At 71.8% G+C, this 57,671-nt stretch carries 48 protein-coding genes and 1 tRNA gene (2 of these 49 running past the window's edge); 38 read left to right on the top strand and 11 right to left on the bottom strand.

The window, feature by feature from the left end:
- The 7 genes from ACIQCJ_RS34545 to hisF form a co-directional block, all read left to right on the top strand.
- Positions 1–332, top strand: partial view of a histidinol-phosphate transaminase gene (locus ACIQCJ_RS34545; RefSeq protein WP_355334055.1) — the 3' portion only. Its footprint begins 826 nt before the window's first position; 332 of the gene's 1,158 nt are visible here — the last part of the coding sequence; its start codon lies beyond the left edge, outside the window; it ends in the stop codon at positions 330–332.
- Complete coding sequence (hisB, locus tag ACIQCJ_RS34540; RefSeq protein ID WP_355334053.1) at positions 329–922, top strand: imidazoleglycerol-phosphate dehydratase HisB; 594 nt, start codon at positions 329–331, stop codon at positions 920–922. The genes ACIQCJ_RS34545 and hisB overlap by 4 nt, the downstream gene beginning before the upstream one ends.
- The gene (locus tag ACIQCJ_RS34535) at positions 919–1,071 is read left to right on the top strand and encodes a hypothetical protein (protein WP_188280531.1); all 153 of its coding nucleotides are present in this window, start codon (positions 919–921) and stop codon (positions 1,069–1,071) included. The genes hisB and ACIQCJ_RS34535 overlap by 4 nt, the downstream gene beginning before the upstream one ends.
- Before the next feature lie 14 nt (positions 1,072–1,085).
- Positions 1,086–1,733 (top strand): imidazole glycerol phosphate synthase subunit HisH, encoded by a 648-nt coding sequence (gene hisH / locus ACIQCJ_RS34530; RefSeq protein ID WP_391044002.1) that lies wholly within the window; start codon positions 1,086–1,088, stop codon positions 1,731–1,733.
- Between the two features lie 110 nt (positions 1,734–1,843).
- Positions 1,844–2,569, top strand: coding sequence for a bifunctional 1-(5-phosphoribosyl)-5-((5-phosphoribosylamino)methylideneamino)imidazole-4-carboxamide isomerase/phosphoribosylanthranilate isomerase PriA (priA, locus tag ACIQCJ_RS34525; RefSeq protein WP_391044004.1), 726 nt, complete (start codon positions 1,844–1,846; stop codon positions 2,567–2,569).
- Positions 2,566–2,970, top strand: coding sequence for a Rid family hydrolase (locus tag ACIQCJ_RS34520; protein ID WP_355334043.1), 405 nt, complete (start codon positions 2,566–2,568; stop codon positions 2,968–2,970). The genes priA and ACIQCJ_RS34520 overlap by 4 nt, the downstream gene beginning before the upstream one ends.
- Positions 2,967–3,722, top strand: a complete 756-nt coding sequence (gene hisF, locus ACIQCJ_RS34515; RefSeq protein ID WP_355334040.1) for an imidazole glycerol phosphate synthase subunit HisF — start codon at positions 2,967–2,969, stop codon at positions 3,720–3,722. Before ACIQCJ_RS34520 ends, hisF begins: the two co-directional genes overlap by 4 nt.
- 58 nt (positions 3,723–3,780) lie before the next feature.
- On the opposite strand, the gene ACIQCJ_RS34510 is transcribed toward hisF, so the two are convergent.
- A complete protein-coding gene (locus ACIQCJ_RS34510; RefSeq protein ID WP_402713774.1) occupies positions 3,781–4,383 on the bottom strand; it encodes an O-methyltransferase in 603 nt (200 codons plus the stop codon).
- 109 nt (positions 4,384–4,492) lie between these two features.
- Here ACIQCJ_RS34510 and ACIQCJ_RS34505 point away from each other — a divergent pair, with 109 nt between their 5' ends.
- From ACIQCJ_RS34505 to ACIQCJ_RS34495, 3 genes are all read left to right on the top strand, one after another.
- The gene (locus ACIQCJ_RS34505; RefSeq protein ID WP_355334034.1) at positions 4,493–5,101 is read left to right on the top strand and encodes a helix-turn-helix domain-containing protein; all 609 of its coding nucleotides are present in this window, start codon (positions 4,493–4,495) and stop codon (positions 5,099–5,101) included.
- A 61-nt stretch (positions 5,102–5,162) separates the two neighbouring features.
- Positions 5,163–6,488: an MFS transporter gene (locus tag ACIQCJ_RS34500; protein WP_402713771.1), complete on the top strand. Its 1,326-nt coding sequence runs from the start codon at positions 5,163–5,165 to the stop codon at positions 6,486–6,488.
- A gap of 52 nt (positions 6,489–6,540) precedes the next feature.
- On the top strand, positions 6,541–7,035 hold the full coding sequence (locus ACIQCJ_RS34495) for an FBP domain-containing protein (protein ID WP_402713769.1): 495 nt from the start codon (positions 6,541–6,543) through the stop codon (positions 7,033–7,035).
- Between the two features lie 33 nt (positions 7,036–7,068).
- Here ACIQCJ_RS34495 and ACIQCJ_RS34490 read toward each other — a convergent pair whose 3' ends face one another.
- The 3 genes from ACIQCJ_RS34490 to ACIQCJ_RS34480 all read right to left on the bottom strand — a co-directional run bounded on the left by ACIQCJ_RS34490 (position 7,069) and on the right by ACIQCJ_RS34480 (position 9,192).
- Positions 7,069–7,497: a hypothetical protein gene (locus ACIQCJ_RS34490; protein WP_402713767.1), complete on the bottom strand. Its 429-nt coding sequence runs from the start codon at positions 7,495–7,497 to the stop codon at positions 7,069–7,071.
- Positions 7,498–7,552: 55 nt separating this feature from the next.
- Positions 7,553–8,185: a TIGR03085 family metal-binding protein gene (locus tag ACIQCJ_RS34485; protein ID WP_402713765.1), complete on the bottom strand. Its 633-nt coding sequence runs from the start codon at positions 8,183–8,185 to the stop codon at positions 7,553–7,555.
- A 65-nt stretch (positions 8,186–8,250) separates the two neighbouring features.
- The gene (locus ACIQCJ_RS34480; RefSeq protein WP_402713763.1) at positions 8,251–9,192 is read right to left on the bottom strand and encodes a hypothetical protein; all 942 of its coding nucleotides are present in this window, start codon (positions 9,190–9,192) and stop codon (positions 8,251–8,253) included.
- A 117-nt stretch (positions 9,193–9,309) separates the two neighbouring features.
- Between ACIQCJ_RS34480 and hisI the strand changes: the two genes are divergently transcribed.
- Together hisI and ACIQCJ_RS34470 are read left to right on the top strand one after the other, a co-directional pair.
- Positions 9,310–9,723, top strand: a complete 414-nt coding sequence (gene hisI, locus ACIQCJ_RS34475) for a phosphoribosyl-AMP cyclohydrolase (RefSeq protein WP_391044019.1) — start codon at positions 9,310–9,312, stop codon at positions 9,721–9,723.
- A gap of 9 nt (positions 9,724–9,732) precedes the next feature.
- Positions 9,733–11,256 carry an anthranilate synthase component I gene (locus ACIQCJ_RS34470; protein ID WP_355334017.1) on the top strand — a complete coding sequence of 508 codons (1,524 nt, stop codon included), beginning with the start codon at positions 9,733–9,735 and terminating at the stop codon, positions 11,254–11,256.
- Between the two features lie 112 nt (positions 11,257–11,368).
- On the opposite strand, the gene ACIQCJ_RS34465 is transcribed toward ACIQCJ_RS34470, so the two are convergent.
- The gene (locus ACIQCJ_RS34465; protein ID WP_402713782.1) at positions 11,369–12,595 is read right to left on the bottom strand and encodes a peptidase S8; all 1,227 of its coding nucleotides are present in this window, start codon (positions 12,593–12,595) and stop codon (positions 11,369–11,371) included.
- Between the two features lie 386 nt (positions 12,596–12,981).
- Between ACIQCJ_RS34465 and ACIQCJ_RS34460 the strand changes: the two genes are divergently transcribed.
- From ACIQCJ_RS34460 to ACIQCJ_RS34405, 12 genes are all read left to right on the top strand, one after another.
- On the top strand, positions 12,982–13,737 hold the full coding sequence (locus ACIQCJ_RS34460; protein WP_391159732.1) for a TIGR02234 family membrane protein: 756 nt from the start codon (positions 12,982–12,984) through the stop codon (positions 13,735–13,737).
- Between the two features lie 128 nt (positions 13,738–13,865).
- Positions 13,866–14,165, top strand: a complete 300-nt coding sequence (locus ACIQCJ_RS34455) for an HGxxPAAW family protein (RefSeq protein WP_402713760.1) — start codon at positions 13,866–13,868, stop codon at positions 14,163–14,165.
- Between the two features lie 87 nt (positions 14,166–14,252).
- Positions 14,253–14,726: a DUF2752 domain-containing protein gene (locus tag ACIQCJ_RS34450; protein WP_402713758.1), complete on the top strand. Its 474-nt coding sequence runs from the start codon at positions 14,253–14,255 to the stop codon at positions 14,724–14,726.
- A 160-nt stretch (positions 14,727–14,886) separates the two neighbouring features.
- Positions 14,887–15,693 (top strand): indole-3-glycerol phosphate synthase TrpC, encoded by an 807-nt coding sequence (gene trpC / locus ACIQCJ_RS34445; RefSeq protein WP_355334006.1) that lies wholly within the window; start codon positions 14,887–14,889, stop codon positions 15,691–15,693.
- A 732-nt stretch (positions 15,694–16,425) separates the two neighbouring features.
- Positions 16,426–16,569, top strand: coding sequence for a tryptophan biosynthesis modulator TrpM (gene trpM, locus ACIQCJ_RS34440; protein WP_391044025.1), 144 nt, complete (start codon positions 16,426–16,428; stop codon positions 16,567–16,569).
- Between the two features lie 91 nt (positions 16,570–16,660).
- On the top strand, positions 16,661–17,932 hold the full coding sequence (trpB, locus tag ACIQCJ_RS34435) for a tryptophan synthase subunit beta (RefSeq protein ID WP_355334003.1): 1,272 nt from the start codon (positions 16,661–16,663) through the stop codon (positions 17,930–17,932).
- Entirely contained in the window at positions 17,929–18,750 is an 822-nt protein-coding gene (gene trpA / locus ACIQCJ_RS34430) for a tryptophan synthase subunit alpha (RefSeq protein WP_355334000.1), read from the top strand. Before trpB ends, trpA begins: the two co-directional genes overlap by 4 nt.
- A gap of 128 nt (positions 18,751–18,878) precedes the next feature.
- The gene (locus tag ACIQCJ_RS34425; protein WP_355333997.1) at positions 18,879–19,688 is read left to right on the top strand and encodes a thioredoxin domain-containing protein; all 810 of its coding nucleotides are present in this window, start codon (positions 18,879–18,881) and stop codon (positions 19,686–19,688) included.
- Positions 19,689–19,843: 155 nt separating this feature from the next.
- Entirely contained in the window at positions 19,844–20,809 is a 966-nt protein-coding gene (gene lgt / locus ACIQCJ_RS34420; RefSeq protein WP_402713754.1) for a prolipoprotein diacylglyceryl transferase, read from the top strand.
- 176 nt (positions 20,810–20,985) lie between these two features.
- Positions 20,986–21,717, top strand: a complete 732-nt coding sequence (locus ACIQCJ_RS34415) for a VIT1/CCC1 transporter family protein (RefSeq protein WP_355333991.1) — start codon at positions 20,986–20,988, stop codon at positions 21,715–21,717.
- Between the two features lie 420 nt (positions 21,718–22,137).
- Positions 22,138–26,703: a glutamate synthase large subunit gene (gene gltB, locus ACIQCJ_RS34410; protein ID WP_355333988.1), complete on the top strand. Its 4,566-nt coding sequence runs from the start codon at positions 22,138–22,140 to the stop codon at positions 26,701–26,703.
- Entirely contained in the window at positions 26,696–28,159 is a 1,464-nt protein-coding gene (locus ACIQCJ_RS34405) for a glutamate synthase subunit beta (protein ID WP_355333986.1), read from the top strand. The genes gltB and ACIQCJ_RS34405 overlap by 8 nt, the downstream gene beginning before the upstream one ends.
- A 187-nt stretch (positions 28,160–28,346) precedes the next feature.
- On the opposite strand, the gene ACIQCJ_RS34400 is transcribed toward ACIQCJ_RS34405, so the two are convergent.
- The gene (locus ACIQCJ_RS34400) at positions 28,347–29,276 is read right to left on the bottom strand and encodes a hypothetical protein (RefSeq protein WP_355333984.1); all 930 of its coding nucleotides are present in this window, start codon (positions 29,274–29,276) and stop codon (positions 28,347–28,349) included.
- A 139-nt stretch (positions 29,277–29,415) separates the two neighbouring features.
- Here ACIQCJ_RS34400 and pepN point away from each other — a divergent pair, with 139 nt between their 5' ends.
- The 3 genes from pepN to ACIQCJ_RS34385 all read left to right on the top strand — a co-directional run bounded on the left by pepN (position 29,416) and on the right by ACIQCJ_RS34385 (position 35,596).
- Complete coding sequence (gene pepN / locus ACIQCJ_RS34395; protein ID WP_402713751.1) at positions 29,416–31,932, top strand: aminopeptidase N; 2,517 nt, start codon at positions 29,416–29,418, stop codon at positions 31,930–31,932.
- Positions 31,933–32,549: 617 nt separating this feature from the next.
- Positions 32,550–34,055 (top strand): pyridoxal phosphate-dependent decarboxylase family protein, encoded by a 1,506-nt coding sequence (locus tag ACIQCJ_RS34390; protein ID WP_402713749.1) that lies wholly within the window; start codon positions 32,550–32,552, stop codon positions 34,053–34,055.
- Entirely contained in the window at positions 34,052–35,596 is a 1,545-nt protein-coding gene (locus ACIQCJ_RS34385; RefSeq protein ID WP_402713747.1) for a lysine N(6)-hydroxylase/L-ornithine N(5)-oxygenase family protein, read from the top strand. The genes ACIQCJ_RS34390 and ACIQCJ_RS34385 overlap by 4 nt, the downstream gene beginning before the upstream one ends.
- Here the strand turns inward: ACIQCJ_RS34385 and ACIQCJ_RS34380 are convergent.
- Positions 35,565–37,394 (bottom strand): bifunctional metallophosphatase/5'-nucleotidase, encoded by a 1,830-nt coding sequence (locus tag ACIQCJ_RS34380; protein WP_402713745.1) that lies wholly within the window; start codon positions 37,392–37,394, stop codon positions 35,565–35,567. The genes ACIQCJ_RS34385 and ACIQCJ_RS34380 overlap by 32 nt on opposite strands.
- A gap of 307 nt (positions 37,395–37,701) precedes the next feature.
- Between ACIQCJ_RS34380 and pyk the strand changes: the two genes are divergently transcribed.
- The 6 genes from pyk to ACIQCJ_RS34350 all read left to right on the top strand — a co-directional run bounded on the left by pyk (position 37,702) and on the right by ACIQCJ_RS34350 (position 45,459).
- A complete protein-coding gene (gene pyk / locus ACIQCJ_RS34375; RefSeq protein ID WP_355333972.1) occupies positions 37,702–39,138 on the top strand; it encodes a pyruvate kinase in 1,437 nt (478 codons plus the stop codon).
- A 522-nt stretch (positions 39,139–39,660) separates the two neighbouring features.
- The gene (locus ACIQCJ_RS34370) at positions 39,661–40,908 is read left to right on the top strand and encodes a branched-chain amino acid ABC transporter substrate-binding protein (protein ID WP_355333970.1); all 1,248 of its coding nucleotides are present in this window, start codon (positions 39,661–39,663) and stop codon (positions 40,906–40,908) included.
- A 112-nt stretch (positions 40,909–41,020) separates the two neighbouring features.
- Positions 41,021–41,950 (top strand): branched-chain amino acid ABC transporter permease, encoded by a 930-nt coding sequence (locus ACIQCJ_RS34365; protein WP_355333968.1) that lies wholly within the window; start codon positions 41,021–41,023, stop codon positions 41,948–41,950.
- A 5-nt stretch (positions 41,951–41,955) separates the two neighbouring features.
- A complete protein-coding gene (locus tag ACIQCJ_RS34360; RefSeq protein WP_355333965.1) occupies positions 41,956–43,845 on the top strand; it encodes a branched-chain amino acid ABC transporter permease in 1,890 nt (629 codons plus the stop codon).
- 7 nt (positions 43,846–43,852) lie between these two features.
- Positions 43,853–44,746 (top strand): ABC transporter ATP-binding protein, encoded by an 894-nt coding sequence (locus ACIQCJ_RS34355; protein ID WP_355333963.1) that lies wholly within the window; start codon positions 43,853–43,855, stop codon positions 44,744–44,746.
- Positions 44,743–45,459: an ABC transporter ATP-binding protein gene (locus ACIQCJ_RS34350; RefSeq protein WP_188282943.1), complete on the top strand. Its 717-nt coding sequence runs from the start codon at positions 44,743–44,745 to the stop codon at positions 45,457–45,459. Before ACIQCJ_RS34355 ends, ACIQCJ_RS34350 begins: the two co-directional genes overlap by 4 nt.
- Positions 45,460–45,546: 87 nt before the next feature.
- On the opposite strand, the gene ACIQCJ_RS34345 is transcribed toward ACIQCJ_RS34350, so the two are convergent.
- The gene (locus ACIQCJ_RS34345; protein ID WP_355333958.1) at positions 45,547–46,188 is read right to left on the bottom strand and encodes a response regulator; all 642 of its coding nucleotides are present in this window, start codon (positions 46,186–46,188) and stop codon (positions 45,547–45,549) included.
- Positions 46,189–46,279: 91 nt separating this feature from the next.
- On the opposite strand from ACIQCJ_RS34345, the gene ACIQCJ_RS34340 reads away from it, so the two are divergent.
- Positions 46,280–46,362 (top strand) — tRNA-Leu (locus tag ACIQCJ_RS34340).
- Between the two features lie 24 nt (positions 46,363–46,386).
- On the opposite strand, the gene ACIQCJ_RS34335 is transcribed toward ACIQCJ_RS34340, so the two are convergent.
- Together ACIQCJ_RS34335 and ACIQCJ_RS34330 are read right to left on the bottom strand one after the other, a co-directional pair.
- Positions 46,387–46,872 (bottom strand): PaaI family thioesterase, encoded by a 486-nt coding sequence (locus ACIQCJ_RS34335; protein ID WP_402713741.1) that lies wholly within the window; start codon positions 46,870–46,872, stop codon positions 46,387–46,389.
- Positions 46,873–46,941: 69 nt separating this feature from the next.
- Entirely contained in the window at positions 46,942–49,263 is a 2,322-nt protein-coding gene (locus ACIQCJ_RS34330) for an FdhF/YdeP family oxidoreductase (protein ID WP_402713739.1), read from the bottom strand.
- Positions 49,264–49,429: 166 nt separating this feature from the next.
- Here ACIQCJ_RS34330 and polA point away from each other — a divergent pair, with 166 nt between their 5' ends.
- The 4 genes from polA (at position 49,430) to ACIQCJ_RS34310 (ending at position 55,034) form a co-directional block, all read left to right on the top strand.
- Complete coding sequence (gene polA, locus ACIQCJ_RS34325) at positions 49,430–52,147, top strand: DNA polymerase I (RefSeq protein ID WP_355333953.1); 2,718 nt, start codon at positions 49,430–49,432, stop codon at positions 52,145–52,147.
- Positions 52,148–52,437: 290 nt separating this feature from the next.
- Positions 52,438–53,631 (top strand): lytic murein transglycosylase, encoded by a 1,194-nt coding sequence (locus ACIQCJ_RS34320; protein ID WP_402713736.1) that lies wholly within the window; start codon positions 52,438–52,440, stop codon positions 53,629–53,631.
- A 196-nt stretch (positions 53,632–53,827) separates the two neighbouring features.
- Complete coding sequence (locus tag ACIQCJ_RS34315; protein WP_188282936.1) at positions 53,828–53,962, top strand: SPW_0924 family protein; 135 nt, start codon at positions 53,828–53,830, stop codon at positions 53,960–53,962.
- Between the two features lie 46 nt (positions 53,963–54,008).
- The gene (locus tag ACIQCJ_RS34310) at positions 54,009–55,034 is read left to right on the top strand and encodes a DUF3068 domain-containing protein (protein WP_402713734.1); all 1,026 of its coding nucleotides are present in this window, start codon (positions 54,009–54,011) and stop codon (positions 55,032–55,034) included.
- A gap of 174 nt (positions 55,035–55,208) precedes the next feature.
- Here ACIQCJ_RS34310 and hrpB read toward each other — a convergent pair whose 3' ends face one another.
- Positions 55,209–57,671, bottom strand: the 3' portion of a protein-coding gene (gene hrpB, locus ACIQCJ_RS34305; RefSeq protein ID WP_402713780.1) for an ATP-dependent helicase HrpB. 114 nt of this gene lie beyond the right edge of the window; only the last 2,463 of its 2,577 coding nucleotides appear in the window; the start codon falls outside the window, past its right edge — the gene reads right to left on this strand; its stop codon occupies positions 55,209–55,211.

The following is a 57,671-nucleotide window of genomic DNA, read 5'->3' as shown; positions in this document are numbered from 1 at the left end:
TGGAGCACACCGACACACTGCTCGGCTACGTCCAGCAGCTCAAGGACGAACGGGACCGGCTCGTCGCCGAGTTGACGGCGATCGGCTGCGCGGTCACCGAGTCCGACGCCAACTTCGTGCAGTTCGGCCGCTTCGCCGACAGCCACGCCGCCTGGCAGGCGATCCTCGACCACGGGGTCCTCGTCCGGGACAACGGCGTCCCCGGCTGGCTGCGGGTCTCCGCGGGCACCCCGGCGGAGAACGACGCGTTCCTCGACGCCGTCAGGACCGTGGTCAAGGAACACAGCGACCAGCAGCACATCAGGCACCACCGTACGGAGGAGTCCGCATGACCCGCGTGGGCCGCGTGGAGCGCAGCACCAAGGAGACGTCCGTCGTCGTCGAGATCGACCTGGACGGTACGGGACAGGTGGCCGTCTCCACCGGTGTGGGCTTCTACGACCACATGCTCGACCAGCTCGGCAGGCACGGCCTGTTCGACCTGTCGGTGAAGACCGAGGGCGACCTGCACATCGACACGCACCACACGATCGAGGACACCGCGCTCGCGCTCGGTGCCGCGTTCAAGCAGGCGCTCGGCGACAAGGTCGGCATCTACCGCTTCGGCAACTGCACGGTCCCGCTGGACGAATCCCTCGCCCAGGTGACCGTCGACCTGTCGGGCCGCCCCTACCTGGTGCACACCGAGCCGGAGAACATGGCGCCGATGATCGGCTCCTACGACACCACGATGACCCGGCACATCCTGGAGTCCTTCGTCGCCCAGGCGCAGATCGCGCTGCACGTCCACGTGCCGTACGGGCGCAACGCGCACCACATCGTGGAGTGCCAGTTCAAGGCGCTCGCCCGGGCGCTGCGCTACGCCAGCGAGCGCGACCCGCGCGCCGCCGGAATCCTGCCGTCGACCAAGGGCGCGCTATGAACACGTACTCGACCCTCTTCATCCTGCTCGGGCTCTTCCTCGCCGGAGGCGTCTACTCCTTCTGGCAGCAGAAGCAGTCCAAGAGCATGATCGCGGTCCTGGCCATCGGCTCCGTGATGGCGCTGGCGGCCGGGCTGCTCCAGCTCTAGCGGGAGGAGCCGACATGACTGGACTGAGGCACAAGAGCGTGGTCGTCCTCGACTACGGCTTCGGCAACGTCCGTTCGGCCGAGCGGGCGCTCGCGCGCGCCGGGGCCGAGGTGGAGATCACCGCCGACTTCGACCGGGCGATGAACGCCGACGGGCTGCTGGTGCCCGGCGTCGGCGCCTTCGCCGCCTGCATGGCGGGCCTGAAGGGCGTACGCGGCGACTGGATCGTCGGCCGCAGGCTGGCCGGCGGACGGCCGGTCATGGGCATCTGCGTCGGCATGCAGATCCTCTTCGCCCGCGGCATCGAGCACGGCGTGGAGACCGAAGGGCTCGACGAGTGGCCCGGCACGGTCGAGCCGCTGAAGGCGCCCGTCGTCCCGCACATGGGCTGGAACACCGTACGGCCGCCCGCCGACTCACGGCAGTTCGCGGGCCTGGACACCGACGCCCGCTTCTACTTCGTGCACTCCTACGCGGTGCGCGAGTGGGAATTCGACACGCACAACGCGGCGATCCGCGCGCCGAAGGTCACCTGGGCCACGCACGGCGAGCCGTTCGTGGCCGCGGTGGAGAACGGCGCGCTGTGGGCCACCCAGTTCCACCCGGAGAAATCCGGCGACGCGGGCGCCCAGTTGCTCACCAACTGGCTGGACACCCTCTAACGCGGTCTCACGCGTCAACCGCTCGACCCGTTAGACCCTCTCACTCGCCGCCCGGCTCCCTTCCACCGTCCGCTTTCACCTCCTCCCTTCTACGACGTAGGACGCACCCGATGAACAGGCTCGAACTCCTCCCCGCCGTCGACGTCCGGGACGGCCAGGCCGTACGCCTCGTGCACGGCGAGTCCGGATCCGAGACGTCCTACGGCGACCCGCACGCCGCCGCGCTGGCCTGGCAGGCGGCGGGCGCGGAGTGGCTGCACCTGGTGGACCTCGACGCGGCCTTCGGCACCGGCGACAACCGGGCGCAGATCGCCGAGGTGGCCCGTTCGATGGACATCAAGGTCGAGCTGTCCGGCGGCATCCGCGACGACGACACGCTCGCCGCCGCGCTCGCCACCGGCTGCACCCGCGTCAACCTCGGCACGGCCGCGCTGGAGACCCCGGAGTGGGTCGCCAAGGTCATCGCCGAGCACGGCGACCGGATCGCGGTCGGCCTCGACGTGCGCGGCACCACGCTGCGCGGCCGGGGCTGGACCCGCGACGGCGGCGACCTCTACGAGACGCTGGCCCGGCTGGACTCCGAGGGCTGCGCGCGGTACGTCGTCACCGACATCGCCAAGGACGGTACGCTCCAGGGCCCCAACCTGGAACTGCTCGCCGGGGTCTGCGCCGCCACCGACCGGCCGGTCGTCGCGTCCGGCGGCGTCTCGTCCCTCGACGACCTGCGCGCCATCGCGACTCTCGTGCCGCGGGGTGTCGAAGGCGCGATTGTCGGAAAGGCGCTCTACGCCAAGGCGTTCACCTTGGAAGAAGCCCTGGAGGCGGTATCACGATGACGGAGACCCCCGCAGTACGGCGCGACCAGTCCGAAAGCCCGCTGGAGGAGACCATCGGTTTCGCCCGCGCCGTCGCGGCGGGGGACCTGGTCCTGGTGTCCGGCACGATGCCCCTCGTCGACGGCGAGGTGCGCGGCGAGGGCAGCCCGTACGAACAGGCCCTGCTCGCCTTCGGGAACGCGCTGGCGGCGATCGAGCCCTTCGGCCTCGGGCCCGACAGTGTGATCCGCACCCGCATGTACATGAGCCACGCCAGGGACGCCGACGACGTCGGGCGCGCCCACCGGGAGCTGTTCGGGGCCGTGCGGCCCGCCGCCACCATGGTCGTGGTGGCCGGTTTCATGGACTCCCGCGTCCTGGTCGAGGTGGAGATCGAAGCCTACCGAGGAGCCGGCAGATGACCCTCGCGGTCCGTGTCATCCCCTGCCTCGACGTGGACAACGGCCGCGTCGTGAAGGGCGTCAACTTCCGGAATCTGCGGGACGCGGGCGACCCGGTGGAGATGGCCAAGCTCTACGACGCCGAGGGCGCCGACGAGTTGACCTTCCTGGACATCACCGCCTCCTCCGGCGACCGGGAGACCACGTACGACGTCGTCCGCCGTACGGCCGAGCAGGTCTTCATCCCGCTCACCGTGGGCGGCGGTGTGCGGACGGTCACGGACGTGGACCTGCTGCTGCGCGCGGGCGCCGACAAGGTGGGCGTCAACACGGCGGCCATCGCCAGGCCCGAGCTGATTCGGGAGATCGCCGAGCGGTTCGGCCGGCAGGTGCTGGTGCTGTCGGTGGACGCGCGGCGCACCCCCTCGGGTTCCTTCGAGGTCACCACGCACGGCGGGCGGCGCGGCACCGGCATCGACGCGGTGGAGTGGGCGCAGCGCGCGGCCGAGCTGGGCGCGGGCGAGATCCTGCTCAACTCGATGGACGCGGACGGCACCAAGGACGGCTACGACACGGAGATGATCGCGGCCGTCCGCAAGCTGGTGACGGTCCCGGTGATCGCCTCCGGCGGCGCGGGCCGCCTCGCCGACTTCGCGCCCGCGGTGGCGGCGGGCGCCGACGCCGTACTGGCCGCGTCCGTCTTCCACTTCGGCGACCTGCGGATCGGCGAGGTCAAGACGGCGCTGCGGGAGGCCGGGCACCCGGTGCGCTGAGCACGGGGTTTCCGTCGGCCGCCGCTCTCCATGTGCGGCGGCTCCGCTTTTCGGCGGCTCAGTCCTGGCGGCGGGTGCAGACCAGCGCCGCGAGGTCCGGCGCGAGCGGTATCTCCACCGAGCGCAGCGCCGGGTGCTCCAGCCAGTGCAGCCTGGCCAGATCGGGGCTGCCCTCGTGCAGCGGCGGCCATCGGTCGGCGGGCGTGAAGTCGTCCACGACGAGGACGCCGCCGGGCCGCAGCAGCTCCACGGGATCGGCCGCCTCGTCCCCCTTCCCCTGGCCGCCGCCGTCCAGGACCAGCAGGTCGAAGGGGCCGTGCGCGGCGATGTCCTTCCAGTCGCCGCATTCGACGGTGACCTGCGGCGCGAGGTCCGAGAACAGCCAGGCGGCCGTTTCCGCGCGCCCCGGATCGCGCTCGACGCTCACCGCGGTGGCGTCGTCCCGCATGCCCGTGACCAGCCAGCCGAGCCCCACTCCGAGTCCGGTACCGGTCTCGCCGATACGGGTGGCGCCCGCGGCGAGCGCGCGCAGCAGGCGGCCCTGCTCGGGGCGGCAGGAGTAGGGGAAGCCGAGCTGCTGTGCGGTGCGGGCGGCGCGTTCGACCAGCGGGGGCAGGTCGCCGGGGCCGCGGAGGTGCGCGCGGGTGCCGTCGAGTGACATGCCCGACATCCTGCCGGGGGCGCCCGGTCCACGGCCGGTGAACAGATGAGAAAGAGAAGTTGCGCAAATTAGATTGCGCAACTTTTCTTTTCTATCTAGGCTGGTGGTCGTGCCAGAAAAAGACGACGCCCCCCGGCCCCGGGCCCAGCGCATCACCGACCTCGACGCGCTGAAGGTCTTCACCCACCCGCTGCGCATCCAGCTCTACCGCCACCTGGTCACCTCTGGTGCCGCCACCGCCTCCCACCTGGCCGACCAGGTGGACGAGGCGGTGTCCCTGGTCAGCTACCACCTGCGCAAGCTCGCCGCCCACGGCTTCATCGTCGAGGCCCCCGAGAAGAGCACCGACGGTCGCGAGCGCTGGTGGAAGGTCTCCGCCGAGCGCGGATTCTCCTTCCGCAGCGGGGACTTCACGGACCGGCCCGAGGGCGCCGCCGTCGTCAACGAGGTCACCAGGCAGCTCCTGGCCAGCCGCTACGAGCGGTACGAGCGCTACCTGGCCCAGCAGGCCGCCTGGGCGGGGGAGTGGACCGACGCCTCCTTCAGCTCCGAGTACATGCCGCGGCTCAGCGCCGCCGAACTCCACGAGATGGACGAGGAGATCACCGCGCTCATGCGCCGCTGGATCGACCGCGGCAAGGCGGCGGTCGAGGCGGGCGACACCGAGGGCCGGGAGCTGGTGGCCGTGCAGATGTACGGATTCCCGTTCCGGGAGTGACCGCGGAAGGCCCCTCAGACCGCGCCCGACCCGACGTCGAGACCAGAGGAGGGCCGCCACCATGACGGCGACCGCGATACCCGCAACACCGCACGGCAGGCCCGCGCACAAGGACGGGAACGTGCTGCGCTGGCTGATCGCGTACACCGCGTCCATGCTCGGCGACTGCGTCTACTTCCTCGCCCTCGGCTTCGCCGCCGCCGAGGTGGCGCCGCCGACGCAGGTGGGCCTGGTGATGGCGGTCGGCGCGGTGCCGCGCGCGGTGCTGATGCTCGGCGGGGGAGTGATCGCCGACCGGTTCGGGCCGCGCAAGGTGGTGATCGGGAGCGACGCGGTGCGCTGCGCGCTGATCCTCGGCGCCGCGGCGACGCTGGCGCTCTCCTCGCCCGGGCTGTGGCTGCTGGTCGTCGTCTCGCTGCTCTTCGGCGTCGTGGACGCGCTGTTCATGCCGGCCGTCGGCGCGCTGCCGCCGCGGATCGTCGCCGCCGACCAGCTCACCCGCTTGCAGGGCATGCGGTCACTCACCATCCGCTTCGGCACCATCGTCGGACCGCCGGTCGGCGGCCTCGCGATGGGGCTCGGCGGCGCCACGGCCGCCTTCGCCCTGGCGGGCGCGCTCTTCGCGGTCTCCGTACCGCTGCTGATCGCCACCCGCATGAGCCCGCTGCCCGAGGCGCCCGCCGGGAGCGACCGGTCCGAGGAGGGCGCGAGCGCCTGGCGGGATCTGCTCGACGGACTGCGGTACGTGCGCCGCCACCGGCTCGTCGGCCCGCTGGTGCTGTCCGCCGCCATCTGCGAACTGGGCCTGGTCGGCCCGTTGAACGTCGGCATGATCCTGCTCGCCCAGCACCGCGGCTGGGGCTCGTCCGGCTACGGCTGGATCATCGCGGGCTTCGGCGCGGGCGCCGGGTGCGCCGCGCTGCTGCTGACCGTACGGGGCCGCCTGCCGCGGGCCGGGGCCGTCCAGATCGGCGCCCTGTTCGCGGGCGCCGCGGGCGTCGGCCTGATCGGCGTGGCGCCGTCGCCGGCCCTCGCGGTCGCCGTCGCCGCGCTGAGCGGCCTGTTCTGCGGCATCTGCGGCAGCCTCGCGTACGCCCTCATCCAGTCGGCGGCCGACCCCGGCTACCTCGGCCGCGTCACCTCGGTGATGAGCCTCAGCAGCTTCGGCCTCGCCCCTTTGGCCTACCCCCTCTTCGGCGCCGCCGTCGCCGCCTGGGGCCCGGCCCCCGTCTTCCTCACCAGCGCCGTCCTCACCATGACCGGAGGCGTCGTCGGCCTCGCCACCCCCGCGATCCGCACCGCGGAACTTCCCCGCGGGAAGCGGTCGCCGCGCCCGGCGGCGGACGTGACGGCTGCCGCCGAGCCGGTGGCCGCGGGCCGGGACTGACGCCGAGAAAATGCTGTGACGTGCGCGGGGGCCTCCTGTTAGCTTCGCGCTCATGGACCCGCTCGGTGATGCAGAGATTCGCGGCTCGTTCGTCAATTGCTCCAAGGGGGAGGCGAAGCGGATCAGCCTGCCCAGGGATCTGGGCGACCTGCCGTGGAGCGACCTGGACTTCCTGGGCTGGCGCGACCCCGGCGCCCGCGACCGCGCCTATCTGGTGCGGCCCGGCGACGAGCCCGTGGGCATCGTCCTGCGGATCGCCCCCGGCGCCCGGCGCAATCTGATGCGCAGCAGCCTCTGCTCCCTCTGCCTCACCGGTCACTCCGGCGGCGGTGTCGACCTCCTGGCGGCCCCGCTCGCGGGCGCCGCCGGCCGCCAGGGCAACACCGTCGCCCTCTACATGTGCGCCGACCTCGCCTGTCCCCTCTACGTCCGCGGCAAGAAGAGCTCCGCCCTGGTCAAGCGGCTCGAGGAGACCCTCACCCTCGACGAACAGATCGCCCGCACCCTCCGCAACCTCGACGGCTTCCTCGCCAAGGTCGTCGCCTAGCCGGACGAACGGCGGTGCGCCGGAGAAGCCGGGTCACGCGGTCGGCGTGAGGACGAGCCGGCGGCCCGGCTCGACGGGAGCCGTCCAGGCGCGCTCGACCTCGCAGAGGGATACGGCGTCGGCCGCGACGGAGAAGACCCCGGCCGTGAGCCGAGCGACCAGCGAAGGAAGTTCGGCGACGATGCCCGCGGCGGTGACGGAGCCCTGGCCACTGCCCATGACGCGGAGGTTGGCGGCGCGCAGGACGAAGGACGGCAGGGTGATGTCGGGTCCGGCCGTGGAGCCGATCTGGATCCAGTCGAGGGCGGCGGCACGGTCGGTGCGGCGGGTGAGCAGCGCGGGGAGGGCCCGCTCGGTCGGCGCGCCCCAGGTGTAGTCGATCACGACGTCCACGTCCGCCGCGGCCTCGCCGAGCCGGTCGGAGCGCTGTGGTGTCCGGCAACAGCGCGCTGTGAGAAGCACGGGGCCGAGGGGCTGTCGCCCGCCGGGGCGACGGACGCGCCTGCCGCCTACCGCGTCACAGTCCGAGCTTCGCCGCGTACAGCCGTGCCACCGCGTCCTTGTCGCCGTCCACCTCGACCTGGGCGGCGTCCTGGCGGCCGAAGACGAAGATCGTCAGCTCGGACGGCTCACCGGTCACGGTCACCACGGGAGAGCCCTTGCGGGCGACGGCGGTCTGGCCGTTCGGGCGGCGCAGCACCAGGCCGACCGGGGAGCGGCGGCCCGCGAGCCGGGCGGCACGCTCCAGCCGCGCCCACAGCGTGTCGGCGAAGACGGGGTCGATGGCACGCGGCGTCCAGTCGGGCGCGGCACGCCTGACGTCCTCGGCGTGGACGTAGAACTCGACGGTGTTGGAAGCCTCGTCCACCTGCTTGATGGTGAAGGGCGACATCCGCGGCGGCCCGGTCCTGATGAGCTGGATCAGCTCTTCGTACGGCTTTCGCGCGTACTCCTTGCGGACCCGTTCCGCACGGTCCTTGAGCTGCGGGATGACAAGCCCCGCCGCCGCGTCACCGCGCCGTTCGCGTACCACGACGTGCGCGGCCAGGTCGCGGGTGGACCAGCCCTCGCACAGCGTCGGGCCGTCGGGTCCTGACTGCTCCAGCAGATCGGCGAGGAGCAGACGTTCGCGCTGGGCATGTGTCGACATGACCCCAGATTAACGGCCCCTTGGCCGATACGTCCGCTCCCCGCCCCTGCCGCCCCCGTGAGGCGTCAGCCCAGCGGAGCGTAGAGCTTCTTGCTGTTGGTGCCGTTGTTGAGCGTGAGCGAGCAGGTCACCGTCTTGCGGCCCTGGAGCTCGTAGGTGGTCAGCTTCGGGAAGAGCGCGTACGGGTAGTACAGCCGCCCGTCCGCGGGAAGGTGCTTCTTGGCGTCGGCCGTGCACAGCTCCAGCGCCTTCGACTGGATCTCCGAGTCGGTGCTGAAGGTGCCGGACAGCGTCTCGTTGGCGACGACCTGGCCGTCGTGCGCGGAGCTGCACGACTTGGTGGTCACCGTGTCGACGGTCGGCGTGAGGGTCGGCGCGTCGAAGCACTTGCCCGGCGAGAGCACCACGTACGGCACGACCTTCTCGGTCGGGGTGATGCTCGGGAAGTCGGTGAACGGGTCGTCGGTCGGGGTGTCGAAGGTCGGGGTGTCCGACGGCAGCGTGAAGCTGGGCGTCGGCTCCGTGAAGGACGGCATGGACGGCAGTCCTGACGGCAGACCGCTGATCGACGGCGTCGGCTTCGCGTCGTTCTTGCTGTCGCTGCCACCGGAGACGGCGACCGCGGTGCCGATACCGCCGATCACCACGACCGCGGCTATCGCGATCAGCACATTGCGCTTGGTGTTGTTCGGCGGCGGGGGCGGCGGGTAGCCGCCGGGGCCCTGCGGGTAGCCGTAGCCACCGGGCGGGGCGGGCGGTCCGGGCGGGCCCGGCTGGCCGTAGCCGCCCTGCTGACCGTAGCCCTGCTGGCCGTAAGGACCCGGCGCGGCCTGCGTCGGCTCCTGCGGATAACCGTAGTTCTGACCGCCGCCTTGTTGCGGATAGCCATAGCCGCCGTCAGCGGGCGGCGGGGGAGGAGGGGGGCCGAAGCCCTGCGGTGGCCCGAAACCGCCTCCTTGATCCGGAGGCGGCGGCGGTCCTTCTTGCGGCGGTGGTGGAAAACCCATGCAGGCAGGATGCCCCATACGGGTGACATGAGCGAGCGACAACCGGATGGTGGTCAACTCACTTGCCCTCTTTGCCGGTTATTGACCCTTTTCGAGTTCTTGATATTCGGCGGCAGAATGGTCACCATGCCCGCCACCGCACTTGACCCAGCAGTCGCCGCCCGCCTCAAGCGCACGGCCGACGGACTCGTACCCGCCATCGCCCAGCAATACGACACCGGTGAAGTGCTGATGCTGGGGTGGATGGACGACGAGGCCCTGCACCGCACCCTCACCACCGGCCGCTGCACCTACTGGAGCCGCAGCCGCCAGGAGTACTGGGTCAAGGGCGACACCTCGGGCCACGTCCAGCACGTCAAGTCCGTCGCGCTGGACTGCGACGGCGACACCCTGCTGGTGAAGGTCGACCAGGTCGGCGCGGCCTGCCACACCGGCGACCGCACGTGCTTCGACGCCGACGTGCTGCCGCTCGGCCAGCCGGTCCGCCCTTCGCCGTACCGGCCGCTCCCGGCGCCCGGCCGTGACCACTAATCTCGGCTCATGGACCTTGAGACCTTCCGCAAGCTGGCGGTCGACCGCCGGGTGATTCCCGTGACGCGCAGGCTGCTCGCCGACGGCGACACTCCGGTCGGGCTGTACCGCAAGCTCGCGGGGGAGCGGACGGGAACGTTCCTGCTGGAGTCGGCGGACGGAGGCACCTCCCAGGCCGAAGGCTCCGGGGGAGACCGGACGTGGTCGCGCTACTCCTTCGTCGGCGTCCGGTCGGCCGCCACGCTCACCGCGCGCGACGGCCAGGCGCACTGGCTCGGCACGCCGCCGGTGGGCGTCCCGGTCGACGGCGACCCGCTGGAGGCGCTGCGCGTCACCGTCGACGCCCTGCACACCCCGCGCGACCTGGCGGCGGGGATGCCGCCCTTCACCGGCGGCATGGTCGGCTACCTCGGCTACGACATCGTGCGCCGCCTGGAGCGGATCGGCGAGCGGACCCGCGACGACCTGCGGCTGCCGGAACTGACCATGCTGCTCACCTCCGACCTCGCCGTCCTCGACCACTGGGACGGCACGGTCCTGCTGATCGCCAACGCGATCAACCACAACGACCGCGACACCGGGGTGGACGAGGCCCACGCTGACGCCGTCGCCCGCCTCGACGCCATGCAGGCCGACCTGGCCAAGCCGGTCGAATACGTCCCCGTCGAGCTGCCGCCGTCGGAACTGCCCGAATACACCGCCCTGTGGGGCGGCGCCGCCTATCAGCGCGCGGTCGACGACATCAAGGAACGTATCCGCGCGGGTGAGGCCTTCCAGGTCGTCCCCTCGCAGCGCTTCGAGACCCCGTGCACGGCCAGCGCGCTCGACGTCTACCGGGTCCTGCGGGCCACCAACCCCAGCCCGTACATGTACCTCTTCCGCTTCCCCGGCGGCGAGGGCGGCGACTTCGACGTCGTCGGCTCCAGCCCCGAGGCCCTGGTCAAGGTCGAGGACGGCCGCGCCATGGTCCACCCGATCGCGGGCACCCGCCCGCGCGGCGCCACCCCGCGACAGGACACCGCGCTCGCCGAGGAACTGCTGGCCGACCCCAAGGAACGCGCCGAGCACCTGATGCTGGTCGACCTCGGCCGCAACGACCTGGGCCGCGTCTGCGAACCCGGCAGCGTCGAGGTCGTCGACTTCATGTCCGTCGAGCGCTACTCCCACGTCATGCACATCGTCTCGACCGTCACCGGCCAGGTCGCCGAGGGCCGTACCGCCTTCGACGTGCTCACCGCCTGCTTCCCCGCGGGCACCCTCTCCGGCGCCCCCAAGCCGCGCGCCATGCAGATCATCGAGGAGCTGGAGCCGTCCCGGCGCGGTCTGTACGGCGGCTGCGTCGGCTACCTCGACTTCGCCGGTGACTCCGACACCGCCATCGCCATCCGTACGGCGCTGCTCCGCGACGGCACCGCCTACGTCCAGGCCGGGGCCGGTGTCGTCGCCGACAGCGATCCGGTGGCCGAGGACACCGAGTGCCGCAACAAGGCCGCCGCCGTCCTGCGCGCGGTGGCCACGGCCAACCGCCTGTGACGGTCGCCTTCCGGAGGCGGGCAGCCGGTCTTCGACAGGCGTGAGCGACGAGCCACGACGCGCGTGCGCGTCGTGGCTCGTCGCGCGGTTCCTCGCGCCCTTGTGGGTGCCGTCAGCCCGCGAAGGCCGCCGTGCCGTTCGGCGTGCCGAGGCCCGTCGGGCCGTCGAAGCCGCTCACGCCGGTGCACAGGTACGAGCCGCCGCACGAGCCGTTCGAGCCGCCGGCCACGTCGTTGAGCGCGTCGGAGTGCGCGTAGGGGAACGAGGCGGGGTAGGACCCGGCCGAGGGCGCCCCCGCGAGGGCGTAGACGGCCGCGATCAGCGGCGACGAGGCGCTGGTGCCGCCGAAGACCTCCCAGCCGGTGTCCGAGCCGTACGTGTCGTGGACGGCGACGCCCGTCGCGGGGTCGGCGACCGCCGAGACGTCGGCGATGGTGCGCTTGCCGCAATCGGCGTCCGTCTGCCAGGACGGCTTGGCGTCGTAGGAGGAGCAGCCGGAGCCGGTGCCCGTCCAGACGGACTCGGTCCAGCCGCGGCTGGAGGAGTCGCTGGTGAGCGAGGTGCCGCCGACGGCGGTGACGTACTGGGAGGCGGCCGGGTACTCGGCGCCGTAGCCGCTGTCACCGGCGCTGACGGTGATGGCGACACCGGGGTGGTCGAAGTACGAGCTGTCGTACGACGGGTCCGAGGAGGACTCGCCGCCGCCGTAGCTGTTGGAGACGTACTTCGCGCCCAGCGACACCGCGGTGTTGACGGACTCGCCCAGGTTGGTCATCGAGGAGTCGTCGGCCTCGACCAGGAGGATGTGGCAGTCGGGGCAGGCGGCGCTGACCATGTCGAGGTCGAGCGATATCTCCTCGGCCCAGCCCGCGTCGGCGCTCGGCAGCGAGGAGGCGCTGCCGGACTGGCCGACCTTCGAGAAGCAGCCGTTGTCGGTGGTGCAGGCGGGCAGGCCGTACGTGGAGCGGTAAGTGGCCAGATCCGCTTCGGCGTTGGGGTCGTCGTACGCGTCGACGATCGCCACGGTCGCGCCGGACCCGCCGGAGGAGGGCAGGGCGTACGCGCTCTGGAGATCGGCCGGGCCGAGGCCGGAGGGGGCCGCGGCCGGGTTCACCGAACCGGTGGACTTCTTGAGCGTGTTGACGCCCTGGGTGACCTTGAGCGCCTTGCACGCCATCACGTCCGGATGGGTGCTGACGGCGCAGGAGCGCGCGGTGCTGACGCCGTGCGCGGCGGGGGAGGCACCGGCGTACGGCGCCAGGGCCAGCCCTGACAGGGCCAGTCCGGCGGCGGCGGTGACCGCGAGCGCGGTGCGGCGGGCGGTGGGTGTGATGGTGATCGAACGCAACTATTGCCTCCTGTGGGGGGTGAACCGGGGGCTTGTGGGATGCGTGACAGGTGGTGCCATTGGTGCGAGTTGACATCAGTGGGACGGCCGAGAACGTATGGTGACGAGCGCACGCCAACAAGGAGGGGGCTGGAAGCTATACCTCCGCTTTACTTGTGGCATAAGGGAGTTGGGCAAGGCATTGCCTGGTACTGACCTCCCGGCAGGTGTGAAATCGAGTCGTCCCGGTGTGGTGTGCGACGGCCGTTTCGTACCGCTTCGGTACCATTCGGGACCGATCGCCACGGCGTGTTTTCAGCCGCGCGCCGCGACCCCCGGTCCGGCCGCCCGGTGGCCCCGCCGGACGGGCCGCCGCACCGACAGGCGATAGTGGTGGGGTGAGTGCCGTCCCTCAGCCCCGCGCTGACCAAGCCGTCGAGACCGAAGCCGCGACCGACCGCGAGACCGGGGTCGAACCCGGCCGGGCGACCGAAGCCGGGCCCGAACGCGGGACCGGCCCCGGTGCCGCGCCCTCGGCCGCGCGGCGCACCGCCACGCGTGTCCTCGCCGTCGCGCTCGCGTGCGGCGTGATCGGCGCCAGCGTCGTGCTGCTCGCGGCGGGCAAGACCTGGGCGCGCGGCACCGTCGCCTTCGGCCAGGGCACCCTCCCGGTGCACGCCACCGGCAGCCAGGCCACCGCGCTGCCCGGCGCGCTGGCCCTGGTCGGCCTGGCCGCGCTCGTCGCCGTCTTCGCCGTACGCCGGATCGGCCGCTACGTCGTCTCCGGGCTGCTCACGCTCTCCGGCCTCGGCGTGGTCGTCGTCGTGCTCGCCCGCCGCGCGGCCACCGGCGCCCTCAACGAACGGGCCGCCGCCGCGTCCGGCCTCACCCGCGCCACCGCGGGCCACACGAGCACCACCGGCTGGCCGCTGGTCGCCGTCGCCGGCGGCGTCCTGCTGCTCCTCGCGGGCCTGCTCGCACTGCGCTACGGCCACGCCTGGCCCGCGATGTCCAGCCGCTACGACCGGCCGGGCAGCCGCCCCTCGCTGCGCGGCAGGGCCGCCGCCGCGCCCGCGCCGATCGACCCCGACCGGGCCGAGGACCTGTGGAAGGCGCTGGACCGGGGCGAGGACCCCACACAGGCCCCCGGCTGACCGGTCCCGCGCGTGCCGCGACCGCCCGTTCCACCCCCGTGCACGGCAACCCCGGAACACGCGCAACAATGGAAGACGAAGTCGGCGGCGAAAGGACGCCGCCGACCGAGAGGATTCAGGGAGCACTCATGGCGGTCCATCACGACCACGGCCACACCCCCGCCGCGTGGACCGGCTCGATCATCTCGTTCATCGGCTTCTGTGCCGGAGGCGTGTTCATGGTCGCCGCCCAGCCGGTCCCCTTCTGGGCGAGCATGGGCGTCATACTGCTCGGCCCCGTCGTCGGCGGTGCGATGAAGCTCATGGGCCTGGGCAGCAAGGAGTCACCCGAGGTACGGGTCGCCCGCGCCCACGCCGCGCAGGAGGTCCGCACCCCGGAGGGGACGACGCACGCGGAGTCGCCCGCTGAGGCGCCCGCCAGCGCCTGACCCCACCGGTCCCGCCCGCCGGGCGCAGCCGCCGACCTCCGGGTCCGCGCGCTGCGCCTTCGTGCGTCCGGGGGCAGAATCGGCGATGTGATTCACGACACAGCAGGTCGGGCCGCAGGCCGGGCCCCCGCGGCGGCGCGCGGGACGGCTCCCGGAGCGGCCCTCGGCGCCCTCTCGCGCGCCGCCGTACCGCTCGCCCTCCTCGGCGCGGTGGCGGGCGCCTTCGCGTACGTCGGCGCCGTCGACCCCAACACGCCCGGCCACTACCCGGCCTGCCCGCTGCTGCACTACACCGGGATCTACTGCCCCGGCTGCGGCGGCCTGCGCAGCGCCCACGCCGTCGCCCACGGCCACCTCGGCACGGCGCTGGGCTGCAACGCGCTCGCGGTGGCCGGATACGTCGTCTTCGCCGTCGTGTGGGTCGTCTGGTTCACCCGCAGGCTGCGCGGCAGACCGTTCGAACCCGTGCTGCGCCCGGTGTACGGGAAGGCGCTCCTCGCCCTGGCGCTGGTCTTCACCGTTGTCCGGAACCTGCCGTTCGGCGCGGCGCTGATCCCGTGACCCGCCCGCCTTCCGGGGCATGCTTGTCCAGGTGGTGGGACCGCGAATCCCCGGATGCGGGCGCTGCGCCCGGCGCCCGATACCATCGGAGTGTCGGTGGTTCCCACCATTGGCTTGATCATTTCGCTGTACGAACCCGGTCCGGAAGGGGAGCTCTCGCGTGAGTGTGCTCGACGAGATCATCGACGGAGTCCGCGCTGACCTCGCCGAGCGGCAGGCCCGCGTCACCCTCGACGAACTCAAGGAGCGGGCCACCAAGGCGCGCGACGCCAAGGACGGGGTGGCCGCCCTGCGCGGCGACAGCGTCAAGGTGATCTGCGAGGTCAAGCGGTCCAGCCCCTCCAAGGGCGCGCTGGCCGCCATCGCCGACCCCGCGGGGCTCGCCGCCGACTACGAGGCGGGCGGCGCCGCCGTCATCAGCGTCCTCACCGAGGAGCGGAAGTTCGGCGGCTCCCTCGCCGACCTCGAAGCGGTCCGGGCCAAGGTCGACATCCCGGTCCTGCGCAAGGACTTCATCGTCACCGCGTACCAGCTCTGGGAGGCCCGCGCCTACGGTGCCGACCTCGCCCTGCTGATCGTCTCCGCGCTCGACCAGGACGCCCTCGTCTCGCTCGTCGAGCGCGCCCAGTCGATCGGTCTCACCCCGATCGTCGAGGTGCACGACGAGGAGGAGGTCGAGCGGGCGGTGGACGCCGGGGCGAAGATCATCGGGGTCAACGCGCGTAATCTCAAGACCCTTGAGGTCGACCGCGGGAACTTCGCCCGCGTCGCGCCCGAGATTCCCGACCACATCGTGAAGATCGCCGAGTCCGGGGTGCGTGGTCCCCACGACCTGATCGCCTACGCCAATGACGGCGCCGACGCCGTGCTTGTCGGCGAGTCGCTCGTCACCGGCAAGGATCCGCGTGCCGCGGTCGCCGATCTTGTGGCTGCCGGCGCCCATCCCGCCCTCCGCTTCGGCCGCTAACCCCCCTCCGGGGGAGGGCCCCACACCCCTTACGGTGCCCCGTCAGGGCGCCCGACCGCGCTTTGCACGGCGGTTCTTCGCGAGAGACGGTGCCCCGTCAGGGGCGCGTGAGCCGCACGTCGCGGGGCGGTTCCTCGTCAAGGACGTGCCCCGTCAGGGGCGCGGGGAACTGCGCGGCCAGCCGCGATGCTCTCGCAGGTCACCGCCCGCCCCGGTGGGGCAGTTCGGTGGTGGCCGGTCCACCGGCCGGTGGTGGGTTGCTCGCGCAGTTCCTCGCGCCCCTGGCGGGGCGACCGTCTTTCGTTCGGGCGGTGAGCCGGTCTTTTGAGGGGTGCGGCCCGCCGCGACGCTCTCGCAGGTCACCACCGGCCCCGGTGGGGCAGTTCGGTGGTGTCCGGGCCACCGGCCGGTGGTGGGTTGCTCGCGCAGTTCCTCGCGCCCCTGATGGGGCGCACCGTCTTTCGTTCGGGCGGTGGGCCGGTCTTTTGAGGGGCGCGGGGAACTGCGCGGCCAGCCGCGACGCTCCCGCTGGTCACCACCGGCCCCGGTGGGGCAGTCCGGTTGTCGCCGGACCACCGGCCGGTGGGGGCTGAGCGCGCAGTTCCTCGCGCCCCTCAAAGCGAGGCCCTGCGCGGTACCGGGGTCCACAAGGCGAGGCGCTGCGTTGGCTGAACGCGCGCGGGGGCCGGGCATGGAGTGGGGGGACCTGCCCGGAGGGCTAGACTCGGGCGCATGTCCCTCGCCGCGCGTCTCGCCCCCGGCTGCCGCCCCCGCGGCTGCCGCGCGCCGGCGCGCAAGGTGCTGGGGCGCCGGGTGCGGTATGTGATCGGGTGCGAGCCCGGCCAGGTGAACGGCAGGCGATGGCGCCGCGGCTGAGCCGCGAGCAGAGCCACGTACGCACGACACGGACACGCGTACGCGTCCCCCCTTTCACCCGCGCCTGACGGCGCACAGCCAGGGATACCCCATGTCAGAAACGCACGACTTCTTCCATCCGGATCCGGACGGATCCGTCCCCACCCCCGCGGGCTACTTCGGCGCGTTCGGCGGCAAGTTCATCCCGGAGGCGCTGGTCGCCGCCGTGGACGAGGTGGCCGTCGAGTACGAGAAGGCGAAGACCGACCCCGCCTTCGCGGCCGAGCTGAACGACCTGATGGCCAACTACGCGGGCCGCCCGAGCGCCCTCACGGAGGTCCCCCGGTTCGCCGAGCAGGCGGGCGGGGCACGGGTCTTCCTCAAGCGGGAGGACCTGAACCACACCGGCTCGCACAAGATCAACAACGTGCTGGGCCAGACGCTGCTGACCAAGCGGATGGGCAAGACCCGCGTGATCGCGGAGACCGGCGCGGGCCAGCACGGCGTCGCCACCGCGACCGCCTGCGCGCTGTTCGGCCTCGACTGCACGATCTACATGGGCGAGATCGACACCCAGCGCCAGGCGCTCAACGTCGCGCGGATGCGGATGCTCGGCGCCGAGGTGGTCTCGGTGACCTCCGGCAGCCGGACGCTGAAGGACGCCATCAACGAGGCGTTCCGCGACTGGGTCGCCAACGTGGACCGCACGCACTACCTGTTCGGCACGGTCGCGGGACCGCACCCCTTCCCCGCGCTGGTCCGCGACTTCCACCGGGTGATCGGCGTCGAGGCGCGCCGCCAGCTCCTGGAGCGCACCGGCCGGCTGCCCGACGCCGCCGTCGCCTGTGTCGGCGGCGGCTCCAACGCCATGGGCCTCTTCCACGCCTTCCTGCCCGACACCGGGGTCCGGCTGGTCGGCTGCGAGCCCGCGGGCCACGGCGTGGCCACCGGGGAGCACGCGGCCACCCTCACCGAGGGCGAGCCGGGCATCCTGCACGGCTCGCGCTCCTACGTCCTCCAGGACGACGAGGGCCAGATCACCGAGCCGTACTCGATCTCGGCGGGTCTGGACTACCCCGGCGTCGGCCCCGAGCACTCGTACCTCAAGGACATCGGCCGCGCCGAATACCGGGCGGTCACCGACGACGAGGCGATGCAGGCCCTGCGGCTGCTGTCCCGTACCGAGGGCATCATCCCCGCCATCGAGAGCGCGCACGCCCTGGCCGGGGCCCTGGAGATCGGCCGCGAGCTGGGCCCCGAGGGCCTGGTGCTGGTGAACCTCTCCGGCCGCGGCGACAAGGACATGGACACGGCGGCCCGCTACTTCGGGCTGTACGACGCGACCGCCGAGGTCGACGAGGACAACGAGGTGGCGGTCAAGTGAGCGGGAACGTAGAGCTGTTGGACCGGGCGCTGGCCGACGCCAAGGCCGAGGGGCGGGCCGCGCTCGTGGCGTATCTGCCCGCCGGTTTCCCGACCGTGGACGGCGGGATCGAGGCCGTGAAGGCCGCCTTCGAAGGCGGCGCGGACATCGTCGAGGTCGGGCTGCCGCACAGCGACCCGGTGCTGGACGGGCCGGTCATCCAGACCGCCGACGACATCGCGCTCAACAAGAACCACGTGCGGATCGCCGACGTGCTGCGCACCGTACGCGAGGCGCACCAGGCCACCGGCAAGCCGGTGCTGGTCATGACGTACTGGAACCCGGTGGACCGCTACGGCGCCGAGCGGTTCGCGACCGAGCTGGCCGAGGCGGGCGGCGCGGGCTGCATCCTGCCCGACCTGCCGGTCGAGGAGTCCGAGGGATGGCGGAAGGCGGCCGAGCAGCAGGGCCTGGCCACCGTCTTCGTCGTCGCCCCTTCCAGCCGTGACGAGCGGCTGGCGAAGATCACCGCGGCGGGCAGCGGCTTCGTCTACGCGGCCTCCCTGATGGGTGTCACCGGCACGCGGGAGAGCGTCGGCGAGCAGGCGTCCGACCTCGTGCGCCGCACCCGCGCCACCACGGACCTGCCGGTCTGCGTGGGCCTGGGCGTGTCGAACGCGGTGCAGGCCGCCGAGGTCGCGGCCTTCGCCGACGGTGTGATCGTCGGTTCGGCCTTCGTCAAGCGCATCCTCGACGCGGACGGCGACCTGCCCGCGGCCCTCACGGCCGTACGGGAACTGGCGGCGGAACTGGCCGCGGGCGTCCGCAAGCGCGGCTGACGGCACCGGCCGCGACCGTACGAAAGAAACCGGCCGCGCCCCGTACGACCGGCCCCGGCGTAACACGATGGGGCGAATCGCGGTGCGGGAAGGCGCTGAAGTGCCCTCCCGCACCGTTGGTCAGGGATGTGAGCCAGAAGAACCGAGACGGAAAGCGCAGCGCCCGCGAGGCCCTGTACGAACAGCGTGAAAAAGAGAAGGCCAGCGCCCGACGCAGGCGCACCATGGTGGTCGCGGGCGCGGTGGTCGCCGTGCTGGCCATCGCCGCCGTGATCGGGGTGGTGGTCGCCGACCACAAGGACAGCGGCGGCGGCTCCACCCCGGCCGCCGCGCCCAAGGGCGCCATCGGCAAGGACAATCTCGTCATCCCCGTCGGCGCCGCCGACGCGCCCTCGGTGCTGACGATCTACGAGGACTTCCGCTGCCCGGCGTGCGACGCCTTCGAGAAGGCGTTCACCCCGACCATCCACAGCCTTGAGGACAGCGGGCAGATCCGCACCGAATACCACCTGGTGACGCTCATCGACGGCAATCTCGGCGGCTCCGGCTCGCTGAACGCCGCCAATGCCGCCGCCTGCGCCCAGGACGCGGGCAAATTCCGCGCCTACCACGATGTGCTGTACGACAATCAGCCGGAGGAGCAGAGCGACACCTTCTCCGACAAGAACCACCTGCTCGACCTGGCGGGCAAGGTCAGCGGTCTGAAGACGCCGACCTTCACCGCGTGCGTCAACGGCGGCACCCACAACAGCTGGGTGAAGGCGTCGAACAGCGCCTTCGGGAAGTCCGGCTTCAACTCCACGCCGACGATCCTGCTCAACGGCAAGAGCGTCTACGGGAGCGGCAGCAATCTCACGCCCGACTCGCTGAAGCAGATGGTCACCGACGCGAACAAGGGCAAAAAGGCGGGTGCGGTGACCACCGCTCCGGCCTCCTGACAGGCCCGCTGAGGGGCCTGCCGAGGCTTGATTCCGGGCCTTTCGGCGTCCGCGGGGATTCCCCCGGAGGGGCCGGAGGAGTCCCGGCCGTTATCCATACGTAGCCGGGCGGGTTGCCGCACTTCCCGCCCGGCAAGGTAGCGTCGGTCATTGCCATGGAACTCGCATTCATTCCCAGCCCGTCGCACGGAGTCGTCCACCTCGGACCCATTCCGCTGCGCGGCTACGCGTTCTGCATCATCATCGGTGTCTTCGTAGCCGTATGGCTCGGCGGCAAGCGCTGGATCGCCCGCGGCGGCCGGGCGGGCACGGTCGCGGACATCGCCGTGTGGGCGGTGCCCTTCGGTCTGGTCGGCGGCCGGCTGTACCACGTGATCACCGATTACGAGCTGTACTTCACCAGTGGCAAGGACTGGGTCGACGCCTTCAAGATCTGGCAGGGCGGCCTGGGGATCTGGGGCGCCATCGCCTTCGGCGCGCTCGGCGCCTGGATCGCCTGCCGCCGCCGGGGGATCGCGCTGCCGGTCTACGCCGACGCCATCGCGCCGGGCATCGCCTTCGCCCAGGCGATCGGCCGCTGGGGCAACTGGTTCAACCAGGAGCTGTACGGCGGCCCGACCACGCTGCCCTGGGGCCTGAAGATCGACCCCGCGCACCGGCCGGAGAGCACGCCGGACATCGCCACGTACCACCCGACGTTCCTGTACGAGTCCCTGTGGTGCGTCGGCGTCGCCCTGCTGGTCATCTGGGCCGACCGCCGCTTCAAGCTCGGCCACGGGCGGGCCTTCGCCCTCTACGTCGCCGCGTACACGGTGGGCCGCGCCTGGATCGAGCACATGCGCGTGGACTACGCCCACCAGATCCTCGGCATGCGGCTCAACGACTGGACCGCGATCGTCGTCTTCATCGGCGCCGTCGTGTACCTCGTCGTCGTCGGCCGCAAGCGGCCCGGCCGCGAGGAGAACATCGAGCCTCTCGCCTCCGGCGAAGGCCCCGACGACGCCTTGCCGCCGTCGTCCGACCCGGAAGCGGACGCGGACGACGCGGTCGACTCCTCCTCCGTCGAGGACGAGGCTTCCGTCGGTTCCGTCGACCCGAAGCGAGCCTCCGAGGCGCTCTGATCTCGCGCCCCTGAGAAGCCCGTCACGCGCAGTGGCGGCGCACCTTCTCCAGGAGGAGAAAGGGCAGGTCAGGGCAGGCTTTCCTTGCTGGCGGCGCATCGCATTCGAGCGTACGGTCGAATGGATTCGTGGTCGTGCGGCCTCGCGGGAGGCTGCCTGGGGAGGGGTGGGGACGGATGTCAACGGCTGTCGAGGAGACGACGGCGGCGCCGTATCACGTACCGCACCACTCGCACCGTGACGTGAGCGGCGGCTGGCTGCGCCCGGCGGTGTTCGGGGCGATGGACGGCCTGGTGTCGAATCTGGCGCTGATGACGGGAGTGGCGGGCGGCGACGTCTCGTCGCGCACCATCGTGGTGACCGGGCTCGCGGGCCTGGCGGCGGGCGCCTTCTCGATGGCGGCGGGGGAGTACACGTCGGTGGCCTCCCAGCGGGAGCTGGTCGAGGCCGAGCTGGAGATCGAGCGGATCGAGCTGCGCCGCCACCCGGAGGCGGAGCTGCGGGAGCTGGCCGAGCTGTACGTCTCGCGCGGTGTGGAGCCGAAGCTCGCCCGCGAGGTGGCCAGGCAGCTCTCCGTCGACCCGGAGCGGGCGCTGGAGATACACGCCCGCGAGGAACTGGGCGTGGACCCGACCGACCTGCCGTCGCCGCTGGTCGCGGCGGCCTCCTCCTTCGTCGCCTTCGCGCTGGGCGCCCTGCTGCCCGTACTGCCGTATCTGCTCGGCGGCGACTCGCTGTGGCCCGCGGCCGTCCTCGCGCTGGCCGGACTGTTCGGCTGTGGTGCGGCCGTGGCCCGGGTGACCGCGCGTTCCTGGTGGTACAGCGGGGTTCGGCAGCTGCTGTTGGGCGCGGCGGCCGGCGGGGTTACCTTCGTATTGGGCGCGCTTATCGGCACAGCGGTCGGCTGACCACTCCGAACGGTCTGAACGGCCGACCGGTGCGGCCGGCCCACTGGTCCGATCGGGTGATCGGCGATGTGCCGTGCGCCCGCTCCACCGGACTCGGGAAACCCACAGGAAACCAGCGGCCACAAGCCTCATGTTTCCCCGTCGTTTCAGTAGCCGTCGCACGGGGCATTACCCGGTGGCGCACCGGCAGAAAGCGGCCCGGTGGCGCGCTGGACCCGGCCGGAAAACCTCCGACACGGCGCTGGCCTGATCTGTTCGCTCCACCCCTCATCATGTCCACATGCTGGAACTGAGTATCCGCTTCTCGAACACTCGTCCATCATGTAACCTGCACGAAATCGCAGAGGGCCAACGTCGTCCCTGTTGCGCATGCCTGGGAACAGGCAATGCATACAAGCCAAAGACGACGACGGGAGAGCCATGCGTTCGCGTTCCGCGTTCATGGACGGGCGCCCCGCCCCGCAGGGGATGTACGACCCCCGCAACGAGCACGACGCCTGTGGCGTCGGTTTCGTGGCCACCCTCACCGGCGAGGCGAGCCATGGGCTCGTGGAGCAGGCGCTGACCGTTCTGCGCAATCTGGAGCATCGTGGTGCCACCGGCGCCGAGCCCGACTCGGGTGACGGCGCGGGCATCCTCCTCCAGATCCCGGACGCCTTCCTGCGCGAGGCCGCCGGCTTCGCGCTGCCCGACCAGGGCCACTACGCGGTCGGCCTCGCCTTCCTCCCGGTCGAGACCGAGGACCGCGCCAAGGCCGTCGACGCCATCGAGCGGATCGCCGCGGAAGAGGGCCTGACCGTACTCGGCTGGCGCGAGGTCCCGGTCGCCCCCGAGCTGCTGGGCACCACCTCCCGCTCGACGATGCCGTACTTCTCGCAGCTCTTCGTCGCCGACAGCGCCGGCGCCGCCTCCGGCATCGACCTCGACCGGCCCGCCTTCGTCCTGCGCAAGCGCGCCGAGCGCGAGGCCGACGTGTACTTCCCGTCGCTGTCCGCCCGCACGATCGTGTACAAGGGCATGCTGACCACGGGGCAGCTCGAACCGTTCTTCCCCGACCTGTCCGACCCGCGGTTCGCCACCGCCATCGCGCTGGTCCACTCGCGCTTCTCCACCAACACCTTCCCGAGCTGGCCGCTCGCCCACCCGTACCGCTTCGTCGCGCACAACGGTGAGATCAACACCGTCAAGGGCAACAGGAACTGGATGCGGGCCCGCGAGTCGCAGCTCGCCAGCGACCTCTTCGGCCCGGCGGGCGGCGGCCAGGGCGGCGACCTGGAGCGGATCTTCCCGATCTGTACGCCCGGCGCCTCCGACACCGCGTCCTTCGACGAGGTGCTGGAACTGCTGCACCTCGGCGGCCGGTCGCTGCCGCACAGCGTGCTGATGATGATCCCCGAGGCGTGGGAGAACCACGAGTCGATGGACCCGGCGCGGCACGCCTTCTACCAGTACCACTCCACGCTGATGGAGCCCTGGGACGGCCCGGCCTGCGTCACCTTCACCGACGGCTCCGTCGTCGGCGCGGTCCTGGACCGCAACGGCCTGCGCCCCGGCCGCTACTGGGTCACCGACGACGGCCTGGTCGTGCTCGCCTCCGAGTCCGGCGTCCTGGACATCGCCCCGGAGAAGGTGACCCGCAAGGGCCGCCTCCAGCCCGGCCGGATGTTCCTGGTCGACACCGTCCAGCACCGGATCGTCGAGGACGACGAGATCAAGGCGGGCATCGCCGCGGAGAACCCGTACGCCGACTGGCTGGAAGCCGGGCTGATCAACCTCTCCGACCTGCCCGAGCGCGAGCACATCGTGCACACCCACGCCTCGGTCACCCGCCGCCAGCAGACCTTCGGCTACACCGAGGAAGAGCTGCGGATCATCCTCGCGCCGATGGCCAGGACCGGCGGCGAACCGCTCGGCTCGATGGGCACCGACTCGCCGATCGCGGCGCTCTCCGAGCGCCCCCGGCTGCTCTTCGACTACTTCACCCAGCTCTTCGCGCAGGTCACCAACCCGCCGCTGGACGCCATCCGCGAGGAACTGGTCACCTCGCTGATCTCCACCATCGGCCCGTCGGGCAACCTGCTGGAGCCCAGCCCGGCCTCCTGTCGCAACATCACCCTGCCGTTCCCGGTGATCGACAACGACGAGCTGGCCAAGCTCATCCACGTCAACGCCGACGGCGACCTGCCCGGGCTCAAGGGCGCCACCCTGTCCGGCCTCTACCGGGTCACCGGCGGCGGCCAGGCACTCGCCGCCCGGCTCGCCGAGATCTGCGCCGAGGCCGACGCCGCCATAGAGGACGGCGCCCGCCTGATCGTGCTCTCCGACCGGCACTCCGACGCCGAGCACGCGCCGATCCCGTCGCTGCTGCTCACCTCCGCCGTGCACCACCACCTGATCCGCACCAAGCAGCGCACCCAGGTCGGCCTCCTCGTCGAGGCGGGCGACGTGCGCGAGGTGCACCACGTGGCGCTGCTCATCGGCTACGGCGCCGCGGCCGTCAACCCCTACCTGGCCATGGAGTCCGTCGAGGACCTGGTCAGGGCGGGCACCTTCCTGCCCGGCGTCGAGGTCGAGACCGCGCTGAAGAACCTGATCAAGGCGCTCGGCAAGGGCGTGCTGAAGGTCATGTCCAAGATGGGCATCTCCACCGTCGCCTCCTACCGCGGCGCGCAGGTCTTCGAGGCGGTCGGCCTGGAGTCCGACTTCGTCGACAGCTACTTCCACGGCACCGACACCAAGATCGGCGGCGCGGGCATCGACGTCGTCGCGCAGGAGGTCGCCGCCCGGCACGCCAAGGCGTACCCGCTGTCCGGCATCGCCGCCGCGCACCGCAGGCTCGACATCGGCGGCGAGTACCAGTGGCGCCGCGAGGGCGAACCGCACCTGTTCGACCCCGACACCGTCTTCCGGCTCCAGCACGCCACCCGCACCCGGCGCTACGACATCTTCAAGCAGTACACGCAGCGGGTGAACGAGCAGTCCGAGCGGCTGATGACGCTGCGCGGCCTGTTCGGGCTGAAGAACGACCGCGGCCCCGTCCCGATCGACGAGGTCGAGCCGGTCTCCGAGATCGTCAAGCGCTTCTCCACCGGCGCCATGTCGTACGGCTCGATCTCGCGCGAGGCGCACGAGACGCTGGCCATCGCCATGAACCAGCTCGGCGGCAAGTCCAACACCGGTGAGGGCGGCGAGGACGCCGACCGGCTGTACGACCCGGCCCGGCGCAGCGCCATCAAGCAGGTCGCCTCCGGCCGCTTCGGCGTGACGTCGGAGTACCTGGTCAACGCCGACGACATCCAGATCAAGATGGCCCAGGGCGCCAAGCCCGGCGAGGGCGGTCAGCTCCCCGGCCACAAGGTCTACCCGTGGATCGCCGGCACCCGGCACTCCACCGCGGGCGTCGGCCTGATCTCGCCGCCGCCGCACCACGACATCTACTCCATCGAGGACCTCGCCCAGCTCATCCACGACCTGAAGAACGCCAACCCCAAGGCGCGCGTTCACGTCAAGCTGGTCTCCGAGGTCGGCGTCGGCACCGTCGCGGCCGGTGTGTCCAAGGCCCACGCGGACGTCGTCCTGATCTCGGGACACGACGGCGGTACGGGCGCCTCGCCGCTCACCTCGCTCAAGCACGCGGGCGGCCCCTGGGAGCTGGGCCTGGCCGAGACCCAGCAGACGCTGCTGCTCAACGGCTTGCGGGACCGTATCGTCGTGCAGACCGACGGCCAGCTCAAGACCGGCCGGGACGTCGTCATCGCCGCGCTGCTCGGGGCCGAGGAGTTCGGCTTCGCGACCGCGCCGCTGGTGGTCTCCGGCTGCGTCATGATGCGCGTCTGCCACCTCGACACCTGTCCGGTCGGCGTCGCCACCCAGAACCCGGTGCTGCGCGACCGCTTCACCGGCAAGCCCGAATTCGTGGTGAACTTCTTCGAGTTCATCGCGGAGGAGGTCCGCGAGATCCTCGCCGAGCTGGGCTTCCGCTCCATCGAGGAAGCCGTCGGCCACGCCGAGCTGATCGACGCCGACCACGCCGTGGAGCACTGGAAGGCGCAGGGCCTCGACCTCGCCCCGCTGCTGTACGTGCCGGAGCTGCCCGAGGGCGCGGTGCTGCACCGTACCGTCGAGCAGGACCACGGCCTGGACCGCGCCCTGGACAACGAGCTGATCCGGCTCGCCGCCGAGGCGCTGGAGTCCGGCGCCCCGGTCCGCGCGCAGGTGCCGATCCGCAACGTCAACCGCACGGTCGGCACCATGCTCGGCCACGAGGTGACCAAGAAGTACGGCGGCGCGGGCCTGCCCGACGACACCATCGACGTCACCTTCACCGGCTCCGCCGGCCAGTCCTTCGGCGCGTTCCTGCCCCGGGGCGTCACCCTGCGGCTCGAAGGCGACGCCAACGACTACGTCGGCAAGGGCCTGTCCGGCGGCCGGGTCATCGTCCGCCCCGACCGCGGCGCCGACCACCTCGCCGAGTACTCCACCATCGCGGGCAACACCATCGCGTACGGCGCGACCAGCGGCGAGCTGTTCCTGCGCGGCCGTACCGGTGAGCGGTTCTGCGTCCGCAACTCCGGCGCGACCGTCGTCTCCGAAGGCGTCGGCGACCACGGCTGCGAGTACATGACCGGCGGCCGGGCCGTCGTCCTCGGCGCCACCGGGCGCAACTTCGCGGCCGGTATGTCCGGCGGCATCGCCTACGTCCTCGACCTCGACCCCGGCGCCGTCAACTTCGGGATGGTCGGCGTCGAGTCGCTGGACGCGGGCGACATCACGTGGCTGCACGATGTCGTGCGCCGCCACTTCGAGGAGACCGGCTCCACCGTCGCCGAGCGGCTGCTCGCCGACTGGGGCGGCGCCCTCACCCGCTTCGGCAAGGTCATGCCGAGGGACTACAAGGCAGTGCTCGCCGCCAAGAACGCCGCCGAGCAGGCCGGACTCTCCGAGTCCGAGACCACCGCGAAGATGATGGAGGCGGCAAATGGCTGACCCCAAGGGCTTCCTCACCACCCCGCGTGAGACCGCTCCGACCCGCCCGGTCGAGGAGCGCCGGCAGGACTGGAAAGAGGTCTACGTCCCCGGCGGCCTGCTGCCGATCATCAGCAAGCAGGCCGGACGCTGCATGGACTGCGGCATCCCGTTCTGTCACAACGGCTGTCCGCTGGGGAATCTGATCCCCGAGTGGAACGACTACGCCTACCGCGAGGACTGGACCGAGGCCAGCGAGCGGCTGCACGCCACCAACAACTTCCCGGAGTTCACCGGGCGCCTGTGCCCCGCGCCGTGCGAGTCGGCCTGCGTGCTGGGCATCAACCAGCCCGCCGTCACCATCAAGAACGTCGAAGTCACCATCATCGACAAGGCGTGGGACAACGGCGACGTCACCCCGCAGCCGCCGGACCGGCTGTCCGGCAAGACCGTCGCCGTGATCGGCTCGGGCCCCGCGGGCCTGGCCGCCGCCCAGCAGCTCACCCGCGCCGGGCACACCGTCGCGGTCTACGAGCGCGCCGACCGGATCGGCGGACTGCTGCGCTACGGCATCCCCGAGTTCAAGATGGAGAAGCGGCACATCAACCGGCGCATCGAGCAGATGCGCGCCGAGGGCACCAAATTCCGCACCGGAGTGCAGATCGGCGTCGACCTCGACGCGGCCAAGCTCGCCAAGCGGTACGACGCGGTGGTCATCGCGGCCGGCGCGACCGTCTCCCGCGACCTGCCCGCACCCGGCCGTGAGCTGGGCGGCATCCACTTCGCGATGGAGTACCTCCCGCTGGCCAACAAGGTGCAGGAGGGCGACTTCGTCTCCCCGCCGATCACCGCGCAGGGCAAGCACGTCGTCGTCATCGGCGGCGGCGACACCGGCGCGGACTGCGTCGGCACCGCCCACCGGCAGGGCGCGGCCTCGGTCACCCAGCTCGAGATCATGCCGCGGCCGTCCGACGACCGGCCCGCGGGCCAGCCGTGGCCGACGATGCCCGCCGTCTACAAGGTGACCTCGGCGCACGAGGAGGGCGGCGAGCGGGTCTACGCCGTCAACACCATGAAGTTCGAGGGCGACGAGAACGGCAACGTCAAGGCGCTGCACCTGGTCGAGGTGGCCTTCCAGGACGGGAAGTTCGTCCCGCAGGAGGGCACCGAGCGGGTCATCCCCGCCGAACTGGTCACCCTCGCGATGGGCTTCACCGGCACCGACCAGTCCAACGGCCTGGTCGACCAGCTCGGTCTCGCGCTGGACGCCCGCGGCAACATCGCGCGCGACGCCTCGTACGCGACCAACGTCGACGGTGTCTTCGTCGCCGGTGACGCCGGGCGCGGCCAGTCGCTCATCGTCTGGGCCATCGCCGAGGGCCGCTCCGCCGCGAAGGCCGTCGACTCCTACCTCACCGGCCTGGCCTCGGCCCTGCACGCCCCCATCCGCCCGACCGACCGGCCCCTCATGGTCTGACGTCGCGTCCGGACGGTCCCGACTGTCCCACCCCGCTCCGCACAATGGCGTGCGGAGCGCGCAACACCGCAGCGCCCGCCACTCCCCGACCAAGGAGGCGGGCGTTGTGCTTTTCCCCTCGCGGCGGGGCGGTGCCGCGTTCTTTGGGGCACGAACCCGCCGTGCGAACAGCGCGCCCCCGGCAGGGTCACGTGTCGACGTCCAGCTCCGTCTTGCACAGGGCGCACCGGGCGCGCAGGCGCCCCCGGCAGGGGACGCGGATGCGCTGGAAGCAGGTGGGGCACGGGAAGGAGACCCGTACCGTGCCCGAGGGCGCGGCCTCGAACGTGTAGTCCGGGCCGGAGGCCAGCGCGCGGCGGTCCTTGGCGTACCGTCGGCGGGCCGCCCAGCCCGACGCTGCCAGGGGAGCGCGGCGCACGTCCTGCTGGGCGCGGGCCAGCCCCGCGCGGTAGGCGTCGCGGGCCTGGGCGCTGCGGAACCACGGCTCGATGTCGTCGCCGAAGGCCGCCGCGCGCTTGGCCAGCACGTAGCCGAACTCCTCCGGCGTGAGATAGCCGAGCTTGTACGCCGACATCATCAGCCGCTCGCCGCGGATCGCGGCCTCCTCGCGGTACGCGTCCAGCAGCAGCCAGCCCGCGCCCAGATACGCCGTGGCGGTGTCGGTCAGAATCTCGTTGTCCCGGGTGCCGGGGAACTCCAGACCGAGCCGGTGCAGGTAGACGTGCATGACCTCGTGGGCGAGCGCCGCCCCGACATCGCGCCGGTCGGTCCTGAACCGCGAGTGCAGCTCGATGAAGTACTCGGGCCCCGCGGCCAGCTCCACATTGCCCGCGTGCACCATGTCGCGGAAGCTCACGACCATCCGCGCGTCCGGCAGCCGGAAGTGCTGCACCATGACGCGCGCCACCCGCTGCGCGCCCAGATACAGGTCCTCGTCCGCGGGGAAGTCCACCAGTTCGGGATGGACGCTGGTGGCGAACCTGGCCACCCCGTCGCCCGACAGCCGCCGGTAGAGCGCGGTGAGCGCGGACCGCACCGTGTCGATGTGCGGGAAACCGTGCACGATGGCCCCGCCACCGGCCGTCGACGACGCGCTGGGTCCAGCCTGCTCGGCCATGAACACCTCCCCGTACCCACCGAGCCTACGCGTCGGCCCGCGCCGTTGTCGCCGCCATCGGCGGCCTCGGCGTCCCGCGACGGCGGCCTCGCGGGGGTACCAGGTGACGGAGCCGCCGACGTGCGGCAGCATGTGCGACATGCCTGCTCTGACCCGCGCCGAGGCCGAGACCCGCGCCAGCGATCTGACCGTCCGCCACTACGCGATCGACCTCGATCTCACCCGAGGGGGGGACGTCTTCGGCTCGACCTCGGTGATCACCTTCACCGCCGACCGCGCCTGCGACACCTTCGCGGAACTCAAGCCCGCCGCACTGCGCCGCGTCGTGCTCGACGGCACGGAACTCGACCCGGCCACGCTGGACGACAACCGCCTCCCGCTGCCCGGCCTCGCCGCCGGGGACCACGAACTGCGGGTCGAGGCCGACATGCGGTACTCGCACACCGGCGAGGGCATGCACCGCTTCACCGACCCCGCCGACGGGGAGACGTACGTCTACACCCAGCTCTTCATGGAAGACGTGCAGCGCGTCGCCGCCGCCTTCGACCAGCCGGACCTCAAGGCCGTGTTCGAGGTCACGGTGACCGCGCCGCCGCAGTGGACGGTCCTCGGCAACGCGCTCACCTCCCGTACCGGCCAGACGCCCGCGGGCGACGGGCGCTGGACGATGGCCGCGACCCCGCCGATCTCCACGTATCTGCTCGCCGTCGCCGCGGGACCCTGGCACTCGGTACGCACCGAGCACGCCGGGCTGCCCTTCGGCCTGCACTGCCGCCGCTCGCTCGCCCCGCACCTGGACCGGGACGCCGACGAGCTGTTCGACATCACCCGCCGCTGCTTCGACCGCTACCACGAGCTGTTCGCGGAGCCGTACCCCTTCGACTCCTACGACCAGGCGTTCGTCCCCGAGTTCAACGCGGGCGCGATGGAGAACCCCGGACTGGTCACCTTCCGCGACGAGTTCGTCTTCCGCTCGGCCTTCACGCCCACCGAGGCGCAGTTCCGGGCCGTCGTCATCGCGCACGAGATGGCGCACATGTGGTTCGGCGACCTGGTGACGCTGCGCTGGTGGGACGACATCTGGCTGAACGAGTCCTTCGCCGAGTACATGGGCTTCCAAGTCCTGTCCGAGGCCACCGACTTCACCGGCACCTGGACCGACTTCGCCGTCGCCCGCAAGGCGTGGGGCACCGACGCCGACCAGCGGCCCTCCACCCACCCGGTGGCCCCCGACCCCGAGGCCGTCCCCGACACCGCCTCCGCGCTCAACAACTTCGACGGCATCTCGTACGCCAAGGGCGCCTCCGCGCTGCGCCAACTCGTCGCCTGGCTCGGCCAGGAGGACTTCCTCGCCGGGATCAACGAGCACTTCGCCCGGCACCGCTTCGGCAACGCCAACCTCGCCGACTTCATCGACTCGCTGGCCGGCGCCACCGAACGCGACGTGCCCGGCTGGGCCGCCGCCTGGCTGCGCACCAGCGGCGTCGACACGCTCACGCCCGCCACCGTGGCCACCTCCGACAGCGGCTGGCGGCTGGAGATCAGCCACAGCGGAGACCGCCCGCACCGGATCGCCGTCGGCCTGTACGACCGGGCCGCCGACGACCCCGCGCGGCTCGTGCCGCGCGACCGGCTCACCGTCGACATCGACGCGAACGCCGCCGTCAGCGCGCACGAACTGCCCGGCACCCGGCCCGATGTGGTGCTGCTCAACGACGGCGACCTCTCCTTCGCCAAGGTCCGCTTCGACGAACACACCTGGGAGACGCTGGAGGAGACGCTCAGCGGGCTGCCCGAACCGCTCAGCCGGGCCGTCACCTGGTGCGCGGCCCGCGATCTCGTACGCGACGCGAAGATCGCCCCGCGCGACTATCTGGCCCTGGTCGCACGGCAGTTGCCCGCCGAGACCGACCCGGCGCTGGTCGAGGCGGTCCTCACCTTCGCGCGTACGCAGGTCGCCGACCGCTACCTCGACCCGGTGCTGCGCCCCGACGCCCTCGGCAAGCTCGCCGCCACCAGCCGGGCGCTGCTCGCCGACGGCGGCCCCGGGGTGCGGCTCACCGCCACCCGCACGCTCATCGACAGCGCCGTCACCGCGGGCGAGGCGGCCGTACTGCGCGAGTGGTACGACGACGGCAAGATTCCCGGCGCCGCGGACCTCGACGCCGAGCTGCGCTGGAAGGCGCTGCTGCGGCTCGCCGTCCTCGGGCACGCCACCGCCGCCGACATCGACGCCGAGCTGGCCCGCGACCCCAGCGGCACCGGTCGTGAGGGCGCCGCCCGCTGCCGGGCCGCCCTGCCGGACGAGGCGGCAAAGGAGGCCGCCTGGGCGTCGATGTTCCACGACGACACCCTGTCCAACTACCTCTTCGCGGCCACCGCCCAGGGCTTCTGGCACCCCGAACAGGACGCCCTGCTCAGCCCGTTCGTCCCGCGCTTCTACCCCGATGCCATCGCCGTCACCGGCCGTCGGGGCGCGGCCATCGCCGAGGCCATCAGCCGCTATGGCTTCCCCTCGGAGGTCGTCACCGAATCCGCCCTCGAACTCGGCCGCACCGCTCTCTCCGACCCCACCCTCATCCCCGCTCTCCGCCGTGCCCTCACCGACCGCCTCGACGACCTCTCGCGTGCCGCGCGCATCAGGTCCACCTGGTAGCCCAGCCCCCCGAGACGGTTCCTTCACCGGGCCCGGTGGGCCGATCTCTCCAGGGGCGCGGGACCCGCGCGACCTCGCGCCCCAGGACGGTTTCCTTGCACTAGGCGGCACGCCGGTCTTTCCAGGGGCGCGGGGAACTGCGCGGCCTCGCGCGCCAGGACGGTTCCCTTGCGCTAGGCGGCACGCCGGTCTTTTAGGGGCGCGGGGAACTGCGCGGCCTCGCGCGCCAGGACGGTTGCTTTGCGCTAGGCGGCACGCCGGTCTTTTAGGGGCGCTGGGGGCACCTCCCAGCGTTAGCTGGGGGAGGAACTGCGCGCTCAGCCCGCGCGGTGGCGCGGGTGAAAACCGGCCCCAGCGGGGCAGTTGCGGTTGTTTTCGGGCTGACAGCCCGGTGGGGGCTGGTCGCGCAGTTCCCCGCGCCCCTAAAGACAAGGCCCTGCGCAAGGTGGACGCCGGGGGGGCGCCCCCGAGAGCAGCGGCCTGCGCCAGGTGGGCGCACGGGGGGCGCGGCTGGAAACAGGGGCCTGCGCAGGGCGAAGGTACGGGGGGCGATACCCGTTGGCGTTCGGCGTCGTTGAGTACGGAGAGGTACCGGCGACGACAGGCGGCAACGACTCATGGCGAAGCCACAACTGGCCGGGGGCCGCCAAGGACCCGCAGAACTCGGGCCGTTGCTCGAAACGACCCGCGCGGCCCTCGCGGAAGGCGCGGCGACCCGCGGCGGCCCCCTGCCCAGCGGAGGCCCCGCCGCGGTGGCGGCGCGGCTGGCCCGGACGGGCCCGCCGCTGCCCCGCACCGGCACCGGAGCGGAAGAAGCCCTGCGCACACTGGTGCGCGCCGTCGCGGAGGGCGCCGCCGACCCGGCGGAACCGGGCTGCGTCGCGCATCTGCACTGCCCGCCCCTGGCCATGGCCGCGGCGGCCGACTTCGCCGCGTCCGTACTGAACCCGTCCATGGACTCCTGGGACCAGGCCCCGGCCGCCACGGCGTTGGAGGCCCGCGTCACGGCGGCACTGGCGGCCCTGGTGTACCCCGGCCACGACGCTCCCGACGCGCTGGTCACGACCGGCGGCACGGAGTCGAACCAGCTCGCGCTGTTGCTGGCCAGGGAGCGTGCGGCGCGTGCGGGCCGCCGCCCGGTGCAGGTGGTGTGCGGGTCGAACGCGCACCACAGCGTGGCCCGCGCGACCTGGCTGCTCGGCCTGCCCCGTCCGGTGGTGCTCGCCACACCCGGCGGCGTACTGGACCCGGCGGCCGTGGAGTCCGTCCTGCGCGGCCTCGCGCCGCACGTGCTGCTGGTCGCGACCGCGGGCACCACGGACACCGGTGCGATCGACGCGCTGCCCGCGCTGGCAGCCGCCGCCGCCCGGCACGACGCCGAGTTGCACGTGGACGCCGCGTACGGCGGCCCGTTGCTGTTCAGCGACCGCGAAGCGGCCAAGCTCGCGGGCCTCGACCAGGCCGTCTCGGTCACCGTCGACCTGCACAAGCTCGGCTGGCAGCCGGTCGCCGCGGGCCTGCTGGTCGTACCCGACGCCGCCGCGCTGCGCCCGCTCGACCACCGCGCCGACTATCTGAACGCGGCCGACGACACCGAGGCAGGGCTGCCCGACCTGCTGGGCCGTTCGCTGCGCACCAGCCGCCGCCCCGACGTCCTGAAGATCGCCGTCACCCTGCGGGCGCTCGGCCGCGAGGGGATGGGGCAGCTGGTCGACGCCGTCTGCGCGTCGGCCCGTGAGCTGGCGGAGCGGATCGAACGCCACCCGGACCTGACGCTGTACGCGCACCCCGCCATCAGCACCGTGCTGTTCCGGCCGCGCGGCGCCACCGACGAGGCGATCGCCGCGCTGCGCCGCCGCCTGCTGTACGACGGCCGGGCGGTGCTGGGCCGCGCCCACGTCGGCGGGCGGCTGTGGCTCAAGGCGACGCTGCTCAACCCGTACCTCACCGCGGCCGACCTCGACGCGCTCGTCGCCCTGGCCGCCGAGCCCACGGAGCCCACGGAGCCCGCTGCGCCCACGGAGCCCGCTGCGCCCGCCGAGTCCGCCGAGCCACCGGCCCCCGAGGCCCGCTTGCCGCACCCGACACCTCCCCTGACCACGGAAGGCACCACCCCCCGATGACGCCCTCGCACGACGACGCCTCGCACGAGGCCCGCGGAACGGCGCGACCAGCCGGCGCCCCGGCCCCCGCGCCGGTCCCCCACCCGACGACGGTTCCCGCACAGGCGCAAGGACCCGACCGCGCCCCGGCCCCCGCCGCGCCCCCCGCCGAATCGCAGCCGCCCCCCTTCGACCTGCTCGGCATCGGCATCGGCCCGTTCAACCTCTCGCTCGCCGCCCTCGCCGACGGCGTGCCCGACCTCACCGCCGCCTTCTACGACCAGCGGTCCTCCTTCCAGTGGCACCCCGGTCTGCTGATCGACGGCGCCACCCTCCAAGTCCCCTTCCTGGCCGACCTGGTGACCCTCGCGGACCCCGCGAGCCGCTGGTCCTTCCTGAGCTGGCTCAAGACCCGCGAGCGGCTGTTCCCCTTCTACTTCGCCGAGCGCTTCCATGTGCACCGCGCCGAATACGACGCCTACTGCCGGTGGGCCGCCGAGGGGCTGCCCAGTACGCACTTCGGGCAGCAGGTCGACGCCGTGCGCTGGAACGCGGAGCGCGGCCACTTCGAGATCGACCACACGCACCTGGACGAGCACGGCGAGGCGGAGGCGCTGGGCCGCACGTACGCCCGGCACCTGGTGGTGGGGATCGGCACGGCCCCTTACGTACCGGAGCCGCTGCGCCCGCTCGCGCAGGCGCCGACCGTACCCGTCGTGCACTCCGCGGACTACGTCAAGCAGCGCGAACGGCTGCTGGACGCCGAGCACATCACCGTCGTCGGCTCCGGACAGTCCGGCGCCGAGATCTTCCTCGACCTCCTGCGGGCGCGTCCCGCCGGCCGGGAGCGGCTGACGTGGCTGGCGCGTACGCCCGCCTTCGCGCCGATGGAGTACAGCAAGCTGGGCCTCGAACACTTCACCCCGGACTACACGCGGTACTTCCACGGTCTGCCGGAGCCGGTGCGCGACCGACTGGTGCCGCGGCAGTGGCAGTTGCACAAGGGCATCGACGACGCCACGATCACCGCGATCCACGACGAGCTGTACCGCCGTACGCTCGACGGCGGCTGGCCGGACGCGGTGCTGACGCCCGGCGTCACCGTGCGGACCGCGGGCCGGATCGGCACCCAGAGCATCGAACTGCACCTGGAACACGTCGAACAGGGCACCCGTACCCGGCTGATGACCGACGCGGTGGTGCTGGCGACCGGCTACCGGGAGCGCCCGCTCGACCAGTTGCTCGCGCCGCTCGACCCGTACCTGAAGCGGGACTCCGCCAACCGGCCGCGGATCGACGCGCGGCACCGGCTGGAGCTGGACCGGGCGGTCACCGGCCGGATCTACGTGCAGAACGCGGAGCGGCACAGCCACGGGATCGGCGCGCCCGACCTGGGCCTGGCGGCCTGGCGCTCCGCGGTCATCCTCAACGACCTGACCGGCCTCCTGACCGGCGCGGAGCACTACCCGCTGCCGGCCAGGACGGCCTTCACCACCTTCGGTCTCGACGGCGCCGCCGCCAGTGACGTCCCTACGCGAACAGCGGCACTCCGGCGCGGGTGAGGCGCCACTCGTCGCCGCCGAACGTCGTCGGGTCGATCGTGCCGTGCGCCTGCACCCAGGCGATGATCGTGTTGCGGATCTCGTCCGAGTTGGACCACACCGACTGGGCGGTGGCCACGTGCGGGTAGTTGCTGCCGCCGCCGGAGCGGTAGTTGTTGACCGCGAGCACGAACCGCGCGGCCGGGTCGACCGGCGCGCCGCCGTGCGTGAGGTTGACGATCCGGGAGCCGACCGGCTGCGCGATGTCGATGTCGTACGACACGCCGCTGAGGATGTCGTAGCTGTAGTCGGGGGTGTTGTTGGCGTTGGTGATCTTGGTGACGTCGACGGGCGCGTCCGGCGCGGTCTGCGCGTAGTACGCCGCCGACCACTCCAGGTAGTCCTTGACCTGGGCGCCGGTGAGCAGCTTGGCGTCCAGGGTGTTCTCGTAGACGTACAGCCCCGCCACGTCGCGCAGCGAGACCTGCCCCGCCGGGATCGCGGCGGTGCGGGAGAACGGCGACGCCTCGGAGAGCACCGGCAGGTCGGCGTACGCGGTACCGGCGAGCGCCGCCTTCACCGTGTCGGCCTGCACCAGGTTGAGGAAGTCGATGATCGGCGTGTCCTTGTACGTGGACTCGGCCGCGGACATCGTCGCGGTGCAGGTGCCGATGATCTGGTTGACGTACGCGACGACCTTGTTGTGCTCGTCGCGCACCAGCTTGGCGACGACCGGGTCCTCGGCGACGGTGTTGGCGTTGCGCACCTCGGCCTTGACGGAGGTGACCTCCCACCGGCCGCGGCTGAACTCCAGGTCGATGTCGAAGACGCTCAGCCGCATGCCCCACATCAGGGGCTCGGACAGCACGACGGTCTTGCCGGTCTTCTCGTTGACGACGAGCGTCTGCGGGCGCTCGACGTGGGTGTGGCCGACCAGGATCGCGTCGATGCCGGGCACCTGCCGGGCCACCAGCGAGGAGGCGTTCTCCGGGTACGGGATCGCGTCGCCGTACGAGGTGCTGCCGTCCAGGCCGGAGTGGTCGGTGCAGATCACCACGTCGCAGCCGAGGGCGCGGAGCTTGGGCACGTAGATCTTCGCCTGCTCGACCAGGCCGGGGAAGGCCATCTTGCCCTGCACGTTGGCCTTGTCCCAGATGGCGATGCCGGGGTTGGTCAGGCCGAGGACGCCGACCTTGACCGGGGGGCCGCCCTGGACGCGGATCTCCTTGACCAGGTAGGGCGGGAAGGCGGGCTTGAGGGTCTTGGCGTCCACCGCGTTGGCGGCGAGCAGCGGGAAGTCGCACTGGTCCTGGAAGGCGCGCAGCAGCGGGATGCCGTAGTTGAACTCGTGGTTGCCCAGCGCCGCCGCGTCGTACTTCATGTGGTTCATGGCCAGCGCCATCGGGTGCTTGGGGCCGCGGCGGGCACCGGTGATCGGCTCGACCCGCGCGTAGTAGTACGAGAGCTGCGTGCCCTGGATGATGTCGCCCGCGTCGATCAGCAGCGTGCGGTCGTGGCCCTTCTCGGCGCGGGCGTGCGCGACGAGGGTGGAGACCTTGGCGAGGCCGATGTCGTTGTGGGTCGCGTCGTCGTACTCGGCGTTCGTGAAGTAGTCCCAGTTCAGGGCGTGTCCGTGCAGGTCGGTGGTGCCCAGCACCCGCAGGCTGAACGTCTTGGGCTTCCCGTGGCCGTGTCCGTGGTGCCGGTCGGCGGCCTCCGCGGGGCTCGCCCCCACGACCGCCCCGGCGGTGCCCGCGAGCGCCACGCCCGCCCCCGTGGCGGCCGAGCGGTTGATGAAGTCCCTGCGGTTGAGCGCCATCTGTCGTCTCCTCGTTCCCGTCTGCTCCCGGTGCGGGAACAACGCGCGTAGATTCTGCACCGCCCGCCCCACCCGGCGACACCCCCCACACGTAACCGGAAGATGTCCCGCGCGTGACACGCACGGTGCGGCCGACGCGCGATTCCGGGCGCGTAAGACGTGCTCAGCGGGTGCGGGGGTGACAGGAGTGCTCATCGGAGCGGGGGGCCGCACACTTCGACACTTGTCAACAAGCGTTAATCCAGACGTCGTTGGGCAGTTGCCGTGAGCGTGTTCCCTACCAACGAGTAGGTCATACTCTCGACACATGCGCCGAGCCAAAATTGTCTGCACACTGGGCCCCGCCACCGACTCCTACGACCAGATCAAAGCACTGGTCGAGGCCGGAATGGACGTGGCACGACTGAATCTGAGCCATGGAGCGTACGCGGAGCACGAGGACCGCTACCGACGAGTCCGCAAAGCCGCGGACGAGACCGGTCGCAGCGTGGGCATCATGGTTGACCTTCAGGGCCCGAAGATCAGGCTCGGACGTTTCGCCGAAGGACCTGTACTACTCGAACGCGGCGACGAGTTCACGATCACCGTGGACGACATCGAGGGCGACCAGCAGATCTGCGGGACGACGTACAAGGGACTGTCCGCGGACGTCGCCCGCGGCGAGCGCATCCTGGTGGACGACGGGCGCGTCACCCTGGAGGTCACCGACGTCGAGGGACCGCGGGTGCACACCATGGTCATCGAGGGCGGGATGGTCTCCGACAACAAGGGGCTGAATCTCCCCGGTGTCGCCGTGTCGGTGCCCGCGCTGTCCGACAAGGACATCAGGGACCTGCGCTGGGGCCTGCGGATCGGCGCCGACATCATCGCGCTGTCCTTCGTCCGCACCGGCCGGGACGTCGAGGACGTGCTGCGGATCATGGCCGAGGAGGGCCGCCGGGTCCCGGTGATCGCCAAGGTCGAGAAGCCGCAGGCGGTCGACGCCCTCGAAGGGATCGTCGACGCGTTCGACGGGATCATGGTCGCGCGCGGCGACCTCGGCGTCGAGATGCCGCTGGAAGCCGTCCCGATGGTGCAGAAGCGCGCGATCACGCTCGCCAAGCGCAACGCGAAGCCGGTCATCGTCGCCACCCAGATGCTCGACTCGATGATCGACAACTCCCGCCCCACCCGCGCAGAGGCCAGCGACGTCGCCAACGCCGTGATGGACGGCACCGACGCGGTGATGCTCTCCGGCGAGACCAGCGTCGGCAAGTATCCGATCGAGACCGTCAAGACGATGTCGCGGATCGTGTCCGCGGCCGAGGACGCGGTGCTCGCCACCGGCCTGCCGCCGCTCACCGACCAGAACAAGCCCCGTACCCAGGGCGGCGCCGTGGCCCGCGCCGCCGCCGAGATGGGCGACTTCCTCGGCGCCCGCTTCCTGGTCGCCTTCACCCAGTCCGGCGACACCGTCCGCCGGCTGTCCCGCTACCGCTCGCCGATCCCCCTGCTCGCCTTCACCCCGGAGCCGGCGACCCGCTCGCAGTTGAATCTGACCTGGGGAGTGGAGACCTTCCTCGGCCCGATGGTGCAGACCACCGACGAGATGGTCCAACAGGTGGACGAGCAGCTGCTGCGGATCGGCCGCTGCAAGAAGGGCGACATCGTGGTGATCACGGCCGGTTCGCCCCCCGGTATGCCGGGCACCACCAACATGGTCCGGGTCCACCACATCGGCGAGGACGATTCGCCGAAATCCTGACCTGTACGGCGCGGATTCACCCGCCGCGCCCATCACGCCCCGTTCGGCATTCGCCGGGCGGGGCGTCGTCGTCGGCCGCCTTTGCCGCCGATTTCGGCAGCGGCAATGGCGGGGCCTTTGGCCGGCGAATCGAAAAACTTAACGCTATGTAACGCGAACGCAATACGGAATCAGGGCGGTACTCCGACAGGTGCTTACCCTCTGAATCTCCTGACATTCCTGCCGCGGTCACATCGCCTCCCGGCCGCCCCCAAGTCCCCTACCCTTGGCCGGAAGTGCGCGTTCTCATCATGCGGACGCCGGAGCAAAGCACCCAAATCCCTCCGCCAACCTCAGCAGAACCTCAAGAGTTTCCTTCCGGCATAACAAGACAGTCACACTCTTCCCTTCACCTCTGCCTGACTCAGCTCCACGCGCCTAGAGTCACGGCCAGTCACCGCGCCTCCGGATTTGTCAGTTCGGGTTCCAGCGCGCGACTCGGCGTCTCATCAGAGACGGCCGCGCCAGGGGAAAGGACTGATCGTGCGACACCGTTCCTTGCTTGTACTGACCGCCGTACTCACCACTGGAGCCCTCACCCTCACCGCCTGCGGATCGCGGAGCGACGACAAGAAGGGCAGCGGGGACAGCAGCGGCGCCGCCAAGACGACCGTTGTCATCGGTGTCGACGCTCCGCTTACCGGGCAGAACTCGGCCACCGGCCTCGGCATCCAGTACGGCGTGCAGATCGCTGTCGACGACGCCAACAAGAACAACCTCGTCCCCGGGGTGACCTTCAAGATCAAGGCCCTGGACGACAAGGCGCTGCCCGCCACCGGCCAGCAGAACGCCACGGCCCTGGTCGCGGACAGCAGCGTGATCGCCGCCGTCGGCCCGCTGAACTCCGGCGTCGCCCAGTCCATGCAGCAGGTGTTCACCACCGCGAACATGGTCGAGATCTCGCCGTCCAACACCAACCCCACCCTGACCCAGGGCAAGGACTGGAACACCGGCACCAAGGTCCGGCCGTTCAAGACCTACTTCCGTACCGCCACCACCGACGCCCTCCAGGGCGGCTTCGCGGCGGACTACGCCTACAACACCCTGAAGAAGACCAACGCCTTCGTGGTGGACGACAAGCAGACCTACGGCGCGGGTCTCGCGGGCATCTTCAAGGACAAGTTCGGGTCCCTCGGTGGCAAGATCGCCGGCACCGACCACGTCAACACCGGTGACAACGACTTCTCCACGCTCGTCACCAAGATCAAGAACGCCAAGGCCGACATGGTCTACTACGGCGGCCAGTACGACGAGTCGGAGCAGCTCACCAAGCAGCTCAAGGCGGCCGGCGTGAAGATCCCGCTCATGGGCGGCGACGGCATGTTCTCCGACACCTACATCAAGACCGCGGGTGCGGCCTCGGAAGGCGACCTCGCCACCTCCGTCGGCGTCCCGGTCACCACGCTCCCGGCGGCCAAGGACTTCATCGCCACGTACAAGGCGAAGAACTACCCCGGTGACTACGGCACCTACGGCGGCTACTCGTACGACGCCGCCACCGCGATCATCAAGGGCGTCAAGGCCGTCATGGACGCCAACGGCGGCAAACTCCCCGCCATGGCCGACGCCCGCTCCAAGCTCGTCGACGCCGTCCAGAAGAGCGACTTCGACGGCATCGCCGGGCACGTCTCCTTCGACCAGTACGGCGACACCACCAACAAGCAGCTCACCGTCTACCAGGTCAAGAGCGGCAAGTGGGAGGCCGTGAAGAGCGGCACCTACAGCGGCTGACCGACTCCGTAGCACCCAGGGCCGCGCGGCTGGTCACCCCGACCGCGCGGCCCCCCGCTTACCCCCCGGCGTACCTTCCCCCCTGCTCCCTCAGTGACATGGAGGCCATGCGGTGCACACCCTGCCGCAACAGCTGGCCAACGGGCTGTTCATCGGCTCGATGTACGGGCTCATCGCCATCGGCTACACGATGGTGTACGGCATCGTCCAGCTCATCAACTTCGCCCACGGCGAGATCTACATGACCGGAGCCTTCGGCGCGCTCGCGGTCTGGACGAATCTCCCCGACAGCACGTCCATCTGGCTCGCACTGCCCCTGATGCTGCTCGGCGGCGCCATCGTGTCCGTGCTCATCGCCGTGGCCGCGGAGCGATTCGCGTACCGGCCACTGCGCGGCGCACCACGGCTGGCACCACTGATCACCGCCATCGGCCTCTCCCTCGCACTTCAGCAGGCGATCTTCCTCTGGTACCCGGGCGCCGACAACGCCAAGAGCTTCCCGCAACTGCCCGGCGGCCCCTTCCACGTGGGATCGATCAACATCCAGAGCGGTGACATCTTCCTGGTCTCCGCCGCCGTGATCTGCATGGTCGGCCTCGCCGCCTTCGTCCGCACCAGCCGCACCGGCCGCGCCATGCAGGCCACCGCGCAGGACTCGGACACCGCCCAGCTCATGGGCATCGACACCAACCGCATCATCGTCATCGCCTTCGCCATCGGCGGCTTCTTCGCCGCCGTCGCCGGACTCGCCTCCGGCCTCAAGTACGGCCAGGTCAAGTACGACATCGGCTTCCAGGCCGGACTCAAGGCGTTCACCGCGGCCGTTCTCGGCGGCATCGGCAACATCTACGGCGCCATGCTCGGCGGCCTCGTCCTCGGCATCGCCGAGTCCTGCGCCTCCGCCTACATCTCCAACATCCCCGGCATGCAGCAGCTCGGCGGCGGAAGCTGGGCGAACGTCTGGGCCTTCGTGCTCCTCATCGTCGTCCTGCTCGTCCGGCCGCAAGGTCTGCTCGGCGAGCGCGTCGCGGACAGGGCGTGACACCGATGACCGACATCCCCGTAAGCGCCGCGGAGTCCATCGCCGTCGACACCGCGAAACCGGCCGGACGCAGGGTCGCCCCCTTCGTACCGCTGCCGCGGACCGCCGCCCAGGCGGTCACCCTCGTCGGCGCCGTGGCGACCATCGCCTCCACCTTCATGTCCTGGACGTACACCACCGAGTTCCCCGGCGACCTCACCGTCTCCGGCTACCCCGGCGGTCTCCAGGTCCTCACCCTGGTCGGCGCCATCGTCACCGGCCTGTTCGCGCTCGGCGCCTTCGGCCTCAAGGGCCTGCGCTGGCTCACCCCCAACCGCTCCAACAACCCGGTGCTGCTGCTCGCCCTCGGCACCCTGGGCACCACCTGGTACACGGTGATCGCCATCGCCGAGAAGCTCGGCGGTCTGGCCAACCTCGACCCCGGCGGCTTCGTCGCCGCGATCGGCAGCCTGGTCCTGGTGATCGGCGCCCTCGCACTGCCGATCCACCGGCACCCGCGGGAGACCCACGACACCGAGTACTTCGAACTCGGCCGCTTCTCCACGGTCGGCCCGGTCGTCGGCACGTACAAGTGGCTGCGCGAACTGCGCCCCCACCACAGCGATCTCCCGGTCGCCGACCCGACGAAGCTGCCCGGCTGGGTCCAGCGGCTGATCATCACCGTGGCCGCCGCGATCGGCCTCGAGGTCTTCACCTACGGCCTCGCCACCGGCTACACCGAGATCTTCCTCGGCTTCCTGATCGTCGTGGTCTTCACCATCTGGGCGCTGAGCGCGGCCGGTCTGCTCCGGCAGTTCTCCGGACTCACCGCCGCCCACCGCTCGTTCGCCAACACGATGGGCTTCCTGGCCGCGCTGGCCTACCCCTTCGCGCAGAACGACGAGCACTACGCCAACCTCGGCGTCAACATCCTGATCTTCGGCACCGTCGCCCTCGGCCTCAACATCGTCGTCGGCCTCACCGGCCTGCTCGACCTCGGTTACGTCGCCTTCCTCGGCGTCGGCGCGTACGCCGCCGCCCTGGTCTCCGGCTCGCCGTTCTCGATCTGGTCCGGCGTCCAGTTCCCGTTCTGGGCCGCCGCCCTCACCGGCATGGCCGCCTCACTGGTCTTCGGCGTCCTCATCGGCGCCCCCACCCTGCGGCTGCGCGGCGACTACCTGGCCATCGTCACGCTCGGCTTCGGTGAGATCTTCCGCATCGTCGTCAACAGCCTCGACGGCGTATCGGGCCCGAAGGTCACCAACGGCCCCAACGGCATCTCGCAGATCCCCGACCTGTCGATCTTCGGGTACAACCTCGGCGCCTCGCACGACATCGGCTCCGTCACCCTCGGCCGGTTCGCCAACTACTACCTGCTGATGCTGCTGATCACGGTCATCGTGGTGCTGATCTTCACCCGCGCCGCCGACTCCCGGATCGGCCGCGCCTGGGTCGCCATCCGCGAGGACGAGACCGCCGCCACCGCCATGGGCATCAACGGCTTCCGGGTCAAGCTGATCGCCTTCGCCCTCGGCGCCTCGCTCGCCGGACTCGCGGGCACCGTCAGCGCCCACGTCACGTACAACGTGGTGCCCAACCCGTACCAGTTCGCGGGCGCCGCCCCGCCCAACTCGGCCTTCCTGCTCGCCGCCGTCGTCCTCGGCGGCATGGGTACGGTCAGCGGCCCGATCCTCGGCGCGGCGCTGCTCTACCTGCTCCCCGAGAAGCTCGGCTTCCTGGAGCGGTACGAACTCTTCGCGTTCGGCCTCGCCCTGATCCTGATCATGCGCTTCCGGCCCGAGGGCATCATTCCCAACCGGCGCCGCCAGCTCGAATTCCACCAGGACGAAGTGCTCATCCCCGAGCAACGCCCGCTCGGCGACGACACCGTCCCGGCCAGCCCGGCAGGGGCGTGAGAGACACATGACCATCATCAGCCAAGAGCAGCCGACCCCGGCAGCGGCCTCCGACGGCGGCCCGCTGCTCCAGGCCAGCGGCGTCGTCATGCGGTTCGGCGGCCTCACCGCCGTCCGCGACGTCGACCTCACCGTCAACAGCGGTGAGATCGTCGGACTGATCGGCCCCAACGGCGCCGGGAAGACCACCTTCTTCAACTGCCTCACCGGCCTGTACGTCCCCACCGAGGGCAAGGTCACCTACCGAGGCGAGGTGCTGCCGCCCAAACCGCACCTGGTCACCCAGGCCGGACTCGCCCGCACCTTCCAGAACATCCGGCTCTTCTCCAACATGACCGTGCTGGAGAACGTGCTGGTCGGCAGGCACACCAGGACCCGCGAGGGACTGCTGTCCGCCCTCATCCGCGGCCCCGGCTACCACAAGGCCGAAGCCCGGTCGCGGGCGCGGGCCATGGAGATCCTGGAGTTCATCGGCCTGGCCGGCAAGGCCGACCACCTCTCGCGCAACCTCCCCTACGGCGAGCAGCGCAAGCTGGAGATCGCCCGCGCGCTGGCCAGCGAGCCCGGCCTGCTGCTGCTGGACGAGCCCACGGCCGGTATGAACCCGCAGGAGACCAGGGCCACCGAGGAGTTGGTCTTCGCCATCCGCGACCAGGGCATCGCCGTCCTGGTCATCGAGCACGACATGCGGTTCATCTTCAACCTGTGCGACCGCGTCGCCGTCCTCGTCCAGGGCGAGAAACTGGTCGAGGGCACCTCCGACGTGGTCCAGCAGGACGAACGGGTCATCGCGGCCTACCTCGGTGAACCCTTCGAAGGCGCGCCCACCGGTGAGGGCGACGCCGCAGTGGAAGCGGCCGCGGCCGAAGCCGGGGCCGAGGAGCAGGAGAACGACCGATGACCGCACTGCTCGAAGTCGAGGACCTCCGGGTCGCCTACGGCAAGATCGAGGCCGTCAAGGGCATCTCGTTCACCGTCGAGGCGGGCCAGATCGTCACCCTGATCGGCACCAACGGCGCGGGCAAGACCACCACGCTGCGCACCCTCAGCGGGCTGCTCAAGCCGATCGGCGGCCGGGTCAGCTTCGACGGCAAGGTGCTCACCCGCGTCCCGGCGCACCGGATCGTCGCCCTGGGCCTGGCGCACTCCCCGGAGGGCCGGCACATCTTCCCCCGGCTCACCATCGAGCAGAATCTCCAGCTCGGCGCCTTCCTCCGCAAGGACACGGCGGCCATCGCCAAGGACATCCAGCGCGCCTACGACCTCTTCCCGATCCTCGGGGAGCGCCGCAGGCAGGCCGCGGGCACGCTGTCCGGCGGCGAGCAGCAGATGCTCGCCATGGGCCGCGCGCTGATGTCGCAGCCCAAGCTGCTCATGCTCGACGAGCCCTCGATGGGTCTGTCGCCGATCATGATGCAGAAGATCATGACGACCATCGTGGAGCTGAAGGCCCAGGGCACCACGATCCTGCTGGTCGAGCAGAACGCGCAGGCCGCGCTCTCGCTCGCCGACCAGGCCCATGTGATGGAGATCGGCACGATCAAGCTCTCCGGCACCGGCCAGGACCTGCTGCACGACGACGGCGTCCGCAAGACGTACCTCGGCGAGGACTGAGGCTCGTCCGACCGGGCCCGGAACACGGCGCAGGGCCCGCACCCCGACCGGGGTGCGGGCCCTGCGCCGTGTCCCGTCCGCGGGCGCCTACTTCTCGGAGACCTCTTCGATCACGGCCTGCGCGACCGCCTGCATCGACATCCGGCGGTCCATCGACGTCTTCTGGATCCAGCGGAAGGCGGCGGGCTCGGTCAGCCCGTACTTGGTCTGGAGGACACTCTTGGCCCGGTCGACCAGCTTGCGGGTCTCCAGCCGCAACGACAGGTCGGCGATCTCCGCCTCCAGCGCCTTCAGCTCCTGGAACCGGCTCACCGCCATCTCGATCGCGGGCACCAGATCGCTCTTGCTGAACGGCTTCACCAGATACGCCATCGCGCCCGCGTCCCTGGCCCGCTCCACCAGCTCGCGCTGCGAGAACGCGGTCAGCATCAGCACCGGCGCGATCTTGTCCGCGGCGATCCGCTCGGCCGCCGAGATCCCGTCGAGCACCGGCATCTTCACGTCCAGGATCACCAGATCGGGACGCTGCTCCTCGGCGAGCTTCACCGCGGTCTCGCCGTCCCCGGCCTCCCCGACGACGGAGTAGCCCTCCTCCTCCAGCATCTCCTTGAGGTCGAGGCGGATCAGCGCCTCGTCCTCGGCGATGACCACGCGGGTCGTCAGGGGAGGGACGTGGGACTTCGACTGCTCGTCGTCGAGCGGGGCGGCGGACTCGTCGGGCGCGCTCACGGTGCTCCTCGTATCAGGCGGGGTACTGCACACCTGAGCCTACCTAGCTGCGACGGCGCGCACCTACACGGTACGCTGTGCACGCGACCTGGCCGGGTTGGCGGAATGGCATACGCGGATGTCTCAAACACATCTGTCCGAAAGGGCGTGCGGGTTCGAATCCCGCACCCGGCACCTCTGAAATCCCCCCGTATCCCCTCAGTTCGCCGGGGGAGCGGTCGTGCCCGTGGGAGTCGCCGGGCGCAGCATGCAGGTCAGCCGGGCCGTACAGACCCGCTTGTCCGCCTCGTCCGTGATGACGATCTCATAGGTCGCCGAGGAGCGGCCCCGGTGGACCGGGGTCGCGGTGCCGGTGACGAGACCGGAGCGCAGACCGCGGTGGTGGGTGGCGTTGAGGTCCACGCCGACGGCCATCTTGCTGGGACCGCCGTGCAGCATCGCGCCGACCGAGCCGAGGGTCTCGGCGAGCACCGCGGACGCGCCGCCGTGCAGCAGCCCCATCGGCTGGGTGTTGCCCTCGACGGGCATCGTGCCGACCACCTTCTCCGGCGCCGCCTCCAGGATCAGGATGCCCATCCGCTCACCCAGGTGACCGCCGGAGAACAGACCCCGCAGATCGACGCCGAGCCCGGCGTACTGCTCCAGGATCTCCGGCGGGAAGTAGGTGGTGGTCCGCTCGCCCATGGGGTGGTGCTCCGATCGTCCTCGTCCGGCCTGATCCGGTGTGCCCGTACGCGTTTTTCCGTGTACTGATCAGTTTTCTACCGGACGGCCCGCGTCGGCCGTGCGTCGGGGGGCGTCCGCCGCGGTCCGCTCCAGCCGGATGACCACCGACTTCGAGGCGGGGGTGTTGCTGGTGTCCGCGGTGTGGTCGAGGGGGACCAGCACATTGGTCTCCGGGTAGTACGCCGCCGCGCACCCGCGCGGGGTCGGGTAGTGCACGACCCGGAAGCCCTCCGCGCGCCGCTCCGTGCCGTCCTTCCACTCGCCGACCAGGTCGGCGTAGTCGCCGTCGGCCAGACCGTTGGCCGCGGCGTCCTCGGGGTGCAGCAGGACGACGCGGCGGCCGTTCTTGATGCCGCGGTAGCGGTCGTCCAGACCGTAGATGGTGGTGTTGTACTGGTCGTGCGAGCGCAGCGTCTGGAGCAGCAGCCGCCCCTCGGGCACCGCCGGGTACTCGACGGCCGCGGCCGTGAAGTTGGCCTTGCCCGTCGCGGTGGGGAAGGTGCGGCTGTCGCGCGGGGCGTGCGGCAGCGTGAAGCCGCCCGGGCGCCGCACCTTGGCGTTGAAGTCCGCGAAGCCGGGGACGACCCGCGAGATACGGTCGCGGATCGCGTCGTAGTCCCGCTCGAAGTCCGCCCACGGCACCACGCTCCGGTCGCCGAAGACGGCGCGGGCCAGCCGGGTCACGATCGCGGGCTCCGACAGCAGATGCGGCGAGGCCGGGTCCAGGCCGCCGCGCGAGGCGTGCACCATGCCCATCGAGTCCTCGACGGTGACGAACTGCGGGCCGCCCGCCTGCCGGTCCTTCTCGGTACGGCCCAGCGTCGGCAGGATCAGCGCGCGGGCGCCGGTGACGGCGTGCGAACGGTTCAGCTTGGTCGACACATGGACGGTCAGCCGCGCCTTGCGCATCGCGGCCTCCGTGACGTCGGTGTCGGGGGACGCGGCGACGAAGTTGCCGCCCATCGCGAAGAACACCTTCGCCGTCCCGTCGCGCAGCGCCCGGATCGCGCGCACCACGTCGAAGCCGTGCTCGCGCGGCGGCGCGAAGCCGAACTCCTTCTCCAGCGCGTCCAGGAACGCCGCCGGGGGCCGCTCGAAGATGCCCATCGTCCGGTCGCCCTGCACATTGCTGTGCCCGCGCACCGGGCAGACCCCGGCGCCGGGGCGGCCGATGTTGCCGCCCAGCAGCAGGAAGTTGACCACCTCGCGGATGGTCGGCACCGCGTGCTTGTGCTGGGTCAGGCCCATCGCCCAGCACACCACGACGCTCTTGGCGTCCAGCACCAGGGCGAACAGCCTGTCGATCTCGGCCCGCGCCAGACCGGTGGCGCGCTCCACCTCGTCCCAGTCGGTGGCGAGCGCGGCGGCCTCGTACTCCGCGAAGCCGTGGGTGTGCTCCGCGATGAAGTCGCGGTCCAGCGCGCCGGCCTCGATCAGCAGCCGGCCCAGCGCGCGGAACAGCGCCTGGTCGCCGCCGAGCCTGATCTGGAGGAACAGATCGGTCAGCACGGTGCCGGAACCGGCGAGACCCGAGGCGTTCTGCGGATTCTTGAACCGCTCGAGACCCGCCTCCGGAAGCGGGTTGACCGACACGATCGTCGCCCCGCCCTGCTTGGCCTTCTCCAGCGCGGACAGCATCCGCGGGTGGTTGGTGCCCGGATTCTGCCCGGCGACGATGATCAGGTCCGACCGGTACAGATCCTCCAGCAGCACACTGCCCTTGCCGACGCCCAGCGTCTCGGTCAGCGCGGAACCCGACGACTCGTGGCACATGTTGGAGCAGTCCGGCAGATTGTTGGTGCCCAGCTCGCGGGCGAAGAGCTGGAAGAGGAACGCCGCCTCGTTGCTGGTGCGGCCCGAGGTGTAGAAGACCGCCTCGTCCGGGGTGTCCAGGGCGGTCAGTTCGTCCGCGACGATCGAGAAGGCCCGCTCCCACGGCACCGCCTCGTAGTGGTCGGCGCCCTCCGCCAGATACATCGGCTGCGTGATCCGGCCCTGCTGGCCCAGCCAGTAGCCGCTGCGCCGCGCGAGGTCGGAGACCGGGTGCGCGGCGAAGAAGTCCGGGGTCACCCGGCGCAGCGTCGCCTCCTCGGCGACCGCCTTCGCGCCGTTCTCGCAGAATTCGGCGACATGCCGGTGGTCCGGCTCGGGCCAGGCGCAGCCCGGACAGTCGAAGCCGCCCTTCTGGTTGACCTTCAGCAGCGTCAACGTGGCCCGCCGCACCCCCATCTGCTGCCCGGCCATCTTGACCGTGTGCCCGATGGCGGGCAGCCCCGCCGCACTGTGCTTGGGCGCGGAGACCTGCGGAGCGTCCTGGACGGGGTCACCTGAAGGGGGCTTCTTTGCCATACGTCCTTTGTACCGCCTTTGCGCGGCGGGGGAGCCGGCGGGCGGCGCCCGGCTTGATCGGCCCGCCGAGCCGCCCGCCCGGCTCCCGGCCCCGCCGCCCCCCGCACGGCGTGCCCCCGGCGGGAGGCGTCCTTCGTTGTCGTACCCGCGTGGGAGGATCGGAGACGTGGCAGACAACGCATCCGCATCGAAGACGACCGACCGCCCCCGCCTGCTGCTGCTGGACGGGCACTCGCTGGCGTACCGGGCGTTCTACGCGCTGCCCGTGGAGAACTTCAACACCGCCACGGGCCAGCCGACGAACGCGATCTACGGCTTCACGTCCATGCTGGCGAACACGCTGCGTGACGAGCGGCCGACGCACCTGGCCGTCGCCTTCGACGTCTCCCGCAAGACCTGGCGGTTCGACGAGTTCCCCGAGTACAAGGCGAACCGCTCGAAGACGCCGGACGAGTTCCGCAGCCAGGTCGAGCTGATCGGCGAGCTGCTGGACGCGATGGGCGTCAGCCGCTTCGCGGTCGAGGGCTTCGAGGCGGACGACGTGATCGCCACGCTCGCCACCCAGGCGGAAGCGCTCGGTTACGAGGTGCTGATCGTCACCGGCGACCGGGACTCGTTCCAGTTGGTCACCGAGAACGTGACGGTGCTCTACCCCACCAAGGGCGTCTCCGAGCTGACCCGCTACACCCCGGAGAAGGTCGAGGAGAAGTACGGCCTGACGCCCCAGCAGTACCCGGACTTCGCGGCGCTGCGCGGCGACCCGTCGGACAATCTGCCCGGCATCCCCGGCGTCGGTGAGAAGACGGCGGCCAAGTGGATCACGCAGTTCGGGTCGTTCGCCGACCTGGTCGAGCGGGCCGACGAGGTCAAGGGCAAGGCCGGTGAGAATCTGCGGGCGCACCTGGACGCGGTGAAGCTCAACCGGCGGCTGACCGAGATGGTGCGCGACGTGAGCCTGCCCTCGGGCCCCGAGGGCCTGGCCAGGGAGCCGTACGACAGGACGGCCCTGGTCGGCGTGCTGGACGTGCTGGAATTCCGCAACTCCAACTTCCGGGAGCGGCTGTTCGCCGTCGATCCCGGCGCCGAGCAGGAAGAGGCGGAGATCGCCGAGGGCGTCGCCGTGGAGGGTACCGTGCTCGCCGCGGGCGACCTGCCCGGCTGGCTCGACGAGCACGGCGGCGCGCCGCTCGGCCTGGCCAGCGTCGACACCTGGGCGCTGGGCAGCGGCAGCGTCACCCAGATCGCGCTCGCCTCACCGGAGGTGGCCGCCTGGTTCGACCCCGCGGAGCTGGACGAGGCGGACGAGAAGTCCTTCGCCGCCTGGATCGCCGACCCCGCCCGCCCCAAGGTGCTGCACAACGCGAAGAACGTCGAGCGGGTCTTCGCCGAGCACGGCTGGAGCGTCGCCGGGGTGACGATGTGCACGGCCCTGGCCGCGTATCTCATCAAGCCCGGCCGCCGCTCCTTCGCGCTCGACGTGCTGTCGGTGGAGTACCTGGGCCGCGAGCTGGCCCCGGCCGACGCCGCGGGCGGACAGCTCGCCTTCGGCGAGGAGGGCGAGGACGAGGGCGCCGCCGCGGCCGACGCGCTGATGGTGCAGGCCCGTACCGTCCTCGACCTCGCCGAGGTCTTCGGCGAGCGGCTGCCCGAGGTCGGCGCCACCGAACTGCTGCACGAGGTCGAACTGCCCACCTCGGCGCTGCTGGCCCGGATGGAACGCTCCGGGATCGCCGCCGACCGGGCCCATCTCGAAGGTCTGGAACAGCAGTTCGCCGCGGCCGTGCAGCACGCGGTCGGCGAGGCGCACGCCTCGGTCGGCCACGAGTTCAACCTCGGCTCGCCCAAGCAGCTCCAGGAAGTCCTCTTCGGCGAGCTGGGCCTGCCCAAGACCAAGAAGACCAAGACCGGTTACACCACGGACGCCGACGCGCTGGCCTGGCTGGCCGCGCAGACCGAGCACGAACTGCCGGTCATCATGCTGCGCCACCGGGAGCAGGCCAAGCTCCGGGTCACCGTCGAGGGCCTGGTCAAGACGATCGCCCCGGACGGACGCATCCACACCACCTTCAGCCAGACCGTCGCGGCCACCGGACGCCTGTCGTCCACCGACCCCAACCTGCAGAATGTGCCGGTCCGCACCGACGAGGGCCGGGCCATCCGCCGCGGCTTCGTCGTCGGCGAGGGCTACGAATCGCTGCTGACCGCCGACTACAGCCAGATCGAACTGCGCGTGATGGCCCACCTGTCGCAGGACGAGGGCCTGATCGCCGCCTTCGCCTCCGGCGAGGATCTGCACACCACCGTCGGCTCCCAGGTCTTCGGCGTCGCACGGGACGCGGTGGACGCCGAGATGCGCCGCAAGATCAAGGCGATGTCGTACGGGCTGGCGTACGGCCTGTCCGCCTTCGGCCTGTCCCAGCAGCTCAACATCGAGGCCGCGGAGGCGCGCGGGCTGATGGAGACGTACTTCGAGCGATTCGGCGGCGTGCGGGACTATCTGCACCGGGTGGTCGAGGAGGCCAGGAACACCGGCTACACGGAGACGCTGCTCGGCCGCCGCCGCTACCTGCCCGACCTCAACAGCGACAACCGGCAGCGTCGTGAGATGGCCGAGCGGATGGCGCTCAACGCGCCGATCCAGGGCTCGGCCGCCGACATCGTGAAGATCGCGATGCTCAAGGTCGACCAGGCGCTCACCGACGAGAAGCTGGAGTCGCGGATACTGCTCCAGGTGCACGACGAAATCGTGCTGGAGGTCGCGCCCGGCGAGCGGAAGAAGGTCGAGACGCTGGTCCGCCGCGAGATGGCGGGCGCGTATCCGCTGCGCGCCGCGCTGGACGTGTCGGTCGGCGACGGCACCGACTGGGAGTCGGCCGCGCACTGACCCCACCCCGCCGCCCGCGCGAGTCTGTGACCGGGCTGTGTGAACGAGTCGCGACCCCTCGGTGAAAGGTCCGCCGAGGGGCCGGAAACCTCGGCGGATTGCCGGTATTTGCCCCGGATCGCGTCTTCCCCGACTGTGGTCGGGGGGCTGAAGTTGCCGTAGGGTCAATCGAGTTGTGGCGCGGCCACGCGCCCATCTCGCACCTGGGGAGGACCGCGGACATGTCAGCGCGGCGGTACGGCCGAAGGCTACGCAGGGGAGCGGCGGGTACGGCGGTCGCCGCCGCCGCGATGGCGGCGCTGGGCGCCTCGCAGGCGCCGGGACTCATCCCGGTGGCGCACGCCGCCGCGCGGCAGACGACCACCGTGGCCCCGCCGCCCGGCCCCGCGATCGACGGCGGTTCGCCGTACATCACCGATGTGCCGCCGCTGAACACCCCGACGGACCTCACGAATCCGACCGCCACGCCCTCCGGCGGCCCGGTCGTCACCCCGCTGCCGTCCGGCGGCTCGCTGCCCGCGACCGTCCTGGACGCCTACCGGCGCGCCGAGGCGAGCGTCGCCGCGAGCAACCCCGGCTGCCACCTGCCGTGGCAACTGCTCGCCGCCATCGGCCAGGTGGAGTCCGGCCAGGCCCGCGGCGGCGCCGTGGACGCCAAGGGGACGACGTACACCCCGATCCTCGGCCCGGTGCTCGACGGCAACGGCTTCGCGAACATCAGCGACACCGACGGCGGACGCTACGACGGCGACCCGGTCCACGACCGCGCGGTCGGCCCGATGCAGTTCATCCCCTCGACGTGGGCGAACTGGGGCGCGGACGGCAACGGCGACGGGGTCGCCGACCCCGACAACGTGTACGACGCCGCGCTGGCCGCCGCCCACTACCTGTGCGCCGACGGCCGCGACCTGGCCGTACCGCGGGACATGGACCGCGCGATCCTCGGCTACAACCACTCGCAGGCCTACCTCGACCTGGTGAAGTCCTGGTACGAGCACTTCCGGCAGGGCGACGCGGTCTCCGTGCCCGACCGCCCGGGCACACCGGGCGCGGGCGCGCCGCCGTTCGCCAACACCCCGCGGCCGTCGACCAGTCCGTCCGCGTCGGCGCCCGGCGGCACACCGTCGCCCTCGCCGTCCGGCACCCACCCGAGCGGCGGCATCGTCCCGCCGACCGCGGGCACCCCGTCGACCGGCCCCGGCAAGACCCCGCCGCCGTCGTCGCCGACCGGCACCCCCACGGGAACTCCGACCGGCACGCCGACGGACACCCCGACGACCCCCGGCTGCCCGACGCAGTCCCCGTCGCCCTCGCCGACCGACAGCGCGAGCCCCAGCCCGACCGCGACGCCGACTCCCACGGACACCCCCGGCACGCCCGACCCCTGCGCCACCGACACCCCGACGCCGACGGACACCCCCACCCCCAGCGGTGAGGCGACCGCCAGCGCGGCCACGGGCGCCGCCGTCACCGCGAAGCCGTAACCCGCGACGGGGCATTCCCCGACACGGCACCCCCGGCGCCCCGCGCGCCGGCAACACTCCCACGCACCGGGGACGTTCAGGCGAAAGCCTCACGAACGTCCCCGGTGAAACGTGTTCTCATCTCACCTCCCGGTTGCTACGGTGCCCCGGCCCCGGCCGACGACCGCGTCGGCCCGTGCCCGAGGGAGGTCCGGCCATGCGCGCTCTCGCCGCGGCGGCGATCGGACTCGCCGCCGCCCTCGCCCTGGTCTTCACCGTCACCGCGATCGGCGCGCCCGCGGGTCACACCTCGCCGAAACCCCTGCTGACCACGGTCCCCAGCCACCCCTGAGCCGGTCATACCTGAGCCGGTCACCTCTGAGCCGTCTGGAGCCGCGATGCGCCGCAAGTCCAGCCTGGTGCTGCTCGCCCTCGCCGTCTTCTTCGCGACCCTGGCGCCCATGCTGCGCTGGTACGCCTACCCGCGGCTGGCCAAAGTGCCGCCGAGCGAGTACCAGGTCGCCGTCCTCGAGGCGAAGAACGCCACCCTCGTCGACTACTCCAGCCTCACCGCCAAGAAGGTCTCCAAGGTCAGCATCGTGCAGACCCTCAAGGGCAATGTGACGGCGGCCCGGCAGGTCAAGGCCGAGACCGGCAAGGACGTCGTGGTCTGGGACGCGCTCTCCTACGTCGCGGGCCCGGACGGCAAGATGGTCTCGGAGATCCCCGAGCGGTACGTCTTCGACGCGCACACCCAGGAGCCGGTGCACACCGCGAGCGAGTCGGTCGACGGCGATCCGGTCACCCGGCAGGGCATCGAGTTCAAGTTCCCCTTCCTGACCCAGAAGCGCGACTACTACTACTTCGACGCGCAGAGCCGCACCTCCGCGCCGATCCACTACGCGGGCACCCAGCGCTTCCACGGCCTGAAGGTCTACTACTTCGAGCAGACCGTGCCCTGGCAGCGGGTCCCGCTGCCCAAGAAACTGCCCGAGATCGCGCCCGGCGCTCCCGCGCTCACCCCCGAGACGGTCAAGGCCACGGGCATCCAGCGCTGGTACACCACCAAGCGGATGTTCTGGGTCGACCCGACGACCGGCGCGCCCGTCAACGGCGAGGAGATCCACACCGAGGAACTGCGCTTCCCCGCCTCGACCGGCAAAGCACCGGTCACCGCCTTCGCGGGCGACGTGAAGATGCGGCCCGACTACATCGACTCCATCGTCCATCTGGTCAAGACGCAACGGCAGTTGGTGCTGCTGCTCACCAGCTACCTGCCGTGGGGCTTCGGCGGGTTCGCCGCCGCGCTGCTGGCGCTGTCGCTGCTGCTCGAAGCGCGCGGGCGGCGGCCCGCCGACCCGGTGCGCGGTCCGGAGCCCGACCCCGACCGCGCCCCCGACCACCCGGACCCCGTACCGGTCTGACCCACGGCCGGGACCCTGTACGATCCGAGCCGTGCCCGGACCCCCGTACCGGCCGACCTGTCCCGGACCCCGTACCGGTCTGACCCACGGCCCGGACCCCGTACGGGCCGAGCCGTGCCCGGACCCCCGCACCGGCCGACCTGTCCCGGACGCCGTACGGGCCGGGCGGTCGGCCTACGCGCGGCGGCTGTTGTTCGTCCGCTTGGTCGGCTCGGCCGTCGCCGGGTCCTCGGGCCACGGGTGGCGCGGGTAGCGGCCCCGCAGCTCGGCGCGCACCGCGCGGTAGCCGTCACGCCAGAACGAGGCGAGGTCCGCGGTCACCGCCGCGGGCCGCCCCGCGGGCGACAGCAGATGCACCAGCAGCGGCACCCCGGCGATCTCGGGCGTCGCCCGCAGCCCGAACAACTCCTGGAGCTTCACGGCCAGTACGGGCTGGTCGCCGCCGTAGTCGATCCGGATCCGCGAACCGCTCGGCACCTCGAACCGCTCCGGGGCCAGCTCACCGAACCGGGCGGCCTCGCCCGTGGCCCACGGCAGCAGCCGGGGCAGCGCGCCGCCCGCCGAGATCCGCTCCAGATCCGCCCGCCGCCCGGCCCGCGCAAGCTCGGGCCCCAGCCACTCCTCGGCCCGCTCCACCAGCGCCCGCTCCGAGACGTCCGGCCAGTTCCCGCCCAACTCCCGGTGCAGGAAAGCCAGCCGCTGCCGTACCTCACGGGCCTCCCGCGACCAGTGCAGCAAACCGGTGCCCTCGCGCCGCAGCCCGTCGAGCAGCGCGGCCCGCACCGCGTCCCGGTCCGGCCGGCGCAGCGGCGCCGCCGACAGCTCCAGTGCGCCCAGCCGCTCCACCCGGCGCGCCACCACGTCCCCGCCGCGCCAGGCCACCTCCTCGTACGACTCCAGCAGCCCGGCCGCCGCCGCCCGCGCGGTGCCCTCGTCGATCACCGCGGCCACCCGCACCCGCGCGTCCGTCCGCCCGACGCCCCGGTCCGCCACGGCCACCGCCACCCACTCCGCCCCGCCCACGCCCCCGCCGACCTCCGCGCCGGTCCCGGACGCCATCACGTATCCGTCCCCGCTCCGCCGCCGCGCGACCCGCTCGGGAAACGCCAGGGCGACGACGAGCCCGGCCGCCGCGTCGTCCGACAGGCCCCCGCCCGCGGCGCGGCTCGCGGGGGACGGGTGCGCCGCGGAGCGCGGGACGGCGGCGTCCGTCGCGGGCGGGCTCCCTTCCGTCACCGTGCCGCGCAGCCGGTCGGCCTCCGCGCGCCAGCGCGCCGCGTACGGGTCGCCGCCGCGGCGGGCGGTGTGCCAGGCGGCGGTGAGGTCGGAGCCGTAGGAGTGGGGGAGTTCTTCGCTGAGGAGCGCGGTGACCTCGGCGGCGCGGCGGGCGCCGAGCACGGGCGCGGAGTCGAGGAGGGCGCGGGCGAGCCGGGGGTGCAGCCCGAGCCGGGCCAGCCGGCGGCCCCGGTCCAGGGCGCGGCCCGAGGCGTCGACGGCGCCGAGGCCGCGCAGCGTGTCGCGGGCCGCGGCCATCGCGCCCTGCGGCGGGGCGTCCAGCAGAGCGAGCCCGGAGGCGTCCGGATCGCCCCAGCAGGCGGCCTGGAGCGCGAAGGCCGTGAGGTCGGCGAGCGCGATCTCGGGGGAGGGGTGCCGGGGTCTGCGGGCGTCCTCGGCCGTCGGCCAGCAGCGGTAGACGGTGCCGGGACCCTCACGCCCGGCGCGCCCGGCGCGCTGGTCGGAGGCGGCCCGCGACACCCGTACGGTGACCAGCGCGCCGAGGCCCCGCGCGTGGTCCATGCGCGGCTCGCGGGCCAGCCCGCTGTCCACCACGACCCGCACGCCCGGCACGGTCAGACTGGACTCGGCCACGGACGTCGCGAGCAGCACGCGCCGCCGCTCACCGGGCGCCAACGCCGCGTCCTGGACGGCGGCCGGGGCGCGGCCGTGCACCTGGAGCACCTCGATGCCGCCGCCCGCGCCGCCGGAATCCGCGAGGTCCCTGAGCAGACCCGCGACCCGCGCGATCTCCCCGACGCCCGGCAGGAAGCACAGCACGTCCCCGTCGCGCTCCCGCAGCGCCCGCCGCACCACCGTCGCCACATGGTCGAGCAGCGCCCGGTCCACCCGGCCCCCGGCGTGCGTCGCCCGTACGGGACCGGGCGGCGGCGCCCACTCCACAGCCACCGGGTGCAGCACCCCGTCCGCCTCGACCACGGGCGCGGGCGGCCCGTCGGCCCCGCCCAGCAGCGCCGCCCACGCGGCCGTGTCCGTCGTCGCGGACGCCGCGACCAGCCGCAACTCCGGACGCAGCAGGGCCCGTACGTCCAGCAGGAACGCCATGGACGTGTCGGCGTCCAGATGCCGCTCGTGGCACTCGTCGAGCATCACCGTGCTCACGCCCGGCAGTTCCTGGTCGCGCTGGAGCCGTTGCAGCAGCACACCGGTGGTGACCACCTCGACCGCGGTGCGGGCCGAGACCCGCCGCTCGCCGCGGACCGTGAAACCGACGGTCTCGCCGACCCGCTCCCCGAGCAGCCAGGCCATCCGCCGGGCCGCCGCCCGCGCCGCCATCCGCCGCGGCTCCGCGACCAGCACCCGCCCGCCGAACGCGTCGGCGATCAGCAGCGGGACCAGCGT

Origin of the sequence: Streptomyces sp. NPDC093221, from assembly GCF_044753885.1 — a bacterium.
GTDB lineage: Bacteria > Actinomycetota > Actinomycetes > Streptomycetales > Streptomycetaceae > Actinacidiphila.
The sequence above is the reverse complement of the archived record's forward strand: the minus strand, read 5'-3'. Positions and strand labels throughout refer to the sequence as shown.

Bases quoted from the DNA above. Each gene is read 5' to 3' on its own strand.
- hisB (WP_355334053.1), top strand. From the start codon at position 329: ATGACCCGCGTGGGCCGCGTGGAGCGCAGCACCAAGGAGACGTCCGTC.
- ACIQCJ_RS34535 (WP_188280531.1), top strand. From the start codon at position 919: ATGAACACGTACTCGACCCTCTTCATCCTGCTCGGGCTCTTCCTCGCC.
- hisH (WP_391044002.1), top strand. From the start codon at position 1,086: ATGACTGGACTGAGGCACAAGAGCGTGGTCGTCCTCGACTACGGCTTC.
- priA (WP_391044004.1), top strand. From the start codon at position 1,844: ATGAACAGGCTCGAACTCCTCCCCGCCGTCGACGTCCGGGACGGCCAG.
- ACIQCJ_RS34520 (WP_355334043.1), top strand. From the start codon at position 2,566: ATGACGGAGACCCCCGCAGTACGGCGCGACCAGTCCGAAAGCCCGCTG.
- hisF (WP_355334040.1), top strand. From the start codon at position 2,967: ATGACCCTCGCGGTCCGTGTCATCCCCTGCCTCGACGTGGACAACGGC.
- ACIQCJ_RS34510 (WP_402713774.1), bottom strand. From the start codon at position 4,383: ATGTCACTCGACGGCACCCGCGCGCACCTCCGCGGCCCCGGCGACCTG.
- ACIQCJ_RS34500 (WP_402713771.1), top strand. From the start codon at position 5,163: ATGACGGCGACCGCGATACCCGCAACACCGCACGGCAGGCCCGCGCAC.
- ACIQCJ_RS34495 (WP_402713769.1), top strand. From the start codon at position 6,541: ATGGACCCGCTCGGTGATGCAGAGATTCGCGGCTCGTTCGTCAATTGC.
- ACIQCJ_RS34485 (WP_402713765.1), bottom strand. From the start codon at position 8,185: ATGTCGACACATGCCCAGCGCGAACGTCTGCTCCTCGCCGATCTGCTG.
- ACIQCJ_RS34480 (WP_402713763.1), bottom strand. From the start codon at position 9,192: ATGGGTTTTCCACCACCGCCGCAAGAAGGACCGCCGCCGCCTCCGGAT.
- hisI (WP_391044019.1), top strand. From the start codon at position 9,310: ATGGTCACCATGCCCGCCACCGCACTTGACCCAGCAGTCGCCGCCCGC.
- ACIQCJ_RS34470 (WP_355334017.1), top strand. From the start codon at position 9,733: ATGGACCTTGAGACCTTCCGCAAGCTGGCGGTCGACCGCCGGGTGATT.
- ACIQCJ_RS34455 (WP_402713760.1), top strand. From the start codon at position 13,866: ATGGCGGTCCATCACGACCACGGCCACACCCCCGCCGCGTGGACCGGC.
- trpM (WP_391044025.1), top strand. From the start codon at position 16,426: ATGTCCCTCGCCGCGCGTCTCGCCCCCGGCTGCCGCCCCCGCGGCTGC.
- trpB (WP_355334003.1), top strand. From the start codon at position 16,661: ATGTCAGAAACGCACGACTTCTTCCATCCGGATCCGGACGGATCCGTC.
- lgt (WP_402713754.1), top strand. From the start codon at position 19,844: ATGGAACTCGCATTCATTCCCAGCCCGTCGCACGGAGTCGTCCACCTC.
- ACIQCJ_RS34415 (WP_355333991.1), top strand. From the start codon at position 20,986: ATGTCAACGGCTGTCGAGGAGACGACGGCGGCGCCGTATCACGTACCG.
- gltB (WP_355333988.1), top strand. From the start codon at position 22,138: ATGCGTTCGCGTTCCGCGTTCATGGACGGGCGCCCCGCCCCGCAGGGG.
- ACIQCJ_RS34405 (WP_355333986.1), top strand. From the start codon at position 26,696: ATGGCTGACCCCAAGGGCTTCCTCACCACCCCGCGTGAGACCGCTCCG.
- ACIQCJ_RS34400 (WP_355333984.1), bottom strand. From the start codon at position 29,276: ATGGCCGAGCAGGCTGGACCCAGCGCGTCGTCGACGGCCGGTGGCGGG.
- pepN (WP_402713751.1), top strand. From the start codon at position 29,416: ATGCCTGCTCTGACCCGCGCCGAGGCCGAGACCCGCGCCAGCGATCTG.
- ACIQCJ_RS34390 (WP_402713749.1), top strand. From the start codon at position 32,550: ATGGCGAAGCCACAACTGGCCGGGGGCCGCCAAGGACCCGCAGAACTC.
- ACIQCJ_RS34385 (WP_402713747.1), top strand. From the start codon at position 34,052: ATGACGCCCTCGCACGACGACGCCTCGCACGAGGCCCGCGGAACGGCG.
- ACIQCJ_RS34380 (WP_402713745.1), bottom strand. From the start codon at position 37,394: ATGGCGCTCAACCGCAGGGACTTCATCAACCGCTCGGCCGCCACGGGG.
- pyk (WP_355333972.1), top strand. From the start codon at position 37,702: ATGCGCCGAGCCAAAATTGTCTGCACACTGGGCCCCGCCACCGACTCC.
- ACIQCJ_RS34360 (WP_355333965.1), top strand. From the start codon at position 41,956: ATGACCGACATCCCCGTAAGCGCCGCGGAGTCCATCGCCGTCGACACC.
- ACIQCJ_RS34355 (WP_355333963.1), top strand. From the start codon at position 43,853: ATGACCATCATCAGCCAAGAGCAGCCGACCCCGGCAGCGGCCTCCGAC.
- ACIQCJ_RS34350 (WP_188282943.1), top strand. From the start codon at position 44,743: ATGACCGCACTGCTCGAAGTCGAGGACCTCCGGGTCGCCTACGGCAAG.
- ACIQCJ_RS34335 (WP_402713741.1), bottom strand. From the start codon at position 46,872: ATGGGCGAGCGGACCACCACCTACTTCCCGCCGGAGATCCTGGAGCAG.
- ACIQCJ_RS34330 (WP_402713739.1), bottom strand. From the start codon at position 49,263: ATGGCAAAGAAGCCCCCTTCAGGTGACCCCGTCCAGGACGCTCCGCAG.
- ACIQCJ_RS34320 (WP_402713736.1), top strand. From the start codon at position 52,438: ATGGCGGCGCTGGGCGCCTCGCAGGCGCCGGGACTCATCCCGGTGGCG.
- ACIQCJ_RS34315 (WP_188282936.1), top strand. From the start codon at position 53,828: ATGCGCGCTCTCGCCGCGGCGGCGATCGGACTCGCCGCCGCCCTCGCC.
- ACIQCJ_RS34310 (WP_402713734.1), top strand. From the start codon at position 54,009: ATGCGCCGCAAGTCCAGCCTGGTGCTGCTCGCCCTCGCCGTCTTCTTC.